The following is a 57671-nucleotide window of genomic DNA, read 5'->3' as shown; positions in this document are numbered from 1 at the left end:
GAAAAACTACGCCGCTGCTACTGCCGTCGCTGAAGCAGGAAGGCCACGGTCGCCAGCACCACCGAAACAATCATGATCAAGGTCGAGATTGCGTTGAGCTGCGGCGACACGCCCTGCTTGATCAGCGAGAAAATGTAGACCGGCAGCGTGGTGGCGCCGCCGGAATTCAACAGGTTGCTGGTGATGAAATCATCCATCGAGATGACGAAGGCGAGCATGGCGCCGGCGAAAACACCCGGCAGGATGAGCGGCAGCGTGACGCGACGAAAGGCGACCCAACCGGTTGCATAGAGATCGCGGGCGGCTTCCTCCAGATCGAAGTCCATTCCCTGCAGGCGGGCGCGTATCGGCAGGAAGGCGAACGGGATGCAGAAGGTGGTGTGGGCGATCATCAGCTTCACCATTCCGTTGGCGAGCCCGATCTCGGAGAAGAGGATCAGGACGGCGACAGCAACGACGATTTCGGGCAGGAGCAGCGGCAGGTTCACCACCGCTTCGGAGATGCGGCGGAACCGGACATCGCGGCCGCGCACCAGCACCAATGCCGCCATCAACGCGACAAGGGTCGAGGCGACTGTGGCGACCGTGGCGACGAGCAGGGAGGTCTTCACCGCTGTCATCAGGTTGGCGTTGGACAAAGCGGTGGCGTACCAGTGCAATGAGAAGCCGCCCCAATTGGAGACGATCCGGTTCGCATTGAAAGAGTAGAACACCACGACGGCGATGGGCAAATAGAGATAGGCGAAGAAGATCGCGCTGAAGAGACCGAAGCCCGGATAGCGCCTGACATCATCGTCCGCGTTCATGCCGCACGCTCCAGGCCTTCGGTGCGCATCGAGCGCAGACCCTGGAAAATCAGGAAGACCATGACCGCGGCCATCAGCACGATGGCGATGGCGGCGCCGAGCGGCCAGTTGCGGGCGCCACCGAACTGCAGCTGGATGAGATTGCCCATCATCATTGTCTTGCCGCCGCCGAGCAGGGTCGGCTCCAGGACCGCGCCGAGGCTTGGAACGAACACCAGGATCGCGCCGGCGATCATGCCGGGCCGGGTGAGGGGCAGGATAACGCGGCGCAATGTGGTGACGCGGTTGCCATAGAGATCATGCGACGCCTCGATGAGCGCAGGGTCGAGTTTCTCGATCGAGGCGAAGATCGGCAGGATCATCAGCGGAATGTAGCTGTAGACGAGACCGAGCAGCATGGCGGTGTTGCCGAACAGCAGCGAGTCCATGTTGTCGACGAGGCCGAGACCGCGAAGGGTCTTTTCGACGACACCATCCTTGCCAAGGATGATGATCCAGGAATAGACGCGCACGATCATCGAAACCCAGAATGGCAGCGTGACGAGATAGATCAGCAGCACTTTGATCGCCGGCCGCTGCAGCGCGATGAAATAGGCGACCGGGAAGCTCAGAAGCAGGCAGATCGATGTTGTCACGGCCGACAGGACCAGCGTTCTGGCAACAACGATGAGATATTGCGGATTGAACTCCATCTCGCCGGTCCAGCCTTCGTTGAACAAAAGCTGCTTGTAGGGCGCTGTGGTGAACACATATTCGAACCCGCCGTAAGGTCCGCGCGTCGAGAACGACACCACGATGATGATACCGATCGGGATGATCAGCGTCAGCAGCATGATGAGATGGGCCGGCAGCAGGCCGAGGACATTCCAGTCAGGACTTTTTGTGCGTGCCTTCATGCGCCGAGGATCCGCACGGATTCGGCGGCAAAGCCGACTTTTACCGATTGCCCGATTTCGAACATCTGGCCGCGGCTGACGCTGTTGCGCTTGGAGATGCGCAGCTTGGTGCCGCCCGCTTCAATCAGATAGTATGTGTAGCCGCCAAGATAATTGGTGCTCATGATCGTGCCATCGACAGCGATCGGGTTGTCCTGGGCGGGCAGGCTAATTTTCTCCGGACGTATTGAGATGAAGGCCTTCTGGCCGGCGACCGCTTTCTTGTGAGAGGCCGTCAAAGTCATGCCGAGCTGCGTTTTCACGGTTGCCTGCTCGCCGTCCACGGCAATCACGTCAGCATCGAGGAAGTTGGTCTCGCCGATGAAATCGGCGACGAAGCGGTTCGACGGCTCCTCGTAGATCGCCGCGGGTGTGCCAAGCTGCTGGATCTCGCCATCGCCGAGAACGCAGATGCGATCCGACATGTCGAGCGCTTCTTCCTGGTCGTGGGTGACGAAGACGAAGGTGATGCCGGTCTTGCGCTGCAGGATGCGCAGCTCGTCGCGCATGGCCTGGCGCAGCTTCAGGTCGAGTGCGGAGAGCGGTTCGTCGAGCAGCAGCACTTCCGGTTCCGGCGCCAGGGCGCGGGCGAGCGCGACGCGCTGGCGCTGGCCGCCCGACAATTGCTGCGGCTTGCGCCCGGCAAAGGCCTCCATATGGACGAGACGAAGCATATCGGCGACGCGCGCATCGCGGCGGCCCTTTGACCAGCCGAGGTTTTCGAGCCCGAAGCCGATGTTCTGTTCGACGCTCATATGCGGAAACAGGGCGTAGCTCTGGAAGACGGTGTTGACCCGCCGCTTATGCGGGGGGAGTCCCTGTATGTCCGAGCCGTGCAGGAAAATCTGCCCCGCCGTCGGCTGCTCGAAACCGGCGATCATGCGCAGCAGGGTGGTCTTGCCGCAGCCGCTCGGGCCGAGCAGCGTGAAGAACTCGTTGTCGTAGATGTCGAAGGAAACAGGCTTCAGCGCCTGATAGGTGCCGAACACCTTGGAGACGCCCTTGATCTCGACGGCCTTTCGAGGTGCGCCGTGGCCAGCCTCGTCATTCATGGTCAGGCGCTCCGGTCAGGACTTTTGCGAGCTCGGCGATGAAGGTGATCGACGCCGCGCCACTGAGAACGGGCGCGGCGTCGGTCAGGTGGTTACATCTTCTCCCATTTGCCGCTGCGGACGACGAACATGTCGATGTCGATGGCCATGTTGGTCTGTCCGTTGGCATCGAACGAGACGTCTCCCAGAATGCCGTCGTGGTGGATGTCACGAATGGCCTTGCTCAGCGCCTCCTTGTCGTCGAGGCCTTTTTCCTTGATGACCTGAAGCAGGATCTGCGTCGCCTCGTAGGCATATTTCGCATAGGAGCCGGCAGGATCGGGATAAGCCTTGGTTTCATAGGCCTTGTTGAATTCCTCGAGCTTGGGGTTCGACTGGACGGCCGGAGTTCCGGCGATGGTGCCCTCGGCGGCAGCTCCCGCGATCTCGATGAATTTCGGGTCGTAGATGCCTGAAATTCCGTACATCGGCAGATTGCCCATGCCGAGGTCGGCCATCTGGCTGCGCACCAGCGCTGCTTCGGTGACGACGCCGCCGAAATAGACCGCGTCGGGCGACGCTGCCTTCGCGGTAGTCAGCATGGCGCGGAAATCGGTCGTGCCGACAGCCGCGGCATCCGAAGAAACGACCTCGCCGCCGGCCGCCTTGAAGAAATCGCCGAACCATTTGGTGTTGGCCGCACCGTAGTCGGTGGTGTCGGAGATGATGGCGATCTTCTTGATCTTGCCTTGCTTGGCGATGGCTTCGGCCAGCGGTTTGTTCTCGTTGACCAGCGTCGGCGTCACGCGGGTCACGTTGGGGAAGTTCTGTTCGGTAATCTTCGGGCTGACCGCGCCCCAGACGATGAACGGCATCTGCGAGCGGTTGAAGACCGGGATCGTCGCCAACGCGACCGAGCTGTTCCAATGCCCCGTTGCCGCGACCACCGCGGGATCGTTGACCAGCTTCTGCGCCGCCGAAACGCCGACGGCCGGATCGGAGGCGTCATCGAGCACGACGCCTTCCACCTGGTGCGGGTAGCCGCTGGCATTGGCCTGCTCGATGGCGAGCAGGAAGCCGTTGCGGGCGCCGAGGCCCTGCTGGGCGTTGCCGCCGGAGAGCGGCCCGATGAAGCCGAGCTTGATCTGGTCGGCCTGCGCCTGGGCGGCGCCCAGGGCAATGGCAAACAGAGAGCCGGCCAGAATTGACGATACGCGGATAAGCGCACTGCGCCTGTTTTGCATGGTTCCACCTCAAACAGAATTATCTGCCGCCGTCGTAGCGACCCGGCCGATCGTGATCGTCGGCTGATCATCAGTGTACGGGCGCGTATTCAGTGACGAAATTCGGAAATTGTGACTCGTGAGTTCGGAGATTCGTTCTGTCCGCCCGGGATGGCGGTTGATACCTGTCGGCTTCAATCGAGAGACGGACCGCATGGCGGAACTGCTTGTCCAGCAACTGGTGAACTGGATAACCCTTGGCTGCATCTATGCCTTGCTGGCGATCGGATTCAGCCTGATCTTCGGTGTCTTGAACGTCATTCATTTCTCGCATGGCGATGTCGCGATGACGGCGCCGTTCATCACGCTGGCGCTTGCCCAGGCGTTGGCGACCGCTCTTGGCGCCTCGGGCCCCGCCTGGCTGGTGCTTGCGGTTCCGGTCGCCGTGCTCGCCGTCGGTTTGATCGGCGTCCTGCTGGACAAGGTGGTCATCAGGCGCTTCCGCGATGCGCCCGCCATAATGGCGCTGGTGGCGACCGTGGCGCTCGGCATCGTCATCCGCGAGCTGATCCGCCATCTCTATCCGCAGGGATCGAACCCGCATGCCTTCCCGCGCCTGGTGTCGGGCATGGCTTTCGAAATCTCCGGCGTTGCCATCAGCTGGTTCGCGCTGCTGGTGGTGGTGCTGACCGTCGCGCTGGTTGCCATGCTGTTTGTCTTCCTGCGCATGACCCCGCTCGGGCTGCGCATCCGGGCGGCCTCGGAGGACCGGGTCGTGGCGCGCATGATGGGCATCCGCGATGCACGCGTCTTCCGTGCGACGTTCTTCATTGCCTCGGCTATCGGCGCCATCGCAGGACTTCTGTTCGCAAGCTATGCCGGCGTGACACGGTTCGACTTCGGCGTCATGGCCGGCCTGCTCGGCTTTTCCGCCGCGGTCATCGGCGGCCTCGGCTCGATGCCGGGCGCCATACTGGGCGGACTGATCATTGCCGGCATCGAAGTGCTGGCGCAGACATTCGTGCCGGACGGCGCTTCCTACCGGCTGGTCTTCGTCTTCCTGCTGGTCATCGCCGTGCTCATCTTCCGCCCCGCCGGCCTGCTTGGGCGCACCGTCATGGAGAAAGTCTAGCATGCAGGGTCGTGCTTCACCCGACGTGCCGGGCATAGCCGCGGCCACGGTCTTCGCCATCGCCTCGCAAATCATCGGGGCAGCGTTCCTGTACCTCATCCTCAGAGTCGACGGCGGCTGGCAGGTGGTCGGCCTGCTGGCCTTGCTCGGCCTCGGTTTCTACCTGCTGGAGAGGCTGCCGTGGATCGCCGACTATGCGTTGGCGAGCTTTGCCCGGGTTCCGCTCGTGGCGATGATCACTGCGGCGGTCATCGTCCTGGCCTTTCCGTTCTTCGTCGGATCCAACACCTATATCCTCCATCTGCTGATCGTCGCCGAGCTTTATGCGGTGCTGGCGCTGGCGCTCAATTTCCAGCTCGGCAGCGCCAACATTCCGAACTTCGCCACCGGCGCTTCCTACGGCATCGGCGCCTACGTGTCGGCGCTGCTGGCGATCAATTTCGGCGTCAGCTTCTGGCTGACGCTGCCGGTCGCGGCGCTGGCGGCGACCCTGTTCGGTTTCATCATCGGCATCCCGTCGATGCGCACGCGCGACACTTATCTGGCGCTTGTCACCATCGCCTTCGGTGTCGTGGTCCAGCAATTGCTGAACAATTTCAGCTGGACCGGCGGACCCAACGGACTGGTCGGCATTCCGGCGCCCAGCCTGTTCGGCCATTCCTTTGCCGATCCGCTGGTGATCTTCGGCTGGAAGCTGCCGAGCCAGGCGAATTTCTATTATCTGTCGGCCGCACTGGTCGTCGTCGCCATCGTCACCGCGCACCGGCTGCACGGCTCGCGCATCGGTCTGGCCTGGAACGCGCTGCGCGCCGACGAGATCGCCGCCAAGGCGCAAGGCATCAATGTGGCGTGGTTCAAAGTGCTGGCCTTCGCCGTCGACGCCTTTCTCGCCGCCTTCGCCGGCACGATCTACGCCTTCTACGTCTCCTACATTTCTCCCGACAATTTCACCTTCCTGGTCTCCGTCACCATCATGACCATGGTCATCGTCGGCGGCATGGACAATATTTTCGGTGTCATCGTCGGTGCGTTCCTGCTGACCATCCTGCCGGAGAAATTGCGCGCGTTCGCCGACTACCGCCTGCTGTTCTTCGGCGTCGTCATCATCGGCTTCCTGATGATCCGGCCGCAAGGTCTGTTCCCGCAACGCATGCGGCGCTACGGAGGCGAGCCGTGAGCGCGCTTCTCAAGGTCGAGAATTTGACGATGCGCTTCGGCGGCCTGGTCGCGCTCAACGATGTCAGCCTGTCGATCGACAAGGGCGCGGTGCTCGCCGTCATCGGCCCGAACGGCGCCGGCAAGTCGACGCTGTTCAATGTCGTGACCGGCGTCTACCGGCCAACCTCCGGTCGCGTGACCTTCGACGGTGCCGAGATCACCGGCCGCCCGTCCTACGAAGTTGTCGACCGCGGCATCGCCCGCACATTCCAGTCGTCGCGTCTGTTCTCCGACCTCAGTGTCCTCGACAACGTCATCATCGGCATGCACACCCGCACCAGGACCGGCGTGCTGACCGCGCTGTTTAGGCCTGGCGCATCGCGCCGCGAGATGGCGGCTTGCGTGGAAAAGGCCGAAACCCTGCTCAAGCTCGGCTCCGGCGACCTGTTCGAACAACGCTACCGGCCAGCGGGTACACTGGCCCAAGCCGACAGGCGGCGCCTGGAAATTGCCCGAGCGCTCGCATCGCAGCCCAAGCTCTTGCTGCTCGACGAACCTTCGGTCGGCATGGACGATACGGAAACCGACGCGCTGGTGGCCGACATCACGCGGCTGCGCGTACAAAACCCTGCTCTGTCGGTGGTCCTGATCGAGCACGACATGCGGGTGGTCGAAGCGTTCCCGCAGCATGTCACCTGCATCGACTATGGCAGCAAGATCGCCGAGGGCGACTTCGCGGCGGTGCGCGCCGACCCGCGCGTCCAGGAAGCCTATCTCGGGAAGGCGGTCGCCCATGCTTGAACTCAGGGATGTCGATACTTCCTATGGCGCGGTGCCGATGCTGCGCGGCGTGGCGATGAGCGTGCGCCCCGGCGAACTGGTCTGCCTGCTGGGGCCGAACGGCGCCGGCAAGACGACAACCTTCATGACCGTCTGCGGCGTCGTGCGGGCGCAGCGCGGCAAGGTCGAGGTGATGGGCAGGGACATGGCGACGCTCGGCACGGAAAACCTGGCGTCGCTCGGCGTCGGGCTCGTTCCCGAAGGGCGCCGGCTGTTCCCCGGCCTGACCGTGATGGAGAATTTGCGTCTGGGCTATGATGCGGTGTCGGGCAGGGGACCCAATTTCAGGGTGCAACTGGACAAGATGTGCAAGCTGTTTCCGCGCATCCATGAGCGTTTGCGCCAAGTCGCCGGCACGCTGTCCGGCGGCGAACAGGCGATGGTGGCGCTGGCGCGCGCGCTGATCGGCGAACCCAGACTGGTGATCATGGACGAGCCGTCGCTCGGTCTCTCGCCAAAACTCATCGGCGAGTATTTCGAGATCACAAGGGAGATCCATCGCCAAGGCACGACCATCCTGTTGATCGAACAGAATGCCGAAATGGGGCTGGGCATCGCCGATCGCGGCTATGTGCTGGTCAAGGGTAGGGTCGCCCAGGAGGGGCCGGCAAAGGAGTTGCTCTCGTCCAAGGCGGCCAGAAGCCTTTATCTCTGAGCCGTCCGTTTCTTCTGACTCAACAGTGATGATCCACGCCCCGCGCTCCACATCTTCGGCCATGCTTCCCGGCATTTAGGGACAAGCTAACCACTGCCACATGAAATCATAATTTTCGCTGCCCGGTGCCTCCAGTAAACCAAACGATCAGATCTCCGCCACATCCGCAGACACTCCCGGGGAGAGCCAGAAAGGGCCGCTGAAATGCCAGTCGAAACGGTAGACACGCTTGTTGTTGGCGGCGGCCAGGCGGGGCTGGCCATGAGCGAGCATCTGAGCAAGTGCGGGGTGCCGCATCTCGTGCTCGAGCGGAGCCGCATCGCCGAACGCTGGCGTACCGAAAGATGGGACTCGCTGGTTGCCAATGGTCCCGCCTGGCATGATCGTTTTCCCGGCATGGAATTTCCGGACGCCGGTCCCGACGCCTTTGTCGGCAAGGAGAAGGTCGCCGACTATTTTGTCGCTTACGCCGGCATGATCGCTGCCCCCATCCGCTGCGGCGTGGAGGTCAGGAGCGTGGAAAGGCTTGTCGGCCGTCCCGGCTTCCGGGTCGAAACCTCGGATGGCGTGATCGAGGCCAGGAGCGTGGTTGCCGCTACCGGGGCTTTCCAGCATCCGGTCATTCCGGCGGTTGTCCCCGGGGATGCCGGAGCGATGCAGATCCATTCCAGCGCCTATCGCAATCCGGGCCAGTTGCCCGAAGGTGCGGTGCTGGTGGTCGGCTCCGGGTCCTCGGGGGTGCAGATCGCCGACGAACTCCAGCGCGCGGGACGGCGCGTCTACCTCTCGGTCGGGCCGCATGATCGGCCGCCGCGGGCGTATCGCGAGCGTGACTTCTGCTGGTGGCTGGGGGTTTTGGGCAAATGGGACGCCCAAGCGCCGGCGCCTGGCACCGAACACGTCACCATCGCGGTGAGCGGCGCGCGGGGCGGCCAGACGATCGACTTCCGGCGTCTTGCCGCGCAAGGGATGACGCTGGTTGGCCGGACGGAATCCTACAAGGAAGGGGTCATGACCTTCGCTCCGGATCTGGCTAAAAATATCGCGCGCGGCGATGCGAACTACATGTCGGTGCTGGACGAGGCCGACGCCTATGTCGCTCGCAACGGCCTCGACCTTCCCGAGGAGCCCGCGGCCCGCGAGATCGGACCGGACCCGCAATGCATGACTGATCCCATTCTCGAGCTGAACCTGGCGGAAGCCGGGATAGGTTCGATCATCTGGGCAACGGGATTCACCGTCGATTACAACTGGCTGAAGGTCGATGTGTTTGACGAAAAGGGCAAGCCGAAGCACCAGCGCGGCGTGTCGACCGAGCCGGGAATCTATTTCCTGGGACTGCCGTGGCAATCGCGGCGGGGGTCGAGCTTCATCTGGGGCGTCTGGCACGACGCCCAGCATGTGGCGGACCATATCTCCACGCAGCGCAAGTACCTGGCCTACCATGCGTCCGCAAAGCGCGAGACCAAAGTGGCATAGAAACGGACGTCCCGACCTCGAGCCGACTGACGGAGACCAAGATGGCCCATACAAGAATTCGCAAGTTCAACACCAAGGACACCTATCCCGAGCAGAAGCTCGACAATGATCTGTGCCAGGCGGTCGTTACGCGGGGCGGCAGGACCGTCTACCTGCGCGGCCAATGCCCGCAGGACCTCGACACGGCCAAGAATATCGAAAGCCATGATCCGGTCGAACAGACGCACAAGGTCATGCAGAACATCCGCCAGCTGATCGAGGAGTGCGGCGGCACCATCGAGCATTTGGTCAAGGTGGTGGTCTACATTACCGATGTCCGCCATCGCGAGGCGGTCTACCGCACCATGGGCGAGTATATCAAAGGCGTGCATCCCGTCTCGACCGGCCTTGTCGTGCAGGCCCTGGCGCGGCCGGACTGGCTGGTCGAGATCGACGGCACCGCAGTTATCCCGGATTAAAGTCATGACATTCTCCATCGTCGCGCGGTGCAGCCGCACCGGCATGTTCGGGGTCGCGGTGTCCTCCTCGTCGCCTGCTGTGGCGGCGCGCTGCGCCTATGCGCAGGCGGGCGCCGGCGCCATTGCCAGCCAGAACGTCACCGATCCCACGCTGGGACTGCGCGGTCTCGAATTGCTGGCGCGCGGCGCGTCGGCGGCAGAGGCGATAGCCATATTGAAGCGCACCGGCGCCTATCCCGAATACCGGCAGGTGCTGGCTGTCGATGCCGCCGGGACGACCGCTATCCACTCAGGGCCCAAGGCGCTTGGCATCTGGGCGGAGGCGCGTGCGGACAATGTCGCCTGCGGCGGCAACATGCTGGCCCATGACGGCGTTCCGCAAGCCATGGTCGAGGCGTTCCTGGCGTCGGAAGGGCATCTCGGCGACCGCCTCATCGCGACCATGCGCGCCGCGCTGAAAGCGGGCGGCGAGGCCGGCCCGGTCCATTCGGCTGGCATGAAGCTGGTGCGCGAGGTGGCGTGGCCAGTCGCCGATCTGCGCTGCGACTGGACCGACGACTGCCCGATCGAGCAATTGGCGACGCTGTGGGAACTCTACAAACCGCAGCTCGATGCCTATGTGACCCGCGCGATAAACCCATCCGATGCGCCGAGCTACGGCGTGCCGGGCGACGAATAGTCAAGACAGGGGTCACCTGCGATGAGCGAACTCAGTCACAAGGACTGGATCGGCAAGGCGTCCGCGATCCGTTTTCGCGACAAGGCGTTCATCGACGGCAAGACGGTCGCAGCGCGTTCGGGCCGGACTTTTGCCAGCGTCAATCCGGCAACAGGCGAGGTGCTGGCCGAAGTGGCGTCCTGCGGTGAGGAAGACATCGATCTGGCGGTTGCCGCAGCGCGGCGCAGTTTCAACGCCGGCGTCTGGTCGCGGACCAGCCCGGCGCACCGTAAGGAGGTGCTGCTGCGGCTGGCGCAATTGCTGCGCGAAAACCTGCATGACCTGGCTCTGCTGGAATCGCTCGACATGGGCAAACTGGTCAGGGATGCGGCCGCGGTCGACGTTCCCGGCTCGGCAGCGATCTTCCAATGGTATGGCGAGGCCATCGACAAGATCTATGGCGAAGTGGCGCCGACCGGCGAAGGCGATCTGGTGCTGGTGCGGCGCGAACCGCTTGGCGTGGTCGGCGCGGTGGTACCGTGGAATTTCCCGCTCGACATGGCGACCTGGAAATGCGCGCCGGCACTGGCGGCAGGCAATTCGGTGGTGCTGAAACCCGCCGAGCAGTCGCCCTTGTCGGCCCTGCTTCTGGCGGAACTGGCAATGGAAGCGGGCCTGCCTGCAGGCGTGCTCAATGTCGTGCCCGGCCTTGGCGAAACCGCCGGCCAGGCGCTTGGCCGTCACATGGATGTGGACTGCCTTGCCTTCACCGGTTCGACCGCCGTCGGTAAGCTGTTCCTGCAATATTCCGGTCAGTCGAACATGAAGCAGGTCTGGTTGGAAACCGGCGGCAAGAGCCCGAACCTCATCTTTGCCGATTGCGGCGATCTCGGCGCGGCAGCCGATATGGCGGCCTTCGGCATCTTCTTCAACCAGGGCGAGGTCTGTTCGGCCAATTCACGCGTGCTCGTCCAGCGCGGCATCAAGGATGCCCTGGTGGAGAAACTGGTGCAGCGTGCGGCGGCCACGCAGCCCGGCGATCCGCTCGATCCGGCTTCGAAAATGGGCGCGATGGTCGATGCCCGCCACGCGGCCAATGTCATGCGGTTCGTCGAGGCCGGCAAGAAAACCGCGCGCCTGGTCGCGGGCGGCGACCTGGTCACGGTCAATGGGCGCGGCAGCTTTGTCCAGCCGACCATCTTCGACGATGTCGCACCTGCCGATCCGATTGCTCGCGACGAGATCTTCGGGCCGGTGCTTTCGGTCATCGCCTTCGACGACGAGGCCGACGCGATCCGCATCGCCAATGACAGCCCTTATGGGCTGGCCGCATCGCTCTGGACCGACAGCCTGTCGCGCGCGCATCGTATCGCCGGCCGGCTGCATGCCGGCACGGTTTCCGTCAACACGGTCGACGCGCTGAGCCCGATGACGCCGTTCGGCGGTTTCAAGCAATCCGGCTTCGGCCGCGACCTGTCGCTGCATGCGCTCGACAAATACACCGCGCTCAAAACGACATGGATCAAATACTGATGGGCGCCTAAAGCGCATCGCGATTGAACGGATTCAAGCGATGCGCTTTAGGCTTTTGCTCTATGCATGTCATTTGCGCAAAACCGGGGCCACTTTTGCGCGACATGCATTAGGCTTGATCGAAGCCCTCAAACCAGCAACATAGCCAGCCATGCCGCTACGCTTCACGCTCAGACAGCTGGAATATTTCGTCGCCGTGGGCGAAGCCGGCTCCATCGCCAAGGCGGCCGAACAGGTCAATGTGTCGCCGCCGTCGATTTCGGCCTCCATCGCACAACTGGAAACCGAGTTCGGCGTCCAGCTTTTTGTCCGCAAGCATTCGCACGGCCTGTCGCTGACAGCCGGCGGCCGCATCTTCCTCAAGGAAGCCGCAAGGCTGCTCAACGATGCCGACGCCTTGCATGACGTCGCCGGCGATTTTGCCGAAAAGGTGCGCGGCCCGCTGGCGGTGGGATGTCTGCTGACGTTCGCGCAGATCGTGCTGCCGGCGCTGCGCATGCGGTTCGAGCGTGCCTATCCCGATGTGCGGGTGCGCCAGTTCGAGCGCAATCAGGGGCAATTGCTCGAGATGCTGCAGCGCGGTGAAATCGACCTTGCCTTGACCTACGATCTCGAACTGTCGCAGGACATGACCTTCGAGCCGCTGATGCTGGTGCCAGCGTACGTCATGCTGCCGGCGGGGCATCGCTTCGCGGCAAAGGCGTCGATCACGACGGAGGAGCTGGCCGACGAGCCGATGGTGCTGCTCGACCTGCCGTTCAGCCGCGAATATTTTCTGTCGGCATTCCACCGGCGGGGAATCCGCCCCAACATTGCCGAGCGTACCGGCGACATCGCCGTCATGCGTTCCATGGTGGCCAACGGCTTCGGCTACGGCATCGCCAATATGCGGCCGCTCAACACGCTGGCGCCGGACGGCAAGCCGCTGGTCTTCGTGCCGCTGGACGGCGATCTGCGGCCGCTGACCATGGGCGTCGCCTTGCCCAGTTCCGAACACCGCACGCAAACCGTCCAGGCGTTCATCGACCACTGCCGGCATTTCGTCGTCGAGCAAGGCGTGTTCGGCGCCGAGCGGGCTGTCGGCCAGGCAGCACTTCCACAGAAGTAGCCCCGGTTAAGCCAACTGCTGGTCGGCAAGCCGCTGCAGCAATTTTTCCAGCATGCCATCGCAACGGCGCATCTGCTCGACGCTGACGAACTCATCCGGCTTGTGTCCCTGCGCCATCGATCCCGGTCCGCACACGACCGTCGGCGTGCCGAGATCGCGGCTGAACAGGCCGCCCTCCGTGCCGTAGGCAACCTTGATGGTGTTGTTGGCGCCGGTCAGCGATTTGATGAAAGCGACGGCTTGCGAACTGGCCGGCGTGTCCAGGCCGGGATAGGTGTTGGTGATGTCGATGTCGATTGCCGCCTCAGGCGCGATAGCCGAGGCTTCGGTGGAAATGCGCGCGGCCTCCACGCGCAGGCGCTCGAGAATCTCATGCGGGTCGTCGGCCGCGACATTGCGGATCTCGAAGTCGACCTGGCAGAGGTTCGGCACGATGTTCAGCGCCACGCCGGCGTTGATCTTGCCGACATGGACGGTTGTGTAGGCAATGTCGTAGTCGCCGTCGCGGGCGCCATCGCGCACCAGCCGGTCCTGCTCGCGGCGCAAGGCGGCGACGAAGTCGCAGCCGAGATGGATGGCGTTGAGCGCCAACGGGGCTAGCGCCGAATGGCCCTCGCGTCCCTTGCAAAGCGCGCGTGCGGCAAGCTTGCCCTTGTGGCCCGTCGCCACCTGCATGTCGGTGGGCTCGCCCACGATGCACAGCAAGGGCCGCTGCGGGGCCGCTTGCAGCATGTCGATCAGACTGCGCACACCAATGCAGCCGATCTCCTCGTCGTAGGAGAGTGCCAAATGCAACGGCGTCTTCAGCGTCATTTTCGCGGCCTTGAGGCACGTGGCGAGCGCGCAGGCGACGAAGCCCTTCATGTCGGCCGCGCCGCGTCCGTAAAGCTTGCCGTCGCGGTTGGTCATCTCGAAGGGCGGCAGCGTCCAGGCCTGGCCGTCGACCGGAACGACGTCGGTGTGGCCGGACAGCATGATGCCGGAAGCATCAGTCGGTCCGATGGTGGCAAACAAATTGGCTTTATGGCCGTCCTCGCTGCGGATGATCTGGCAAGCAATGCCATGCGCCTCCAGCAGCTCCGCCACATAACCGATGAGGACGAGGTTCGAGTCGCGGCTCACCGTCGGGAAGGCGATCAGCTTTTCTAGGATCTGGATGCTGTCCATGCGTTTATGTCTCGTTGGCCGTGGGCGCTATCTAACATCGCGCAGCGGCGGCCTTGAAGTCGCATTTGGCTCAGCCGAAATTCAGCGGATGCTAATCCGGGTGAACGCGATTAGGCGCGGCCTAACCGGCACAGAAGAAATCTGTTGTTTTCCGGCGCTTGCCGCAACTTATGAATGGTCTCACGGCATCAACCCACTGGGCTGGCCGGCTTGCGCCTTGGCTCGAACCATGATCGGGCAAGTTGCAAGGCTGAGCTGGCAGGAAGGCACGTTCCATGCGCGATCCGCGCTACGACATTCTGTTCGAGCCCGTGAAGATCGGTCCGGTGACCGCCAAGAACCGCTTCTATCAGGTGCCGCATTGCAATGGCGGGGGCTATCGCGATCCTTCGGCCGCGGCCGAGATGCGCCGCATCAAGTCGGAAGGCGGCTGGGGCGTCATCTTCACCGAGCAGACCGAGATGCACCACACATCGGAGATCACGCCCTTCATCGAGCTCAGGCTGTGGGACGACGCCGATATCCCGGCGCTGGCGAAGATGGCAGAGGCCATGCACCAGCATGGCGCGCTGGCCGGCATCCAGCTGGCCTATTCGGGCATCAACGGTCCCAACCTCTACACCAAGGAGGTACCGCGCGGACCCTCGGCCCTGCCGATCCGAACCTTCACCAACGATCCGGTCCAAGCGCGCGCCATGGACAAGCAGGATATACGCGACCTGCGCCGCTGGCACCGCAATGCCTTCAAACGGGCCAGGCTGGCGGGCTTCGATCTGGTCTGCCTCTACGGCGCGCATGGCTTCGGCATCATCCAGCACTTCCTGTCCACCGCCACCAACCAGCGCAGCGACGAATATGGGGGCTCGCTGGAGAACCGCTCGCGGTTGATGCGTGAGCTGATCGAAGAGGGCAGGGACGCCATCGGCGACACGTGCGGCCTGACGCTGCGGCTGTCGCTGGACGAGATGATCGGCGAGCTCGGCTTTGCCAATTCCGAAGTGCGCGACATGATCGAGATGCATGCCGATCTGCCCGACCTCTGGGACCTGGCGCATGGCGCCTGGGAGGACTGCTCGGGGCCGTCGCGGTTCAAGGAGGAGGGCGCGCAGGAGAGCCTGGTGTCCGGAATCAAGACGCTGACCTCCAAGCCGGTCGTCGGTGTCGGCCGCTTCACCTCGCCGGATGTGATGGTGAAGATGATCAAGTCCGGCACGCTGGACTTCATTGGCTGCGCGCGGCCGTCGATCGCTGATCCCTTCCTGCCGAAGAAGGTGGAAGAGGGGCGGATCGAGGACATTCGCGAATGCATCGGCTGCAACATCTGCATCACCGGCGACATGACCATGTCGATCTCGCGCTGCACGCAGAACCCGACCTTCATGGAGGAGTGGCGCAAGGGTTGGCATCCCGAACGCATGCAGGCCAAGGGCGACAGCGACAGCGTGCTGATCGTCGGAGCCGGCCCCGCCGGGCTGGAAGCCGCCAAGGCACTCGGCCTGCGCGGCTACCAGGTGGCCATCGCCGAAGCCGGAACCGAACTCGGCGGCCGCGTGGCGCGCGAGTGCCGCTTGCCTGGTCTCTCGGCATGGGGGCGTGTGCGCGACTACCGCCAGTACCAGATCAGCCAGATGTCCAATGTCGACGTCTATTTCGAAAGCCGGCTGTCGGCCGAGGAAATCCTCGCCTTCGGCTTCCAGAACATTGCCATCGCCACCGGCTCGACATGGCGCCGCGATGGCGTGGCGCGCGCGCATGTCGTGCCGATGCCGGCGGACCGGGCCATGCCGGTCTACACGCCGGACGATTTGATGGGCGGCAATGTGCCGACCGGAACTGTCGTGCTGTTCGACGACGATCACTATTACATGGGCGGCGTTCTGGCCGAGCTGATGGGGCGCCAGGGCGCGAGGGTGACGCTGGTGACACCGTCGGCCTATGTGTCCGACTGGACCCGCAACACGCTGGAGCAGGGCGCCATCCACCGCCGGCTGGCCGAACTCGGCGTCGATATCGTGCTGAACCGGACCGTGACCCGCATCGTGGCGGGTGGGGTTGTCACTGCGTGCGCCTATACGGGCGCCCGAAGCGACATTGCCGCGGACGCCGTGGTGCTGGTGACGTCGCGCCAACAGGACGACGGCGTCTGGCGCGAGTTGAAGGCGCGGCGGGACGAATGGGCCGATAGCGGCATCCGCTCGATCAAGGTCATCGGCGACGCCGAAGCGCCGGGTCCGATCGCCTGGGCAACCTATGCCGGCCACCGCTTTGCGCGCGAGCTGGATGAAGCCGATATCGGCGACGCACTGCCCTTCCGCCGCGAGGTCACGGCGCTGGCGGTGGATTAGGCGCCTGCGGCGCGGTCAGCGAATATTGGGTTGTTCAACCATACTGCATTGCACAATTCCTTCGCTTGGTCACAATGCAGGCATGGTTCGAACCGCACTCGCCGTCCTGGTGATCGATGAAAACCGCATCCGCGCCGCGATCATCGAGGCGGGGTTGCGCGAGGCCGGCCATGAGCGAGTCACCGTCATTCATGACGTGACCGGCATTGCGCGGCGGATCGCCGAGGTCGAGCCCGACGTCATCGTCATCGATCTCGAGAATCCGAACCGGGACATGCTGGAAAACATGTTCCAGCTGTCGCGCGCCGTGAAACGGCCGATCGCCATGTTCGTCGACCGCTCCGACCAGGCCTCGATCGAGGCGGCGGTCGATGCCGGCGTTTCGGCCTATGTCGTCGACGGTCTGCGGCAAGAGCGCGTCAAGCCGATCCTCGACATGGCGGTCAGCCGTTTCAACGCTTTTTCGCGCATGGCGCGCGAACTGGAAGAGGTTCGCGGCGAACTCGAGAGCCGCAAGGTGATCGACCGCGCCAAGGGCATCCTGATGAAGTCGCGCGGCCTCTCCGAAGAGGCCGCCTACACGCTGCTGCGCAAGACGGCGATGAACCAGAACCGCAAGATCGGCGACATCGCCCAGAGCCTGGTGACTGCCGCCGGGCTGCTCGGACCGGCGGAGGATGAATGAGCATGGGCGCCGCGCACCAGATCACCGCCGGTTTCATGCCGCTTTTCGACAGCGCCGTGCTGGTCGCGGCCGGGGAGCTTGGCTTTGCCGCACGAGAAGGCATCGACCTCACCCTACACCGCGAGACGTCCTGGGCCAACATCCGCGACCGCATCGCCATCGGTCACTTTCATCTCGCGCATATGCTGGGACCGATGCCGCTCGCCTGCAATCTCGGGCTGACGCCACTCGCTTCGGAAACCATCGTGCCGTTCTCGCTCGGGCTCGGCGGCAATTGCGTCACCGTCTCCAACACCGTCTGGGCCGGAATGGTGGCGCACGGCGCCGAAGCCGATCTTGATCCGGCGCGCGCCGGTGCGGCGTTGCACGCGCTCATTCGCGAGCGCGCTGCGGCCGGTGGCGACCCGCTGCGCTTCGCCGTGGTGCATCCGCATTCCGGGCACAATTACGAACTCCGCTACTGGCTCGCCGCCTGCGGCATCGATCCGGGGCGCGAAATCGAGATCGTCATCGTGCCGCCGCCCTTCATGGCGGATGCGCTGGCCACCGGCCGCATCGACGGGTACTGCGCAGGCGAACCTTGGAACAGTGCTGCGGTTGCCGCCGGCACCGGGCATATCGTCACCGTCAAGGCGCGGATATGGCGTAACAGCCCGGAGAAGGTGATCGGCGTGCGCAAGGCGTGGGCAGACGAAAACCCCGAGGCACTGGCGGCGCTGCTGCGTGCGCTGCATCACTCGGCGCGCTGGTGCCAGGATCCGGCCAACCGTGGCGAATTGGCAGCTGTGATGGCGCAGGCCGGCTTTCTCGGCCTGCCGCCGGCCGTGCAGATGCCGATCCTGACCGGTCATCTCCGACTGGGCGGCGGCGCGGAGCGGACCATCGACGACTTCTTCCTCCCGTTCGACAAGGCAGCGAACTTTCCATGGAAGAGCCATGCGCTGTGGTTCTACACGCAGATGGTGCGCTGGGGGCACGTGGCGCACACGCCGGAAAACCTTGCCATCGCCCGCAACTGCTACCGGCCCGACCTCTACCGTTCGGCTCTGAAGCCGCTTGGTGTGGCGCTTCCCGGCGCCAATTCGAAAGTCGAGGGTGCGCTCCAAGTTGCCACCGCAGTCGGCGCGACAGGCGCCGGCCTTGTGCTCGGTCCGGACGGTTTCTTCGACGGCCAGATCTTCGATCCGGACGAGGTCGACGCGTACATTACCGGCCAGAAATCGGCTCGCGCGGAAGCCTGATCATTTCCGCGTCATTCTTGTGCATTGCACAAAAATTGTGCGCGCGATTGCCCGAATGAACAATCTTTGGCCTTCCGGCTATACGACCCGGTGCGTCCGCGATCGGCGCGGGTTGCTGATTTAATTGATCTTTTTCACCTCTCTCAAAACTGGCACGGTTCCTGCTTTGAGATAGACAGGCCCTTCGCGGGTCACGGAACAGGCGTCCAACGACGGGCGCCACAGGCAAAGCTGCCGCTCAGGTTAATGCGCGCTCCCGGTCACCCGGACGCGAAGACCTGGCTGGCGGCTTTTTTGTTTTGATCAACACGCAATCGACGACGCGGATCCCAAGCCGCGCCCAACCGGAGACGACGATGACGAAACGGATCAGGACTGGAACGACCCTCAAGGACATGACGCGCCGCGATTTTCTCGTCAGCAGCGCGATGACGGCCGGCCTGTTCGTGGCGGCCCGCAAGCTCTTCCCTTCCGGCGCCTATGCTGCGACCGCCACTCCGGAGGTCACCGGGGCCAAGCTCGGCTTCATTGCCCTCACCGATGCGGCACCGCTGATGATCGCCAAGGAGAAGGGGCTGTTCGCCAAGTTCGGCATGCCCGATGTCGAGGTGCTCAAGCAGGCCTCCTGGGGTGCGACACGCGACAATCTGATGCTCGGCGGCGCGGCCAACGGCATCGACGGCGCCCATATCCTGACGCCGCTGCCTTACCTCATGCACACGGGCAAGGTGACGCAGAACAACCAGCCGATGCCGATGGCGATCGTGGCGCGGCTCAACTACGACTGCCAAGGCATTTCGGTCGCCCAGGAATATGCCGGCACCGGTGTCGGTCTCGACGCCTCGAAGCTGAAAGACGCTTTTGCCGCCAAGAAAGCGGCTGGCAAGGAAATCAAGGCCGCCATGACCTTCCCGGGCGGCACGCATGATTTGTGGCTGCGCTACTGGCTGGCGGCCGGTGGCATCGATCCCGACAAAGACGTCTCGACCATCGTCGTGCCGCCGCCGCAGATGGTGGCCAACATGAAGGTCGGCAACATGGACGTGTTCTGCGTCGGCGAGCCGTGGAACGAGCAGCTCGTCCATCAGGGCGTCGGCTTCACCGCCGCCACGACGGGCGAATTGTGGAAGGGCCATCCGGAAAAGGCGCTCGGCCTGCGTGCCGAATTCATCGAGAAAAACCCGAACGCCACCAAGGCGATCCTGATGGCCGTCATGGAAGCCCAGCAATGGTGCGAGGCCAGCGACAACAAGGACGAGATGGCCGCCATCATCGGCAAGCGGCAATGGATGAACGTGCCCGTCGCCGACATCATCGGCCGCCTCAAGGGCGACATCAACTACGGCAATGGCCGCGTCGCCAACGGCACCGATCTTTCCATGAAGTTCTGGAAGGGCGGCGTCTCCTATCCGTTCAAGAGCCACGATACGTGGTTCCTCGCCGAGAACATCCGTTGGGGCAAGTTCGCGCCGACCACCGACATCAAGGCGCTGGTCGATCAGGTCAACCGCGAGGATCTGTGGCGCGAGGCGGCCAAGGATCTCGGCGTTGCGGCTGCCGACGTTCCGGCGTCGTCGTCGCGCGGCGTCGAGACCTTCTTCGACGGCAAGATCTTCGATCCGGCCAACCCGTCCGCCTATCTCGATAGCCTGAAGATCAAGGCATCGGCCTGAACCCCTGCGCAAACGGCACATTGCGCCGTTTGTCGCTCGAATTATCTGCCCCACGGAGTTTTCCCCAGACATGTCGATCCAGACTATCGAGGACACCAAGGTGAAGGCCTTTCCTGCCAAGCCGGCGGAGGTCATCGCCTTCACTGCCAAGGCACGGCGTCGCTTCGAGCCGCTAGCCATCGCCGGCAAACTGGCAAGCGCGCTGGTGCCGCCCATCATCGTGATCGCGCTGATGCTGGTCGTCTGGCAGATCGCCTGTTCGTCGCCGACATCAAGCCTGCCGCCGCCGACCCAGGTGTGGAACGAGGCCTACGATTTGATCGCGCATCCGTTCTTCGACAATGGCCCGCAGGATATCGGTCTGGCATGGCGCGTGCTGATCTCGCTGCAGCGTGTTGCCATCGGCTTCGGCCTGGCGGCGGTGGTCGGCGTCGCGCTCGGCGCGCTGGTCGGCCAGTCGATCTGGGCGATGCGCGGCCTCGACCCAGTGTTCCAGATCCTGCGCACGGTGCCGCCGCTGGCCTGGCTGCCGCTGTCGCTGGCGGCGTTCCGCGATTCCAGCCCGTCGGCGATCTTCGTCATCTTCATCACGTCGATCTGGCCAATCATCATCAACACTGCGGTTGGCGTGCGTAACATCCCAGAGGATTATCGCAACGTCTCGCGCATCCTGCGGCTCAACCAGTTCGAGTTCTTCGTGAAGATCATGGTGCCGGCCGCCGCGCCTTACATCTTTACCGGCCTGAGGATCGGCATCGGCCTGTCCTGGCTTGCCATCGTCGCCGCCGAAATGCTGACCGGCGGCGTCGGCATCGGCTTCTTCATCTGGGACGCGTGGAACTCGTCGCGGCTGCCCGACATCATCGTCGCGCTCGCCTATATCGGCGTCACCGGCTTCTGCCTCGACCGTCTGGTCGCGGCGGTCGGCGCCTTCGTCACCCGCGGCACAACGGCAAAGTGAGGAGAGGGGCGATGACGGCCTATCTGAAGCTCGACCATATCGACAAATCCTTCACGCGTGGTGCCCAGGTCAGCGAGGTGTTGAAGGACATCAGGCTGACCATCGACAACGGCGAATTCGTCTCCATCATCGGCCATTCCGGCTGTGGCAAGTCGACCTTGCTCAATCTGATCGCCGGGCTGACCAAGGTGTCCGCCGGCGCCGTGCTGCTCGAGGACAAGGAGGTCGACAGCCCAGGACCGGAACGCGCCGTGGTGTTCCAGAACCACAGCCTTTTGCCGTGGCTGACCGTCTACGAAAACATCAATCTGGCGGTGTCGAAGGTCTTCGGTCGTTCGAAGAGCAAGGCCGAGCGGCATGACTGGATCATGCGCAATCTTGACCTCGTGCAGATGGCGCATGCCAAGGATAAACGCCCGGCAGAAATATCGGGCGGCATGAAGCAGCGCGTCGGCATCGCCCGGGCGCTGGCCATGGAGCCGAAGATCCTGCTGCTCGACGAGCCGTTCGGCGCGCTCGATGCGCTGACGCGCGCCCATCTGCAGGACGCGGTGATGGACATCCACTCCAGGCTCGGCTCGACGACGATCATGATCACCCACGATGTCGACGAGGCGGTGCTGCTTTCCGACCGCATCGTCATGATGACCAATGGCCCGGCGGCAACCATCGGCGAAGTGCTTCCCGTGCCGCTGGCGCGGCCGCGCCGGCGCGTCGAACTCTCTTCCGACCGGACCTTCCTGCGCTGCCGCGAGGCGGTGCTGAAGTTCCTCTACGAACGCCACCGCTTCGTCGAAGCCGCGGAGTAGCACCATGAGCGAAAGACTTGTCATCATCGGCAATGGCATGGCCCCCGGGCGCATGCTCGAGCACCTGCTGGAACAGGCGCCGGGCCGCTACACCGTCACCATCTTCAACGCCGAGCCCCGCGTCAATTACGACCGCATCATGCTGTCGCCGGTTCTGTCGGGCGAGAAAGCCTATGAGGAGATCATCATCCACGGCGACGGCTGGTACATCGCCAACAACATCACCCTCTACAAGGGCCACAAGATCGTCACCATCGACCGGTCAGCGAAGACCGTCACGTCAGATCATGGCGTCACCGAACCCTACGACAAGCTCGTCATCGCCACCGGCTCGGTGCCGTTCATCATTCCGGTGCCGGGCCATGATCTGCCGGGCGTGCTGACCTATCGCGACCTCGACGATGTGCAGGCGATGATGCTCGCCGCCCAGTCGCGGGCCAAGGCGGTGGTCATCGGCGGCGGCCTGCTCGGGCTGGAGGCGGCAGCAGGGCTGAACGCGCAAGGCATGGACGTCACCGTGCTGCATGTCATGCCGACGCTGATGGAGCGCCAGCTCGATCCCGCGGCCGGCTATCTGCTGCAGCGTGCCGTGGAGCAGCGCGGCATCAAGGTGATCACCAAGGCTAACACACAGGCGATCACAGGCAACGGCAAGGTCGGGCAGGTGGAGCTTGCTGACGGCACCATTATCCCAGCAACGCTTGTGGTGATGGCCGTCGGCATCAGGCCGAATTCGGCGCTAGCGAAACAGGCCGGCATCGCAGTCAACAGGGGCATCGTCGTCGACGCCGGAATGCGCAGCAACGATCCCGACATTTACGCGCTCGGCGAATGTGCCGAGGTCAACGGCCAGGTCTATGGCCTCGTCGCGCCGCTCTACGAGATGGCGCGCGTTACAGCCAGCCAGCTTGCCGGCAACGAAGCGGCGGCCTTCGTCCATATGGACACGCCGACCAAGCTCAAGGTCACCGGCATCGACCTGTTCTCGCTCGGCGACTTCGCCGAGGGCGAGGACCGCCAGGAGATCGTGCTGCGCGATGCGGCCGCCGGCGTCTACAAGCGCCTTGTCCTGAAGGACGACCGCATCATCGGTACTGTGCTCTATGGCGAGACGGCTGATGGAGCCTGGTTCAACGACCTCAAGAAGAAGCAGACCGATATTTCCGAAATGCGCGACACGCTCATCTTCGGCCAGTCCTACCAGGGGGGTGCCCCGCTGGACCCTATGGCGGCCGTTGCAGCCTTGCCGGATGATGCGGAAATCTGCGGCTGCAACGGCGTTTGCAAGGGAAAGATCACTGGCGCGATTACGGGGAAGGGCCTGACCTCGCTCGACGACGTGCGCGCCCACACCAAGGCGTCAGCCTCCTGCGGCTCCTGCACCGGGCTGGTCGAGAAGCTGATGGTGCTGACCATCGGCGACAAATACAATCCGGCGGCGGTGCAGCCGATGTGCGGCTGCACGACGCTCGGCCATGACGAGGTGCGCCGGCTGATCATCGCCAAGGGCCTGAAGACCATTCCCGCCGTCATGCAGGAACTGGAGTGGACGACCTCCTGCGGCTGCGCCAAATGCCGGCCGGCGCTCAACTATTATCTCGTCTGCGACTGGCCGGACGACTACGCCGACGACTACCAGTCGCGCTTCATCAACGAGCGCGTACACGCCAACATCCAGAAGGACGGCACCTATTCGGTGGTGCCGCGCATGTGGGGCGGCGTCACCAACGCGGCAGAGCTGCGCGCCATCGCCGACGTCGTCGACAAGTTCGAAATCCCGATGGTCAAGGTCACCGGCGGCCAGCGCATCGACATGCTCGGCATCCGCAAGGAAGACCTGCCGGCGGTATGGGCCGATCTCGGCCAGGCCGGCTTCGTCTCCGGCCACGCCTATGCCAAGGGGTTGCGCACGGTGAAGACCTGCGTCGGCTCGGACTGGTGCCGCTTCGGCACGCAGGATTCGACGGGCTTCGGCGTCCGCATCGAAAAATTCATGTGGGGCTCGTGGACGCCGGCCAAGGTCAAGATGGCCGTGTCGGGCTGTCCGCGCAACTGCGCCGAAGCGACCTGCAAGGATGTTGGCGTCATCTGCGTCGACTCCGGCTACGAAATCCATTTTGCCGGGGCGGCCGGGCTCGACATCAAGGGCACCGAGGTGCTCGGCCTGGTCAAGACCGAGGATGAGGCGCTGGAGCATATCGTGGCGCTGACGCAGATGTATCGCGAGCAGGGTCGCTATCTCGAGCGCATCTACAAATGGGCCAAACGCATCGGCATCCCCGAGATCAAGCGTCAGATCATGGACGATGGCGAGAAGCGCAAGGCTTATTACGACCGCTTCGTCTTCAGCCAGAAATTCGCCCAGGTCGATCCGTGGTCGGAACGCGTTTCCGGCAAGGACAAGCACGAATTCCGGCCGATGGCCTCTGTCGGGTTTGCGCAGGCGGCGGAGTGACAATCATGAACTGGATCGCCATCGGCTCCATCGCCGACATCCCCCGCCGCGGCGCGCGCTGCGTCGCCACCCCGGAAGGCAAGATCGCCGTCTTCCGCACCGCCGACGATCAGGTCTACGCCATCGACGACCATTGCCCGCACAGAGGCGGGCCGCTCAGCCAGGGCATCGTGCACGGGACGTCGGTGACCTGTCCCTTACACAATTGGGTGATTTCGCTGGAGACGGGCAAGGCGCTCGGCGCCGACGAGGGCGCGGTGCGCACCATTCCGGTGCGGGTCGAAGGCGAGCATCTGTTCATTGCGCTGGAAGCGCTGGCCAGCCGCGCGGCCTGACCAATGGAGATCGACGAAGCGCGCGAGGTGAGGACCACCTGCCCCTATTGCGGGGTGGGCTGCGGCGTGCTGGCGAAGGTCGCCGCGGACGGGCAGGTGTCCGTGCGTGGCGACCCCGACCACCCGGCCAATTTCGGCCGGCTCTGCTCCAAGGGCTCGGCACTGGCCGAGACCATCGACCTCGACGGCAGGCTGCTTCATCCGGAGATCCATGGCCGCCGCGCCGGCTGGGACGAGGCGCTCGACCTGGTCGCTTCGACCTTCTCGCAGACCATCGCCGAGCATGGGCCCGATGCGGTCGCCTTCTATGTCTCCGGCCAGTTGCTGACCGAGGACTATTATGTCGCCAACAAACTGATGAAGGGTTTTGTCGGCTCGGCCAACATCGACACCAATTCGCGCCTGTGCATGGCCTCCTCGGTCGCCGGCCACCGCCGCGCTTTCGGCTCCGACACCGTGCCGGGAACCTATGAGGATCTGGAGCTGGCCGACCTGATCGTGCTGGTCGGCTCCAACCTCGCCTGGTGCCATCCGGTGCTCTACCAGCGCATCGCGGCTGCCCGGGAAAAGCGGCCGGAGGTGAAGATCGTCCTGGTCGACCCGCGTCGCACCATGACCGCTGACATCGCCGACATGCATCTGGCGATCGCGCCCGATGGCGACGTCGCTTTGTTCACGGGCCTGCTCGCTTATCTCGGCCAGCACAATGCGCTCGACCGCGCCTACATCACGACGCACACGACCGGCTTCGGGCAAGCGCTTTTCGCGGCCTCCGCGCTCGACCTGGCCGGCGTCGCCGCCGCCACCGGCCTGAGCGAGGACGAGCTTGGCCGTTTCTACAGCCTGTTTGCGGCGACGGCGAAAACGGTGACGGTTTACAGCCAGGGTGTGAACCAGTCGTCATCCGGCACCGACAAGGTCAACGCAATCATCAACTGCCATCTCGCCACCGGCCGCATCGGCAAACCCGGAGCAGGGCCGTTTTCGGTGACGGGCCAGCCCAACGCCATGGGCGGCCGCGAGGTCGGCGGCATGGCCAATATGCTCGCCGCCCATATGGAGATCGAAAACCCCGACCATCGCGACCGCGTGCAGCGCTTCTGGAGCGCGCCTGATATCGCGCAAAAGCCGGGCCTGAAGGCAGTCGAGATGTTCCAGGCGCTGGCTGACGGGCGCATCAAGGCGCTGTGGATCATGGCCACCAACCCGGTCGATTCGATGCCGGACGCCGATGCCGTCGAAGCGGCGATCAAGGCGTGCCCCTTCGTCGTGGTGTCGGACGTGCTGGCCCGGACCGACACCGTCCGCCATGCCCATGTCCGGCTGCCCGCCGCCGCCTGGGGCGAGAAGGATGGCACCGTCACCAATTCCGAACGCCGTGTGTCGCGCCAGCGCGCGTTTTTGGAGCTGCCCGGCGAGGCAAGGCCCGACTGGTGGATTGTCGCCGAGGTGGGCAAGCGGATGGGGTTTGGCGGGGCGTTTTCGTATGCGTCGCCAGGGGAGGTTTTTGCCGAGCATGCCGCGCTGTCGGGGTTCGAGAATGATGGTGCGCGGGATTTCGATATTGGCGTCTACGGCGGAGTTGATGGCGAGACCTACGCAACGCTTGAGCCGTTCCAGTGGCCGGCGCCCGGTCGTGCCGACCCCTTCTGGCCTGCCGGCCATCTCCCCCTCAAGGGGGGAGATCAGCCTGCCGCTCGGCTTTCGCCAATCGCCAACGCTGCGGAAGAAGCGCCGGTGACAAAGCTGCTAGTCTCCCCCCTCGAGGGGGAGATGGCCGGCAGGCCAGAAGGGGTCGGCACGACTGGGCTCCAGGTTCGCTTCTTCGCCGACGGCAATTTCTACACACCCGATCGCAAGGCGCGCTTCATCGCCATCCGCCCGACCACGGAAGTCCGCACCAGTCCCGACTATCCGCTGATCCTCAACACCGGCCGTATCCGCGACCATTGGCACACCATGACGCGGACCGGCAAAAGCCCGCGGCTTTCGCAGCACATCGCCGAGCCCTTCGTCGAGATCCACCCGGTGGATGCGCAGCGCTTCGGCATCGGTGACGCCGACATCGTGCGCGTTTCCAGCCCGCGCGGTGACGTGCTGGTCCGCGCGCTGGTGACGATACGCCAGCGCCAGGGCAGCCTGTTTGCGCCGATGCACTGGACCGATCAGTTCTCGGCAAAGGGCCGGCTCGACACGCTGACCGCGCCGCTGACCGATCCCATTTCCGGCCAGCCGGCGCTGAAACATGTCGCCGCCCGCATCGAGAAATTCGCCGCAAAAGCCTTCGGCTTTGCGGTGACGCGGCATAGGCCGTCGCCCGATGCCGCGGCCTATTGGGCCGTGGCCAAATGCAAGGGCGGCTGGCGGGTCGAGCTTGCCTTTGCCGAAGACGACATCGACTGGGCCGGCTTTGCCGGGTCACTGTTCGGCGCGTCACCGGGTGCGGAAATGCTCGCCTATCATGACTGCGACGCCGGCCAGCATCGCATCGCCGCCTTCGACGGCGATCAACTGTCAGGCGCCTTGTTCGTCGCGCCCGGCCCGGTCGCCGTGTCGCGCGGCTGGGCGGCGGAACAGTTAAGTGCCGATCATGTCGACCGGCGCGGAAGGCTGGCGATCGTGGCCGGACGGCCGGGCGGGGTCGACGTCGATCGCGGCGCCATTGTCTGCTCCTGTTTCGGCGTCGGCGCCAACCAGATCGTCGAAGCGGTGCGCCGCGGCTGCGGCAGCGTCGCGGCAATCGGCGCTGCCCTGCATGCCGGCACGAATTGCGGCTCCTGCCGCGCCGAGATCAGGGTCATCATCGAGGCGCAGAGTCTTCAAGCAGCCGAGTGATTGTCCCAACCAAATGGGCCTGCGCGACGGCGCTGGTTGGGCTATGGTGGCGCAAGCGTGCTGCGCACGAATCGTCTCAGTCAGGGTCATCCCAATGGCAAATCCCCCGCGCCGACCGACAAATCCGATGGAGGCCGCCGAGGCGGCTTTCAAACCGGTGAAGAAGCCGGCCGCTCCGGTGCGCGAGCCGCCGGCCGCTCCAGGCGTCAGGGAGCTTGTTTCGATCCGGATCGACCGCGCCGTGCTGGACCACTTCCAGGAGGATGGGCCGGGCTGGCAGGACCGCATCAACGACGCCTTGCGGCAGGCGATAGAAGGCAAGCCGACGGCCGGCGGTTTGGACGACGAGTAGCGCCCATCGCTTCGTCATCCACGGGCGGAGCAAGGAGCGTAGCGACGCGGCGCAGACCCTTGGAGCTGCTCCGCAGCCCAAGGGATACATGCCGCGACCTCAAAGCGCTGCAGCGGTGCAGAATTCTGTTCCGCTGCATTCCTCGATGGCTGTCACGGAATGGATCCCAGGGTCTCCGCGACGGAGCTTCGCTCCTGCTTCGCCCTAGGATGACGAAGTTGGGGAGGCTTCGGCCAAAGCGGACGTCGGCTCACGCCTCGAAGTGCAGGATATAGAGCTTGCGCGTCTTCTCGTGGATCGTCCATTCGCCTTTCCAGCCTTTCGGCAGCACCAGCATCTCTCCGGCGCCGACGTCCTTGCTGCGGCCATCGGGACCATGCAGCGAGGCCCGGCCTGACACGATGTGGCACGTTTCGGAATTGCTGTCGCGCGATGCGGTGAAGCGGCCCGGCGTGCACTCCCAGACGCCGACTTCCAGCGTGCCGTCGGGCGAGGTCCACAGCGTCTTCGCTGCTTCGAACTGATTGCCGCTGATCGAGGTCGGCTTGGGCTCGGGCTCGCCGAGATCGATCGAGGCGAGATGGGCGAAGGTCTGGAAATCGGTCATGGCAGTCTCCGGGCAGGCACTGAAAAAGCAGAAAGTTTTGGAGTCGCTCCGAGGCTCAATGCCCGGTGATGCGGTCGGCGATCGCGGCGAGTTTCGACGTGTGCTGGAGGCCGGCCTCCTCGCGTTCGTCGGCGACGCGATAGAGTTGATACATTGAGTGGACTCCGAGCCAGCGCATCGGCTCGGGCTCCCACTTGCTGACCTGGCGGTTGACCCAGGGCAGTCGGGTCAGTTCGGTGTCGCGCCGCAGGATGAGGTCGCGCAGCGTGCGGCCCGACAGGTTGGAACTGGATACGCCGAGCCCGACATAGCCGCCGGCCCAGCCGATGCCGGTCTCAGGGTCGAGACCGGCCGTCGTGCACCAGTCGCGAGGCACGCCCAGCACGCCGCACCAGGCGTGGTCGATGCGAAGCTTGGCTGTCTGTGGCAGAAGGCGGATGAGGATCGCGTGCAGGCTTTCGATCGTCGCCTGCTGCGTCTGGCCGCGCACGTCGGTCTGCGAGCCGTAGCGGTAGGGCACGCCGCGTCCGCCCATGGTGATGCGGCCTTCCCTGGTGCGCTGTGCATAGCAATAGGCGTGCGCGGCGTCGCCGAGAAGCTCATGGCCCTCCCAGCCGATCTCGTCCCATAGCGATTGCGGCAGCGGCTCGGTGATGATCTGCGCGCTGTTGAGCGGCAGCCAGAGCCGCTCATTGCCTGGTATGCCGGCCGTGAACCCTTCCGTGGCACGGATGATGATTGGCGCGCGCACGGTGCCGCGGCTCGTCGTGACCTTGCCCTTCTCGATGCCGGTCACGGTGGTCTGCTCGTAGATCGGCACGCCAATGCGTTCGACGGCTTCGGACAGGCCGCGCACCAGCTTGGCCGGCTGCACGCGCGCGGTGCCGTGGTGGATATAGCCGCCAAGCACATTTCTGATGTTGATGCGGGCTCTGGCCTCTTCCTGACCGATCAGGCTGACACGCTCGCTCGGCACGCTCCAGCCGATCGCATCGGCATAGGCGGCCTTGATCCGTTCGAGCTGCGGCGGGTTGGTGGCGACCGTCAGATTGTCGACCCGGCGGATGTCGGCATCGATGCCTTCGGTCTCGGTCACCGCGATCACTTCGTCGACCGTGCCATGCATGGCGGTTTCCATGTCGATGACGGCGCCGCGCGTCGAGGTCTGCAGATATTTTTCGCGCGACCAGCTGAAGCCGCCGGACAGCCAGCCGCCATTTCGGCCCGACGCGCCGAAGCCGGCGAACTCCCTCTCGACGATGGCGATGCGGATCGAAGGATCGGCCTTCTTCAGATAATAAGCCGTCCACAAGCCGGTGTAGCCGGCGCCGACGATGCAGACATCGGCTTCGAGATCACCTGGAAGCGGCGCGCGGTAGGCCGGCAGACCGATGTCGGCATACCAGAACGAGACGTTGCCGTTGACTTTGGCGTCCATGTCTAAAAACCCTGCGGGGAAAAGCGGTCAGGTCATCGTCATGTCGGCGCGGTCGTCGTCGGCAAGAAGTTTTGCATCGACGACGGACCAGCGCAGATCGACCGTGTCACCAATCGAGAACGGTGTGGCTTCCAGCGACGAGCGCACGATGGCGACCGAGCCGTCGCGAAGCGTCACCTGGTATTTCGAACCCGACCCCACATAGATCGCTTCGCTGACCTCACCAGTGAGGCTGTTCTGCCCGGCGGCGGGAGGCGTGTTGGTGCCGGCAAGCGACAGCTTCTCCGGCCGCAGCAGGACCACCGGTTTGCGGCCGCCGGCGAGCTTGCCGTAGGCCACGATCTTCTGGCCGGCGATCGTCAGGCTGGTCTGGTCTCCGGACGCCTGGGCCTCGCCGCGCAAACTGGTCGATTCGCCGATGAACTTCGCCACGAACAAGGTCGTCGGCTCGTCGTAGAGCTGGCGGCCGGTTCCGACCTGTTCGATGCGGCCCTGATTGAACACAGCGATGCGGTCGGAGAGCACCAGCGCTTCTTCCTGGTCGTGCGTCACATAGACGAAGGTGGTGCCGAGTTCGCGGTGGATCCGCTTGATCTCCAGCTGCAGCCATTCGCGCAGTTTCTTGTCGAGCGCGCCGAGCGGTTCGTCCATCAACAGCAGCGGCGGATCGAAGACGATGGCACGCGCCAGCGCCACGCGCTGCTGCTGGCCGCCGGAAAGTTCGGAGGGATAGCGATGCGCGAAATCGGCCATCTTGACCATGTCCAGTGCTCGTACGACGAGACGGTCGCGCGCCTGCTTGTCCATGCCGCGCAAGGTGAGGGGATAGGCGACGTTCTTGCCGACCGTCATGTGCGGAAACAGCGCGTAGTGCTGGAAGACGACGCCGATGTTGCGCTTGTGCGCCGGCAGGGCGACGATGCTCTTGCCGCCGACGGCAAGATCGCCTGCGGTGAGGTCGGTGAAGCCCGCAACGACGTTGAGCGTGGTCGTCTTGCCGGAGCCGCTGGGCCCCAGCAGCGTCATGAACTCGCCCGGCTCGATATGCAGGCTGACATCGTCGAGCGCGGTGAAATTGCCGTAACGCTTGGTTGCGCCCTTGATGTCGATGGCCGCGCCACGTTCCCTCGCAGTCATCTCAACTCCTCGTCGATTTCGAGCTGATGATCAGCCCGGCGCTGATGATCAGCGTCGTGGCAATGAAGATGATGGTTCCGACGGCCGTCACCGTCGGGTCGGCGTCGCGGGTGATGCTGGTGAAGATCTGCACCGGCAAGGTCTTGAGGTAGGGACTGGTGATGAACAGCGCGACGATGATTTCATCGAAGGAGGTGACGAAGGCAAACAAAAGCCCGGACAGGATACCGGGCGCGATCAGCGGCAAGGTCACGGTGCGGAATGTGGTGAAGCGGTTGGCGCCGAGGCTGGCCGCCGCCGTTTCCAGCCGCACGTCGAAGACTTCGAGGCTTGCCGATACGGCGATGATGACGAAGGGGATCGCCAGCATCGTGTGCGCGATGACGAAGCCGGTGGTGGTGCCGACAAGCTGGTAGTCGAGGTAAACGGCATAGATGCCGATCGCCAGCACCACGCCGGGCACGATCATCGGCGTGATCAGGATAGCGCGCAGCAGGCCGGCGCCGGAATGTTTCATGCGGCTGAGGCCAAGCGACGCCAGCGTGCCGATCAGCGTGGCGGCAACGGCGACGAGGCCCGCGACCCTCAGCGAATTGAAGAAGCTCGACAGCCAATCGGGATTGGTGAAGAAATTCGCGTACCACTGCCAGGAGAAGCCGGAGGGCGGGAAGGCAAGCGACTTCTTCTCGTTGAACGACATCGGGATGATGACCAGCGTCGGCATCACCAGCCAGACGGCGACCAGCAGGCAGAACAGGCCGAGCAGAATGCGGAACGGCGTTTGTCTCATGATCTGGACGCCTGCTTGTGGCGCTGGCGTATCAGCGGGGCGGCGAGTGCCAGAAGCACGAAGGTCGCGACCAGCAGGACGACCCCCATGGCGCCGCCGCGTCCCCAGTTGAGCAGGCTGAGCACCTGGCTCTGCACCAGCGTCGACAGCATGGTGCTGCGCGGGCCGCCGAGCAGGGCAGGGGTGATGTAGAAGCCGAGCGACAGGATGAAGACGATGATGGCGCCGGCGAAGACGCCTGGCAGCGACAGCGGCAGATAGATCTGCAGGAAGGCACGTGCGGGCCGCGCGCCGAGGCTGCGCGCCGCCTGCACGAGGCGCAAATCGATGCCGCGCATGACAGAATAGAGCGGCAGGATCATGAACGGCAGCAACACCTGCGCCATGCCGATGACGACTCCGGTCTGCGTGCGGATCAGCTTCACGCCGTCAAAGCCGAGCAGCCTGATGACCGAATTGATGATGCCGGAATCCTGCAGCAGGATGACCCAGGCCAGGGTACGCACCACGCCGCTGACCCAGAACGGTACGAGCACGCACAGGATGAGGACCAGCCGCAGGCGCGGCCCGACCGCCGTCATGAGATAGGCGTAGGGATAGGCGGCGATGACGCAGACGATGGTGACCCAGGCGGCGATGGAAAAGGTGCGCCACAGGACGGTGACGTTCACCGGCGTGGAGAAGAACCAGACGTAGTTCTGCAGGCCCCAGGCCGGGTCCGAAAAACTGCGCAGCGTGACGGTCAGCAAGGGATAGCCCATAGCCGCGACAAGCAGGAGCAGGGCCGGCATCGCCAGCAGCGACGGATAGGCGGCAAGGCGCAGGCGCCGCTGCGGCCCCTGCACGGCACCTGACGGCCGGGGATAATCACCCCCGGCCGTCGGCGTATGCGATGTCTGGCTCACGCCGTCACCTCAGTGGTAGCCGGCTCAGTTGCCGGCCATCAGCGCCGTCCACTTGTCGGACGCAGCGGCGAAGTTGGCGACCCAGAACTTGATGTTCTGCTGATAGCCGAGCTTGGCGTGGTCCGGCGTGTTGGTCAGGAAGGCGGCGACGGACGCGTCGACCTTTGGCTGTGCCTCGTTGTTGATCGGCGAGTAGGAGGTCTGCTCGGTCAGGATCTCCTGCGACTTCTTGCCGAGATAGGCGTTGATCAGCGCGTAGGAGGCATCGGGGTCCTTGGCGCCGACCGGGATGGTCAGCTGATCCATGACGACCAGCCAGTCCTTCCACACCGGCGTGTAGGCAGCGCCATTCTTGACCGCCGTCATGGCGCGGCCGGTCCACATGATGATCATGTCGGCCTCGCCGGATTCGGCAAGCTGCTGGGATTCGGCGCCGGTTTTCCAGAAGATGGTGTCGGGGCCGATCGCCTTGATCTTGGCGATGCCCTTGTCGATATCGGCAGGCGTCATGGCGTCGACCTTGCCGCCGTCGGCCAGGATGGCCTGTTCGATCAGGCCGCCGAGCGGGCTGCCGCTGCCGTCGATGGCGCGGGTGCCGGGGAATTTCGCGGTGTCGAAGAAATCCTTCCAGTCCTTTGGCGGATTGTCCTTGTAGGTGTCGTTCTTGTACATCAGGACCATGCCGTAATTCATCGCCGGCACGCTGCATTCGCCGACCTGTCCGGGCGGGATGTGCGAGATATCGAGCTTGGTCAGATCGAGTTTCTGGAACAGTTTTCCGCAATGCACGAAGGGCGGAAAATCGTCCGTGTCGACGACATCCCAGGTCACATTGCCTGATTCGACCTGCGCTTGAAGCTTGGCGATTTCGGTCGGTCCGTCGTTCAAAAGCTTGACGCCGCTCTTGTCGACGAACTCCTTGAGCGCGGCAACCTGGCCGTCCTGGTAGATGCCGCCATAGGAGACGAAGGTCAGCGTCTTGCCCTTCAACGAGCCGTCGACGACGGTTCCGGCCGGCGGCGCGTTCTGCGCGTGAGCGGCGGCTGCGAGCAAGGCCAGTGCGGCGGCGCCGACAAACCCGGCCAATCTTGATCTGCTTCCCATTTTCTAACCCTCCGATGGCTCGCTGTTTGATTTTGGCAGGCCGGGCGCGAGCGTTTTCCGGGCTACATATTGATCGAGGTCGACGGCGCCGCTTGTCGGCGGCGCGATGATCCACAGCACTTCGGCCACCGTATCGCCGACATTGATCGTCCGGTGCGGCGTCGAGGTCGAATATTCGATGCTGTCGCCCTCTTCGAGCGTGAAGCTCTCGTCGCCGAGCGTCAGTTGCACGCGTCCGCGCAGCACGAGGAACATCTCGTTCGCGTTGCCATGCGTGTAGGGCACGTCGCCGGTGGAGCCACCGACGGCGAACTCGCCGCAATAGACTTCCATCTCGCGGATCGGCCGGCGCGACAGCAGCGTCTTGCGGTAGCCTTCGCTGGTCGGCAGCGCCGGCCGTTCGGCCCGTGTCAGCACCGCGTGCGGCGACACCTCGCGTTCGTCGAAAAGATCGGCGAGGCTGATGCCGAGCGCGTTGGCGATCAGCATCAGCGTGCTGGTGTTGGCACCCGAAAGGCCGCGCTCGAGCTGGCTCAGGAAGCTGGCGGTGGTGCCGATCATGTCGCCGAGCTGGCGCAGCGTCAGGCGCCGCGTGGTGCGATAGGCCTTGATGCGATCGCCCAACACCGTCGAGCGGCGCGCTTCGGCGCTGGTTGCGGCATTGTCGTTGAGTGCGTGATCCGCAGCGATTTTCATGGCGATCTCAGGGTTCACTTAACATGCTATTAAGTGAGGCGTCCTGGCAAGCGGAATCGCCTTGTCATTTGAAAATCATCGATGGACCTGCAGAGAGCCCGCAATCGGCCGACCGGCAACGCCGGTTCGGCTCGATCACTGGATCATGAAGCGCGAACTGAATGGCAGGCTTGCCGCGCCGACGGCCTTCGGGCTGATGCTGACCCGCGCGGGCAGCGCTTCGATGCCGGGGAATTCCCGGCCGATGTCGGCGCACAAGGCCTTGGCGATCTTCTGCGGCGCGTAGCTGGACAGGACGACCGTCCTGAATTCGACAAACTGGGTCAGTGCGGAAATAGAGGCTTTCAGGCGGTTGGAGCATTCCCCTAGCCATTCGCTGTAGGCCTCGCCAAGGTCAGGCCACTCGGGGCTGCTGCTCCAGATGATTTCGGACGGGCGCCGGCGCTTGGTCAGTTCGCTCTCCAGGCGCACAAGGCCATGATCGAAGCTGGCGCTGGAGTTTCCCTTGTAGATCTGGTGGTTGAGGATGAGCCTGCTCTGCAGCCGTGCTCCCAGATAGAAGAACAAATAGTCGTTGAGCGGCTTGGCGACGCCGAACATGCTCTCGCCGCCGGCCGCCGCGGTGATGTCGTTCTGCACGAAAACCGGCAGCTTGATCTGTTCCTCGATCTCCCCCTGCAAGGCTTTCAGCGAGGTGCTCGATCCGTTGCGGGTTGCAGCCATCGTGTCGACATCGTCGGGAACGGCCAGGCCGATGCCGGCAACCCGGCTGCGCGCCTCGACCGGCAGGCTGGTCATGGCTTGCCTGATCGCGCCGAACAGATCGCTGCTTTGGGGAAAGGGATTGGCTTCATCCGCCGGCAATTGCGTGTGGAAGCGCACGGTGCCGATGAAATCGATGAGTGCGATGTCGATCCTGCGCCGGCTGAAGCCGACGCCAACCGCATAGGCGCCCTCCGGGTTGAGCGAAAGCGGGATGGTGGGCGGACCGACGCGGCCGCGCTGCGCCTCGCCCTGCGAGACCAGGCCTTCCTGTTCCAGCGAGCGGACGATGACCGAGGCCGTCTGCGCCGACAGGCCGGTCTTTTCGCCGATTTCCATCCGCGAAATGCCCTCGTTCTGAAGCAGCAGCGACAGCACCAGCCGCTCATTGTAGCTGCGCACGCTCAATGCATTCAGCCCGCTCGCACGATCGGCGATGCGCAAGGGATTGGGTGGTGCGAACCTCATGTCAGGCAAGGGTCGCCCCGTCGGTTAGAGCTCGTTGCCCGGTGGCTGTAGTGTTGCTCATGTCGAGCGGCTCCAGCCGATGGCATCGACCGCGCGGGCAAGTGCGGTGCCCAGCAATCTGTGCGCCTCGGCATCGATGTGAAAGCCGTCCGCTTCGCTGCACGAGACCACCGAGCCGGCATCGAAAAAGTGGAGTTCGAGCGAGTCCGCTAGAACCTCGAACTCGAGCGCGAGCAGGCGCGATTTCTCCGGCGCACCGGCGAAGATGGACTTCCATTCCTTGACGTCGTCCTGCATCGGCGGCGGCGCCACGATCATGATCTCGGGCGTCGAGCCGCCTGGCCCAGGCGCCAGCTCCTTGATGTCGTAGACGAGGCAGCCGATCCCCATCGCCACTTCCGACGGCGGCTTGTTGAAGCGGATCTTCAAATCGTTAGTGCCGAGCATGATGATGACGAGGTCGAGCGTCGCATGGCTCTGCAGGCAGGGGCGAAGATAGGTTCTGCCGTTTTTGTGGGCGCCCTCGATCGGGTCGTCGTGGACGGTGGTGCGGCCGCTCAATCCTTCCTCGATGACATACCAGTCGGGGCCTAGCTGAGAACGCAATATGCCCGGCCAGCGTTCACCCGGCCCATAACGCTCGAGCGGCCCCCTGCCGGGGATCTGGCCGTGCGTGTTGGAGTCGCCGTAGCACAAGACTGATCGCATGTTTTTCCCGCCGGGACTGACAGCGCGCCGAAGCCGGCGAGCGCCAATCATGATGGATAGAGGAGCGATGAAAGGCAAGCAAGGGAATAGTCATTCAACATGACTAACTATTGACAGGGCGAATCCGCTGTGCTTCTAAAGTGCCCGGAGGAGTTCTCGACCGTCATCATTGTCCAGCAGGAATTGGGCTTCGGCACGCATGTGTTCGGGGGCGGGAGAATTGCGTGCATCGGTCGGTTTGCGACAACGAGCATGCATTGGGAGAGCGTCTCATGGCCGTACGCATTCGTACGGCCGGCCATACGAATTCGTAGGCCGGGGCAACCACAAGGAGGAGAGTTTAATGTTAGGATTGCTGAAAACCGTCGGCTTGGGGATGCTCGTTGCGTCCACGCTTGCCGTGACGTCGCTGGCGCATGCGGAAGACATCAAGCTGATGGACGGCGTGGCGCCGCGCCCCGACGACACGCGCATGACCGCGGCCGGTGCGTTCAAGAAGGACCCGCCCTGGGTCATCGGCATGAGCGACTTCGGCGTCAACGCCAACACCTGGACAGTACAGGTGGCGCATGAGGCGGAGAACGCCGCGGCCAAGGACAAGCGCATCTCGAAATTCATCCTGCTCGATGCCGGCTTCGACCAGAAAAAGCAGGTGGCCGACATCGAGGACCTGATCGCGCAGCATGTCGACGCGATCATCGTTCAGCCGGTGACCAGCACATCGGCCAATGCCAGCATCGCCAAGGCGGTCGCCGCCGGCATCCCGGTCATCCTTCACACCGGCCGCATCGATTCCGACGCCTACACCACCGAAATCCAGGGCGGCGCCGAGCATTTCGGCAAGGTGATGGGCGACTGGCTGGTCAAGACCGTCGGCGACAACGGCAAGATCTGGGTCCTGCGTGGCCTGGCCGGCCATCCGGAAGACACCAACCGCTACAACGGCTTACTGGAATCACTTAAAGGCACCCATGTGCAGATCATCGCCGAGGAGCATGGTGACTGGCAGTACGACAAGGCCAAGAAGCTGTGCGAGACGCTTTATCTGAACAACCCACAGGTTGACGGCATCTGGTCGTCCGGCGCTGACATGACGCGCGCCTGCGTCGATGTCTTCAAGCAGTTTGGCACGCCCGTTCCGCCGATTTCGGGCGAGGGCAACAATGGCTATTTCGGCCAGTGGATCACGGACGGGTTCAAGTCGATCTCGCCGGAATACAGCCCCGCCCAAGGTGCGGCCGGCGTGCGCGCCGCCGTTGCCCTTCTGGAAGGCAATCAGCTCTACAAACGCTATGTCTATAATCCCGACGGATGGGACCAGGACAAGGCCAAAAAATACTATCGCGACGACCTCACCGCCAATGTCTGGTGGCCGAGCGAACTGCCAGAAGACAAGCTCAAGGAATATTACGGCAAGAAGTGACGGCGCCGTGGCTGGCGGGGAGTGGACAAGCATTCCCCGCAGGCCATTCCATCTGTCGAATCCGGTTCGTTCGAGGGTTTCGTGACCAATCTTATCGAGATGTCCCACATTTCGAAGGCGTTCGGAGGGAGCAGGGCGCTCCATTCCGTTTCCCTCGATCTCAAGGCGGGCAGCGTCCACGCCCTGATGGGCGAGAACGGCGCCGGCAAATCGACGTTGATGAAGATCCTGGCGGGCGTGCATCAGCCCGATTCCGGTGAGATCTTCATGAACGGGGAGAAGCTCGATCTGAAATCGCCGCGAGCCGCACTCGATGCCGGCATTTCGACCGTTTTCCAGGAGCACTCGCTGCTGCCCAATCTGTCGATCGCCGAAAACATGTTTCTGGGCCGGGAGCCGACGACCCGGTTCGGCTCGATCGATTATCGGGTGATGAGCAGCCAGACCGCCAAGGCGCTTGGCGAACTCGGCCTCACGCTCGACCCGTCGCAACTCGTTTCAAACCTGGCCATAGCCGAGCGGCAATTCGTCGAGATCGCGCATTGCATCCAGGCCGACGCCGGCGTGCTCATCCTCGATGAACCGACGGCGGCGCTCAACGCGGCCGATGTCGATGTGCTCAACCGCAACATCCGCCGGCTGCGCGATAAGGGGAAGGCTGTCGTCTACATCTCGCATCGCATGGAGGAGATCTTCGAGCTGTGCGACACGGTGACGGTGCTGAAGGACGGCGCACTGGTCGGCACCAGAATGGTGTCCGAGATCACCACCGACGACCTCATCACCATGATGGTCGGACGCGAGCTTCAGGACCTTTTTCCCGATCGTACTGATAACAAAGGCGACGAGATCCTGCGCGTCGAGAACCTGAGGATCACCGAGACATCGCGGCCGCTGTCGCTGACATTGCACAAGGGCGAGATCGTCGCCCTGGCCGGCCTGGAGGGACAGGGCCAGCAGCGCTTCCTGAGATCGCTGATCGGCCGCTATCATCCCTCCGCCGGGACGATTTCCGTCAACGGCAAAGCGCTGAAAATGCCGCTCCCGCCATCATCAGGCGTTCGCCATTTGCAGCAGCTGAGGGTCGGCTTCGTTCCCGAGGACCGCAAGGAAGAGGGGCTCTTCCTCGCTTTGCCAATCGCCCACAACATCGCCATCGGATTGCATTCGAGGCGATCCGAGCTCGCGCCGGCGCGGCCGTATCGAAACGTGATCGCTCGCATGATGGAGGTCATGAACATAAAGGCGGCAGGGCCGTCCGCGCCGGTCGGCTCCCTGTCCGGCGGCAACCAGCAAAAGGTTCTGCTCGGCCGCTACCTGGCCGCCGATCTCGATCTTCTGCTGGTCGAGGAGCCGACCCGCGGCGTCGACATCGGCGCCAAGTCCGAGATCTACCACCTGCTGCGCGACTTTACCGCCAAGGGCGGCGCCGTGCTGGTGCTGTCGCGCGAGACGATCGAATTGATCGGGCTCTGCGACCGCATCTACGTCGTCCATGACGACACCATCGTTGCCGAAATGCCGGCAGCGCAGGCGACAGAACACAAGATCCTCGACGCGGCCCTGACGGGCGGCTCCGCGCGCCAGCATTAGGGGCCTCCATGCATCGTTCGCTTTTCAACATCCTGAGTGGCCGGAACACGCGGCAAGGCCTGTGGGGCCTGCCACTGCTGGTCGCCTTGCTCATTTCGCTGTGGCTGACCGTCGAGACGACGCAGTTCGCCACGGCCGAGAACCTCTTCAACCTGGTTGCCCAGGCGATGCCGCTGATCATCGCGGCGATAGGACAGCTCGTCGTCGTGCTCATCGGCGGGCTCGACCTGTCGGTCGGCTCGGTCATCAGCTTCACCACCGCGGTGCTGGCGCTCGACCAGCCGGCGATCGTGCTGATCCCGGCGGTCTTCGTGCTGGCGGCACTCATCGGGCTGATCAACGGCATGGCGATCACCCGCTTCAACGTCCATCCGATCATCGCGACGCTGTCGACGCAGTACATCGTGCTCGGCATCACGCGCATCCTGCGGCCCGTCTCCGGCGGCACCGTGCCGGAGATCGTCATCGATGCCGTCTCGGGCAGTTTCCTCGGCATTCCCTATCCGGTTTTCTGGGGCATCATCGTGATCCTGGCAGCGTGGAAACTGCTCTACGGATCCCGGTACGGGCTGCATCTGTTTGCGATCGGCGGCGGCATCGCGTCCGGCGCCGAAAGCGCTGCCCGCAATTTCGGCGTCTCCGACCGCCGCAACATTATCCTTGCCTATGTGGTCTGCTCCTGTTTCGCGGCCGCTGCCGGTGTCTTCCTGGCCGGGCGCATCGTGTCGGGCGATCCGAATGTCGGTCTGCTTTTCGAACTCGATACCGTCACCGCCGTGGCGCTCGGAGGCACCCAGCTCTCCGGCGGCATCGGCAGCCTGCACGGCACAGTGATCGGCGCGCTGGTCATGGCGCTGCTGGCTAACGGCATGAACCTCGCCAACGTCTCGCCCTTTGTTCAGACAGCGATCAAGGGCGGCATCCTGCTGGCGGTGGTCGGGTTGCAATCCCGCAAGAAAATGGGGCTCTGAGCGATGGCCGCCGTTCTCGCAAATCCGATCGCCCGGCGTCTGCTGCGCATCCCGCCGTCCTATTTTGTCTTCATCGTGCTGCTGGCGACGCTGTGGATCGCGCGGCCGAACATGCTCAACCTCAACATCATGGGCATCTTCGTCAGGCAGATCGTGCCGCTCGGCATCCTGGTGCTGGGGCAGCTCGTCGTCATGCGGGTGAAGTCGATCGACCTCTCTGGCGGCGGCATCATCCTGCTCATCAACTATTTCATCTCGTCGGGCACTTTCCCCGGCGCGTCGATGCCTTTCTTCGTCGTGCTGGCGCTCGCCACCGGCCTCGTCATCGGCCTGTTCAACGGCTTCATGATCGGCAACCGGCGGGTGTCGGCGGTCATCGTCACGCTGGCGGTCAGCATCATCCTGGTCGGGCTGGTGCAGTTCCTGTCGAGCGGCAATCCGCCCGGCGATGTGCCGAAGCTGTTCAACGACCTATACAACACGAAATTCCTGTCGGTTCCGACGCCGGTGCTGTTCTGGGTCCTGCTGACCGCTTCGGTGTGGCTGCTTCTGTCGCGGACCATCTTTGGCCGCTACGTCGCTTCGGTCGGGGAGAATGCCGAAGCCGCGCATTTTTCCGGCGTGCCGGTCCAGCGCACGGTCATCCTGGCGCATACGCTCGCCGGCCTGATAGCGGCGATCGCCGCCCTGGTGCAGACCGGTTCCATCGCCGTCGGCAGCGTCCGTATCGGCCTCGACCTGCCGATCCTGGCGGTCGCGGCAACGATCCTCGGCGGCGTCGTCTTCGGTCGTGGCGACGGCGGCGTCTGGGGGCCTTTCTTCGGGGCGCTGTGTTTTGCGCTGCTGTTCGTGGTGATGACGGTGCTCGGCATCGACGAGCCCGGCAAGCTCATCGCGCAGGGCGTCATCATCCTCGGCGCGGCGATCTTCTACGGAGTGCGCGTGCGAAACCCCTGATTTGAAACGGCGAAGAGCAAGTGCGCCGGCGTTCAGACAATTGCAAACAGATGGAGAAACATGGATGTCACCGCCAAAAAACATCATGTGCTACGGCGACTCGCTGACCTGGGGCTGGGTTCCGGTCAAGGAAGGGTCGCCGACCTACCGCTACCCTTATGATCAGCGCTGGACCGGTGTGATGGCGGCGGCGCTGGGGGCGGGCTACCACATCATCGAAGAAGGCCTGAGCGCGCGCACGACCTGTCTCGACGACCCCAACGATCCGCGCCTGAACGGGGCGAACTATCTGCCCTCGGCCATCGCCAGCCATCTGCCGCTCGACCTGGTCATCGTCATGCTCGGCACCAACGACACCAAGTCTTATTTCCGCCGGACGCCTTATGAGATCGCCAATGGAATGGCGAAACTGGTCGGGCAGATCCTGACCAGTGCCGGCGGCATCGGCACCCCTTATCCGGCTCCCAAGGCGCTGGTCATTGCGCCGCCGCCGCTGACCCCGATGCCCGATCCGTGGTTCGAGGGCATGTTTGGTGGCGGGCACGAAAAATCCAGGGATCTGGCCAGGCAGTACAAGGCGATGGCGGATTTCATGAAGATCGATTTCCTCAATGCCGGCGATTACCTCACCACGGATGGTGTTGACGGCATCCATTTTACTGCCGGAAACAACGCCGATCTGGGACGCGCCGTCGCCGACAAGGTCAAGTCGATCCTTGAGCCGGGCAAGGTCAGCACTGCCGCCTGAAGCCGCCACGCCCGTCGGCTCGCGGCACACAGGCCTACGGCGCGGGTGTATCGCTCGTTGCTCCGGCGATGCACATCGATACGGGGCCGTTTGGCCCCGTATCGATGTGGCGCTCGACGCCTGCAGACCTGCGTTGATCTAGGGCCTTGTGCCCCGAGGAACATGATCGGCAGACGATTTGGTTTGGCGGTCGAAAACGACCGCCAGGCCGTTCTTCACGGCAAGCGAGGCGACCATGTCGTCGAGTTCGCGATCGGGAATGGCGGGTTTGAGGACCTGCCGGATGGCCCGATAGGCCTGCTCGGTCGACACATAGTCGTAGCGCTTTTTGCGCGCTTCCACATATTGCTCGATGAGAATGCTCAATCGGCGGGCGGCGATGCCATCTGGTTGCTGCAAGGGAGCCTCCTCAGCGTCGATCGTTTGCAGACCCCCGAGATGTAAAAACCCACGCCGCGAAAGTTAAGGCCTGCTGTCGGCTTGAAGCCCAAAAAATCTATTGCCTTCGTTCAACGAACTGCACCGCAGAGTGACATCGTGTCCGAACTGGCACATCGCAGCCGCAAGGCGCGGGTCAACTTGCCCGTCCGAATCCCGACCAAAGCGTGTATTCACAACAGCTCCGACAGAACGGCCATGAAATGGTCGTTCTCCGCTGTCGAGCCGATGCTGACTCGCACATAGGTGTCAAAACCCTGCTGCTTCCACGGCTTGACGATGACGCCGTGACGCAGCAGGCCTTCGACGAAGGCGGAAGCATCTTGCCGGCAGTTGAAGAACAGGAAGTTGCCCCTGGAGGCAGCGACATCGAGGCCCTTGCTCGCCAGGAAAGTCTCGACGCGTTTTCTCTCTGCATTGGCCAGCGCGACGACCCTGGCAAGGTGTTCGTCGTCGGCCAGTGCCGCGAGTGCGGCCGCCTGGGCCATCGCGTTGGCGTTGAAAGGCGTGCGGACGCGATCGAGCAGCGCGCGCAGCTCCGGGTCACCGACGATGCCGAAGCCGATCCGCAATCCGGCCAGACCGAACGCCTTGGAAAAGGTCCGCAGCACGATCCAGGGCCGGCCCAGCTTTTCGAGATAGGGCAGGGACGATGCATAATCGTCGCCCTTGGCATATTCGGCATAGGCTTCGTCGATGACGATCAGCGTCTCGTCGCCGACCGCATCCAGAACCCTCGACAGATCGCCGCCGGAGAGCCAGCTGCCGACCGGGTTCATCGGGTTCGAAAACAGCAGCATGCGCGGCCGCTCGCGCACCGCCTCGACCAGCGCATCGACATTGATGGTGAGATCGTCGTTGACGACAACGCGTTTGACGGTCGCCCCCATCAGCGTTGCGTAGTCCTCATGCAGCGGGAACGACGGATAGAGCGTGACGACCGCGTCGCCCGGCCGCAACACGGCACGGCTGATGACGGAGAGAAGGTCTTCGGAACCGTTGCCGAGGATGATCTGGCCCTCGGCGACGGCATATTTGTCGCCGATCGCCTGGCGCAGCTTGCGCCCGGCGGGGTCGGGATAGAGGCGGAACATCTCGGAGCCGGCATGCATCGTCGTGGCTAGCTTCGGGCTGGGCCCGAGCGGGTTTTCGTTGGAGCCCAGTTTGGCGATCCTGGCCGGTGCGTATCGCTCCATGACCTCGTCAATGGTGAGCCCGGAATTGTAGGGCGACAAACGGTTGACTTCGGTGCGGACCATATCCGAGGCTTTCGACACGGGTGGGCTCCTTTGCAGCGGATTTCGTCATCAGTACCGCAGCTGAAATGATTTGTATATGCTTGTATATGTAACCTGCGATCTGATAGCATTGATACCGGCGCCGAGGCCAACACCGATCAGGAGGATCACATGCGCAACGCTTCTCTCTTCGATCTCTCCGGCAGGAAGGCGCTTGTCACCGGCGCAAGCCGAGGCATCGGGCGCAGCATCGCCGAAGCGCTGAGTGCTGCCGGCGCCGACGTCGCGGTCTCGGCGCGCAGCCTGGCCTCATTGCAGGACACAACGGCAGCCATCCGCGCCGCCGGCGGAGTGGCGCACGCCATCGCTCTCGACGTCACCGATGTCGGCCGCTGCCGCGCAGCCACCAACGAGGCTGCCGGCCTGCTTGGCGGTCTCGACATTCTCGTAAACAATGCCGGGATGGAGGAGGTGCGGCCCTCGCTCGATGTCGACGAGGCGCTGTGGGACAGGATCGTCGACACGAATCTCAAGGGAGCGTTCTTCTGCGCCCAGGCCGCCGCGCGGCAGATGCGCGATGCCGGCCGTCCTGGTGCCATCATCAATCTGTGCTCGCTGACATCCGAAGTCGGAATTCCCACCGCGGTGCCATACGGCTCGTCGAAGTCGGGCCTGCTCGGCATGACCCGCGCCCTTGCGGCGGAGTGGGCGGAGCTTGGCATAAGGGTCAACGCCATCGCGCCGGGATATTTCAGGACGGCGATGACCGACGTTTTCTACAGCAACGAGGCATGGCAGCACTCCATGCTGGCCAAGATCCCGCAGCGTCGTTTCGGCGACCTCCACGACCTGCATGGCATCGCCGTGTTCCTCGCTTCGGATGCGGCTGCCTACATAACCGGCCAGTCCATTCCGGTCGATGGCGGCTTTCTCGCCTCGATCTGACGAGGCAGGTTTGTCTCCGTGGTTTCGACGGGAAGGATGATGGAAAAATTGCTGGCGACTATCATACATACATGTATATACTTTTGCCCGGTGAAGCCTCTCGACGGCTTTGATCCTTGCCCCGGTCGGCCTGTCGACCCGCAGAACTATGGCCATCCACGGGCCAACCGTCATTGCGTTCCAAGAGTTCCAGGAGACGAGCAATCATGTCCGACATCAGCTTCCACGATTTGTCATCCATCGATGCCGACCAGCGCGCCAGTCTGCTGAAGCGCGCCGAGGCCGATCTGACGGTCTTCGTCGAGAAGGTCCGGCCGATCATCCAGGCCGTCAAGGACGAAGGCGATGCCGCCTTGATCCGCTTCGCCAGGGATCTCGACAAGGCCAATGTCGCCGAGGGCGAACTGCAGGTGTCGGAAGCCGAGTTCGACGCGGCGTTCGACAAGGTGGAAAAGGACGTCGTCGAGAGCATCCGGTTCGGCATCGACAACATCAGGCATTTCCACGAAGAGCAGAAGCCGGAGACGATGTGGCTCAAGGAAGTCCGGCCGGGCGCCTATGCCGGCGACAGGTACACGCCGATCGCATCCGTTGCGCTCTACGTGCCGCGCGGCAAGGGCGCCTTTCCATCGGTGACGATGATGACGTCGGTGCCGGCGGTGATTGCCGGCGTGCCGCAGATCGCCATCGTGACGCCGCCGACATCGGATGGTTCGGTGGATGCGGCAACGCTCGTCGCCGCGCGTCTCGCCGGCGTGGGCACGGTCTACAAATGCGGCGGCGCCCAGGCAGTTGCCGCCGTCGCTTACGGCACCGAGACGGTGAAGCCCGCGCTCAAGATCGTCGGCCCCGGCAGCCCGTGGGTGGTCGCGGCCAAGAGCGTGCTGTCGTCGGTCATCAACACAGGCCTTCCGGCCGGCCCGTCGGAAGCGATCATCTTTGCCGATGACAGCGTTGACGGCGGCCTTGCCGCGCTCGACCTGTTGATCGAAGCCGAGCACGGGCCGGATTCCTCGGCCTATCTGGTGACGCACAGCCGCAAGGTTGCAGAAGCAGCGCTTGCTGCACTTCCCGAGCATTGGTCGCGGATGACCGAACAGCGTGTGGAGTTTTCGCGCGCGGTGCTGACCGGCAAGCGCGGCGGCATCGTGCTGACCGCGTCGCTGGAAGACAGCTACCGCTTCATCAACGACTATGCGCCCGAACATCTCGAGATCCTGTCGAAGGAGCCGTTCGCGCATCTCGGGCGCATCACCGAGGCGGCCGAAATCCTGATGGGTCCGCACACGCCGGTGACGCTGGCCAACTTCGTTCTCGGTCCCAATGCTGTGCTGCCGACCAGCCGTTGGGCGCGGACCTACGGGCCGCTTTCGGTAACGGATTTCGTCAAGCGCTCGTCGGTCGGCTATGTCACCTCGGTGGCCTATCCTGAACTCGCTCTGCACGCCCGCAGGCTCGCCCGCTACGAGGGCTTCAGCTCGCATGAGAACGCGGTCTCGGAAATCCGCGACCGCTATCTCGCCGGTTGAGCGGAAGCGATCGTGATGAAGGCCGCACGACTGTATGGACCTGGTGACTTGCGCATCGAGGACATCGCCACGCCGGGCGTGCCGGATGCGGGCTGGGTGAAGCTCAGGGTCGACGCCGCCGGCATTTGCGGTTCGGACCTGCACAATTTCCGCACGGGACAGTGGATAAGCCGGTCGCCTTCGACGGCCGGCCATGAGTTGACCGGCACGGTGACTGCCATCGGCGCGGGCGTGGACGCCTTCGCCGTCGGCGACAGGGTGGTCGCCGATTCCCGTTTCTGGTGCGGAGACTGCGCGCAATGTCATGGCGGCAGGCGGCATCTCTGTGTGTCGCTGGGCTTTGTGGGAGAAATCTGCGACGGCGGGTTTGCCGAACAGGCGGTGCTGCCCGCACGGCTCTTGCATATCATCGATGCCGGGCTCGACGAGCGGGTCGCGGCGATGGCCGAGCCGCTGGCGGTGGCGCTGCACGCGGTGCGGCGCCTGCCGAAAACGGCCGGCTCCGTGCTGGTCGTCGGCTGCGGGCCGATCGGCGGTCTTGCCGCGCTATTGCTGTCGCGAACCTTCGCCGGCACCGTGCTCGTCGCCGACCGCAACCAAGCTCGCAGCGCCCGCGTGTCGCAGGTGACGGGTGCCAGGATCGTCGATCTGAACCGAGATGCCGTTGCCGCCGCAACCGCCAATGCCCCGCTGCTCGCGGCCATTGAGGCGACCGGCAGCGTCGCGGCGCTCAACCAGTTGCTTGGCGTTGTCGATCCCGGCGGCACGATCGCCATGGTGGGCATTTTCCATGGCCGCCTCGACATTGATCCCAATACGCTGGTCGAACGCGAAATCGGCTTGCTGGGATGCCACGCCTTTGCCGATGAGCTGCCCGAGGCGGTGCGGATGCTAGGTGAACTCAGCGAACCGCTGTTGGCGCTGATCGACCAGGAGATCGGCCTGGATGACATTCCGGCTGCCTATGAGCGGCTGTTGGCGGGACACAGCGACGGCTTGAAAACAATCATCCGCATGCGGCAACCTGTCGAGCAGTCGTGATTTCCGATGAATCGCCGGAAAGGACTTTTGAAATGATCACTTTGCCCGACACGGCCAGCCCTCTTTACGAGAAGGTGAAGGGCTACATCCTGGCGAACATCGGAACGGGCCGGTGGGGCAAGGATCGCAAGCTGCCGTCCGAGAACGAGTTGGTGGCGTCGCTCGGCGTGTCGCGGATGACGGTTCACCGGGCGCTCAGAGAGTTGACCTCGGCCGGGTTCCTGATCCGCCTGCAAGGTGTGGGAACCTTCATCGCGCCGCCGCGGCCGCAATCGACGCTGATCGAGATCAACAACATCGCAGCCGAGATCGTCGAGCGCGGCAACAGGCATCGTTCCGAAGTCCTCGTCCTCGAAACCATCATGCCGACAAAGGAGCTGGCGCTGTCGTTCGAGTTTCCAAAGCGCGTCTCGATCTATCATTCCGTCGTCGTCAATTTCGAGAATGATCTGCCGGTGCAGCTGGAAGAGCGCTTCGTCAATCCGAGCCTCATTCCCGATTACGACAAGCAGGATTTTTCGAAGACGGCGACCTACGACTATCTCATGCAGAAAACCCCGGTGACCGAAGTCGAGCATATCATCTCGGCGATCCCGGCCGACGCCGAGACGGCGCGGCATCTGGGCATCGATGTCGGCGCCTGCTGCCTTTTCCTGCACCGCCGGACATGGACAGGCGCGGTGGTGGCCACCATCAGCAAGCTGACTTATGCCGGCAGTCGCTACTCGCTCGGCAGCCGCTATTCCCCTTCAAAAAGCAGCTAACGGAAGCAGGACGAATGCAAGTCGGAGCGGTTTCGTTGCCAATGTATATACATGTGCTGACGAGAACGCTTTCGCTCTCGAATGGACGGGCCAAGAAGGACAACAGATGACGCAGACACCGAGTCGCACGGCGCAGATCCGGGCACTCGCGCAGCATGATGTTGCCGAAGCACAAAGCGCGCTGGCGGCATTGCTGGGCGACCTGTTCGCGATGAGTCCCCGCAATGTGCGCATCAACTTCGACAAATACAGCCTCAATTCGCTGAACGGCTTCTTCGAAGACGACGGCAAGGCCTACTTCTTCAAGTTCCATCAGGAGGAGCGGGAGGAGGCGATGACGGGCGAGTATTACCGCGCCGAGATTCTGTCGCGCGCCGGCCTGCCGGTCGACCAACCCATACACATGTCGGCGCAGCCCGGCGAGCAGATCCTTGTCTACCGCCGCCGCACGGATCCGAGATTTTCGGATGTGCTGTTCGCGCTGGATGCGCAGGACGATGCCGGCAAGCGGCAAGAAGCCGTTCTTGCCGAGCGCGACCTGTCGGCCAGGCTGCTCAAGGTCTATCTCGAGACGCTGCATCCGGTGACTGTCGCGGAGGTCTCGGCGGAGCCGATCCACAGGCTGTTTCATGAGCGGCTGATCGATGCAAACACACGCTTGTCGCCAGGCGGCCGGCTGGCCGATTTCTATGTCGGCAAGCCGTTCGTCTTTCCCGGTGCCGAGCTGGATTGGGATCGGTTTTCCCGGCTGAAATTCGTCATCAACGGCCAGCAGTACACCCACAGCGTCGGTGAGCTTTTCGATGCCGCCGCGGTGCGCTTGCGGCCCGACCGGCTTGCCGATGCCGGCGGCGTGGTCGCGCATGGCGACGCCCACAACGCCAATGTCTGGTACACGGCTAAGGCGGGGAGGGCGGAGCTGTCCTTCTTCGATCCCGCCTTTGCCGGCTCGCATATCCCGACGCTTCTGGCGGAGGTGAAGGCGACGTTCCACAACATCTTTGCCCATCCGTTCTGGCTCTATGATCCGGCGACCGCGACAGAGGCTTTTGGCGCCCAGGCGCGGCTGGACGGAAATCTGCTCCATGTCGACACGGACTGGGACCTGAGCCCCGTCCGCAGCGACCTGCTGGAGGTCAAGGCGACAGCGCTGTGGCGGCCATTGCTGCTGGAGCTCAAACGGCGCGGCATGCTGCCGGCCGATTGGCGCGCGGTGCTGCGGGCCGGTCTTTTCCTGTCGCCGACGCTGGTCATGAACCTGCGGGCCGGCGCGCGCAGCCACACGCCGGTCTCCTCCCTTATTGCCTTTTCAGTCGCGGTCATGGTCGGCAGCGAACCCGTTGCCGGAGCTGATCGGGCGACAGATTTCCTCGACCGGATCGATCCGGAAAAGCGTGAAAATTGAGTCTTTCCAGCTTGTATATGCATGTATGTATTTTAGCCTTGACATCCGCTCCCGCTGACGCTGAAATATCCTCGCACTTCACCATGAAGTGGCAGGTAAGACGCCGAGGCACAGTGCCGCAAGAGCAGAAACCCGCAGTCTCACCAGACCGGCTGCCTGGGTTAGAAAAAGCGGTCTGATCATCAAGGGGAACAAAGATGATGCGTAACCTAACAGGACAATTTCGCGCGCTCGTGATGGCCGCCGCCATCGGGCTGGCCGCCGCCCCGGCAGCCTACGCAGCCGATGCGGCCATTCCCACCACGCCCGAGGCAGGAGCGTTCAAGATCGGCATCGAGCCCTGGCTCGGCTATGGCCAATGGCATGTCGCCGAGGCCAAGGGCCTGTTCAAGACGAACGGGCTGAGCGACGTCCAGATCGTCAACTTCGCCGAGGACAAGGACATCAACGCAGCACTTGCAAGCGGCCAGCTCGACGCCGCCAACATCGCCACCCACACGGCGATGGGCATGGTCGCGGCCGGCCTTCCGGTGAAGATCGTGTTGCTGCTCGACGTTTCCATGACCGCCGACGCCATCATCGCCGGCAAGGACGTCACCTCCATCGCGGACCTCAAGGGCAAGCAGGTGGCCTTCGAGGAAGGCACGACGAGCGACATTCTGCTCAAATACGCGCTCGCCAGGAACGGCATGTCGATCGACGATGTGAAGCCGGTTCCGATGCCTGCGTCCGATGCCGGCAGCGCCTTGATCGCCGGCCAGGTGCCGGTCGCGGTGACCTATGAACCGTACCTCACCGTCGCCATGGCGCAGAACAAGGACCTCAAGCTGCTGTTCACCGCCGGCGAGGATCCCGGCCTGATCAGCGACGTGCTGGTGGTGCGTGACGAGGTGATCAAGTCGCGGCCCGGCCAGGTGCTGGCCATGATCAAGAGCTGGGACGCGGCGCTCAAGGACTACAATGCCGACACGCCCGGTGGACGCGCCATCATCGCCAAGGCCGTCGGTTCGGACGTCAAGGACCTCAACACCGCCTTTGACGGCGTGCGCTACTACTCACTCGCCGAAAACAAGACGGCGCTGACAGGCGACTTCACCACCAAGACCTTCGCCGATGTCGAAGCCGCCGCCAAGAACGCCAAGCTGCTGCAGGCCGATGTGACACCGGAGCAGATGATCGACCCGGCCTTCGTCAAGGCGGCGGAATGACCAAGGCCGGATCGCGGTGGTGACACAGATGCCCCGGGAGCGACCGGCGGCAGGACCGGTCACGAAACCGGCGAGGCGCCGCCGATCCTCCGGGATCGGCGTGCCCATCGCCAGGTCGCGCTTCCTGATCATCGCGGTGGCCGTGTTCGTCGGGCTCGGCCTTGCCTGGTGGGCGGCGACCGGACTGGGGTTGGTAAAGCCGATCTTCCTGCCGTCGCCGGGCAGCGTAGCTATGCAGATCGCCAAGCTCGCGACCGACGGCACGTTGTGGCTGGACCTCAAAGCCTCGATGTACCGTATCTCCATCGGCTTCCTCATCGCCTCGGCCCTGTCGATACCGATCGGCGTGCTGATCGGCAGTTTCCGGTCCTGGGAAGCGGCCATCGAGCCGCTGGTGGATTTCATCCGTTACATGCCGGTCGTCGCTTTCGTGCCGCTCTCCATCCTGTGGGCGGGCACCGGAGATTCGCAGAAATTCCTGATCATCTTCATCGGCACCTTCTTCCAGCAGGTGCTGATGATCATGGACAATGTGAAACGGGTTCCAGCCGATTTCATTGGCCTTGGGCGTACACTCGGCTTGCCGGATCGCAAGATCCTGACGCGCATCGTCGTTCCCAGCGCCTTGCCGGGCATCTGGGATACGCTGCGCATCAGCCTCGGCTGGGCATGGACCTGGCTGGTGCTGGCCGAACTTGTCGCCGCGACTTCGGGGCTCGGCTATCGCATCACCGTGTCGCAGCGCTATTTCCAGACAAACACGATCATCGGCTACATCCTGCTGCTCGGCCTGCTCGGCCTCATCACCGACCAGGTGATGAAGGCGCTGGAAAAGGTGCTGTTCAAGCAAGAGGGCCGCTCGCAATGAGGTCCAGCCGATGAGCCCCCCCAAATTGCGGATCGCCGGTCTCCACAAGAGCTTCGGCACCGGCGAGCGGCGCACGGAAGTGCTGCGCGACATCAATCTCGATCTTGCCGACAACGAGTTTGTCTCCCTGGTCGGCACGTCGGGCTGCGGCAAGAGCACGCTGCTGTCGATCGTGGCCGGACTGCAGGACTTCGACGCCGGCGATCTCAGCATCGATGGCGCGCCGATCCTGCAGCCGGGTCTCGACCGTGGCGTCGTCTTCCAGTCCTACACGCTGCTTCCCTGGCTGACGGCGCGGCAGAACATCGAATTTGCCCTTAAGGCCGCCGGTCACGATCGCCCGACCTGCCGCAGGATCGCGCTGGAGCATCTCGAACTCGTCAAGCTGTCCGACAGCGCCGACCGCTATCCGGCCGAACTCTCGGGCGGCATGAAACAGCGCGTCGCCATTGCGCGCGCGCTTTCCTACCGGCCCAAGATGCTGTTGATGGACGAGCCATTCGGCGCGCTCGATGCCTTGACCCGGCATCAGATGCAGGAACTGCTGACCCAGATCTGGGAGGAACACAGGTTGACCGTCCTGTTTGTCACTCATGATGTGGAGGAGGCCGTCTATCTGTCGGACCGCATCGTCGTCATGGGGATCGGCCCGGGACGCATCACGCAGACCTTCAACGTCGATATTGAGCGCCCGCGCCGCGAAGAGGTGATGGAAAGCCCTGCATTCATGGATCTGCAGCGCGGCGTGCACAAGGCCATCCGCGAGGGTTCAAAACGCCCCGAAATGGCGTAGGCGCCTGTGGTCATCAGTAGGCCCAATCACGTCGCCTTGCCGACCGCCGCATCCAACTCCAGCTCGCCTTCCGAAATGTCGTCGAACGAGGCGTAGTTCATGTTGTAGAGGCGGGCGTAGAGACCTTTCCTTGCCATTAGCTGTTCGTGGTTGCCGCTTTCGACAATCTCGCCGTTCTGCAGCACGATGATGCGGTCGGCGCCGCGGATGGTGGCAAGACGGTGGGCGATGACCAGCCCGGTGCGGCCTTCCAGCAGGGTGATCAGCGCCTTCTGGATCAGCATCTCGGTGTAGGAATCGATGCTGGCCGTGGCTTCGTCGAGCACCAGGATCTTGGCGTCGGCCACCAGTGCACGCGCAAAGCTGATCAGCTGGCGCTGGCCGAGCGAGAGATTGCCGCCGCGCTGCTCGAGTTCGGTATCGTAGCCATCGGGCAGGTTCTCAATGAAATCGTGCGCGCCGACGGCCTGTGCGGCGCGCACCACCTCTTCGCGGCTGGCTGACGTCTTGTGGTAGCGGATGTTTTCCAGCACCGAGCCGGAGAACAGGAACGGCTCCTGCAGAACCATCGCCACCTGATCGCCGAGCGAATCCTGGGTCAGGTCACGCACATCATGGCCGCCGACCAGAACCTCGCCCGACCAGACATCGTAAAAGCGGTGCACCAGCGCCATAGAGCTGGACTTGCCCGATCCGGTAGGGCCGACAAGGGCCACGGTCTCGCCCGGATTGACGCGAAAGGAGATGGCCTTCAGCACCGGCTGGTTCGGCCTATAGCCGAAGGTGACGTTCCTGAACTCGACCGAGCCGTCCATGTCGCGCGACAGCGCGATAGCACCTTCCTTGTCGCTGACGTCGACCGGCACGTCGAGCACTTCGGAGATGCGCTGGCCCGAAGCCATGGCGCGCTGCATGACGCTGTATTGCATGGTCAGCGAGCGGATCGGGTCGAAGAAGCGCTGGATGTAGAACAGGAACGCCACCATGACGCCGGTGTCGAGGCTGTGCGACAGCACCATCGAACCGCCGACGACGATGACGGTCGCCATGGCGATGCCGGTCAGCGTATCGACGATCGGCACCATCACCTGCGCGTATTTCGCCGAGGTCAGATGGGCATTGAGATTGGCCAGCACCTTCTCGTCATAGAGGTCGAAATTGACGTGCTGGCGCTCCAGGCTCTGCACGGTGCGCACGCCATGGATGCCTTCGGCCAGCGCGCCATTGGCGATCGAGTTGGTTTCGTGCGCGGCCATGAAGGCGACCTTGGCGCGCGGCAGCCAGAACAGGCGCACGATGAACAGCACCGGCATGGTCGACAACGTCAGCAGGCCGAGCCGGAAATCCAGCCACAAAAGCACGCTGACGATGCCGAACAGCAGCACGATGTCGCCCACCGACATGACCGACGTTTCGAGGAATTCCTGCATCGAATTGACGTCGCCCTGCAGACGCGACATCAGCCGCCCGACCTCGGTCTTGTCCATGAAGCTCAACGAGACACGCTGCAGATGGCTGAACATGGCGCGGCGCAGGTCGGAGAGCACGTTCTCGGCCACTTTGCCGACGACGCTTTCCTGCACATAAGAGGCGGCATAGTTGATGAGGATGATCGCCGAGAAAGCGCCGATCGCGGCGATCATCACCGACTGGTCGAGCTTGCCGGCCGTCATGCCGTGGTCAATGGCGTAGCGGATGACCAGCGGGATCGCCAATTGGGTCAGCGTGAACACCAGTACGGCGGCGACCGAGATGAAGATCCGGCTCTGATACGGCTGCACGAAGCTCCAGATGCGCCTGACGATGCGGGGGTCGTAGGCCTTGCCGAAGACTTCTTCCTCGTCGCGATGCGAGCCCACGACGGCCCTTGTCGGCCGGCGGCTGGTATCTTCCTTGTCGTCGTCGGCCTGTGTCGACATCATGCGGCTCCCGCCACGACAGGCCGGTCGTCGTCCGGCCGCAGCTGCAAATCATACAGCGCGCGATAGCGCCCACTGAGCGCCAGCAATTCCTCATGCGTGCCGCGCTCGACGATCCGGCCGCCCTCGACGAACAGGATCTGGTCGGCATGCATCAGCGAGCTCAGCCGGTGCGAGATGATGAGCGTGACGCGGTCCCTGGCGAAGCGCTTCATCGCCGCCCGGATGCGCTGTTCGGTACCGGCATCTATTGCCGCGGTCGAATCGTCGAAGACCAGCACCGATGGCCGCAGCATCAGGCTCCGCGCAATGGTCAGGCGCTGCCGCTGGCCACCGGAAAGCGACGCGCCGCGCTCGCCGACAACCGTGGTGTAACCGGCCGGGAGGCCCATGATGTAATTGTGCAGCTGGGCGTACTCGGCTGCCTGCCCGATGCGGGTCTCGCGCGCCCAGGGATTGCCATAGGCGATGTTGTTCTCGATCGAGGTGGTGAACAGGAACGCGTCCTGCTGCACGACGCCGACGGCCTTGCGCAGCGATTTCACCGTCACCTCACGAATGTCCTGGCCGTCGATGGTGATCGAACCCGAAGTCACGTCGTAGAAACGCGGGATCAGATGCGCGATGGTCGACTTGCCGCTGCCCGGTGGGCCGACAATGCCGATGGTCTCGCCGGACCGGGCCTCGAAGGAGATGCCGGACAGTGTCGACCGGCCGCCCGCGCCCTCATAGCGAAAGCCGACATTGTCGAAGCGCAGCACGCCGTCGCTGACGACGAGATCCCTGGCGCCGGGCGCGTCCTCGATGTCGAGCTCGGCGTCGAGCAGTTCGAACAGCCGGGTGCCGCAGGTCGAGGCGCGCGCGAAGGAGTTGACCATCAGCCCGAGCTGGCGCACCGGCATCTGCAGGATGGTCATGAAGGTGAGGAACTGCGCCAGCGTGCCGACGCTGATCTGGCCTGCGATCACCTTCTGGCCGCCGAACCACAGGACCAGCCCCATGGCGGCCAGGAACGAGAAATTCATGGCGCTGGTGTTGGCGACGCGGATGTCGACGCGCTGATTGGCGAGGTCCAGTGCATCGCGCTTGGCGCGATCGAATTTTTCCAGCTCATGCCGCTGCGCTGCGAAAGCGCGCACGACACGGATACCGCCGAGGTTCTCATCCATCACCCGGCTCAGCACCGAGAGGCGCTCCTGCAACGTCAGCCAGGTGCTGCGCAGTTTGAGCTGGGTGACCGAGGACCGCCAGGCGACGAAGGGCACGAAGCTCAGACTGAGCAGCCCGAGCACGGGATCGGTGCTGATCAGGAGATAGGCGCCGACGCCGATCAGCACGCCGAGCAGCACCACGCGCAAAATGCCAGTGGAAAAGAACATGCGCACGCCGTCGAGATCGAGCAGGCCGAGCGTGATGAGATCGCCGGTGTGGACCCTGTCGTGGTAGGCGAAGCTCAGGCGCTGGATCTTCTCGTAGAAAGCCAGGCGCAGTTCATAGCCGGTGCGATGGCCGACGGCCTCGCCATAGTAGTTCTGCGCCATTGTGAAGAGGCCGCGCAGGATCGAGACGACGAGCAGCGTCAGCGCCGTATTCCACAGCGCCTGTTCCGCAGCAGTACCGGCCCCGGCCGCCATGACGCCCTGCGCCTGGTCAATGGCGCGTCCCAGCAGGCGTGGGATGAAGAGCTGCAAGGTCGCGGCGATGAAGGTCGAGACGATGGTGATGGCGACCTGCCAGGGATGGCGCAGCGTCATGCGCACGATGCGGAGCAAGGTGCTGAGGCCCTTGCCCCAGGAGGCTTCCGCCACATGGGCAAACGATTTGCCGCGCTCCGGTGCGCCGCCGATTGCTTGCGTGTTCAAGGGAAATATCCAAACCAATCCGGAGGTTAGTCCGGACTAATAAAGCAGACTCAATTCAGATGGCGCGATGTTACGCGTGTCCGACTTGGCCGTTCAAGAGCCAATTCCGGTATCGCACTGTGCCTGAACGGAAAGCGAGCATGCGACTGCGATCCGGCTGGCACCAGCGACGGAATCCTCTTGCTGAAGGGCGTTGGCCGGACGAGGCCAGCATCCGGCTGTACGCAAGCGACGGCCGGACGGCGTGCGATCTTCCATCCGGCCGGAATCCGGTCTGCTAGAGCCGGATGATTTCAGGTCGAATCGAGCTGAAATCTGAATCCGTCTCTAAATCAAAGAGATAGAGTATGATGTCGTCCGAAAACCGCTTCACACTTTTCGGCATCATGCTCTAGGCAGGTATCAGGACGGCGATACGATGGACGCCGACCTCCTTGCTTGTATTCGTCGCCTCGTCGGTCTTGCCCTTGGCGCAGGTGTACATGTCGCCTTCCTTGAGCTTGAATTCCTTGTCGGCTTTCTTGATCGTGAACGCGCCTGAAGTAATGGTGCAGACCATGTCATTGTCCATCACCATCTGAGGCGCGTGTGCGCCGGGCTGGAACACCACGTCGACGATTGCGATGCTCTTGTAGGCGGGAATGTCGGAGTCGCCGGTGCTGACCTCAACCACCCTGACACCGGGCGCAATCTCCTTGCCTTCCTTCGGGCCGTATTTCTTGACCTTCGCTGATGCCGCCAGGGTGAACAGAGGCGTTATCGCGGCAGCCGTCACACCCAGAGCAATTGCAGACCTGCGATTCATGGTTTTCATCGCATCCTCCCACATGTTCGTCACGAACGAATGTGCATGACCGCAATATATTAGCACAGACGAATATATTTGTATGCGAGGAAGCGCCCAACTAAAGCATGGCCGCGTGAACTTCGCAGTAGCCGTCGGAGAGGTTCCATACATCGACGATTTGCTTGCCGCTAAACCCCGCTGCTGCGGACCTTCGTACTGCTGTTGAGCCGTTCAAAAACCCTGGCCGTGCCGCCAGCAGGTGATCCGGTGGCCGGGCGCGACCTCGTTGGCGGGCGGTTCTGCCTTTCTGCAGTCGGGCAGGACCAGGGGGCAGCGATCGGCGAAGGCGCATCCGGTGTTCGGGACACCGGTGGCCTCGATCTCGGCTGGAGCGGATAGTTTCGGCTCGGCCTCATCGGAAGAAGCGGCCAGCAGCAGGGCCGTATAGGGGTGGTTGGGACCTTTGAAAATCTGGTCGGATGAACCGGTTTCGACCAGGCGTCCGCGATAGAGCACGCCGATCCTGTCGGCCATGTAGCGCACCACCCTGAGGTCGTGGCTGATGAACAGATAGGTCGTGTCCTTGTCGCGCTGCAGGTCGTTGAGCAGGTTGAGAACGGTCGCCTGGACGGAGACGTCGAGCGCGGAGGTCGGTTCATCGAGCACGACGACCTTCGGCACGCCGGCGAAGGC

General features: G+C 63.7%; 52 protein-coding genes (1 of these 52 running past the window's edge). 32 read left to right on the top strand and 20 right to left on the bottom strand.

Annotated elements, in window-relative coordinates; translation table 11 throughout:
• Positions 1–17: 17 nt before the first annotated feature.
• The 4 genes from AC0L24_RS20850 to AC0L24_RS20835 all read right to left on the bottom strand — a co-directional run bounded on the left by AC0L24_RS20850 (position 18) and on the right by AC0L24_RS20835 (position 4016).
• Positions 18–806 carry an ABC transporter permease gene (locus AC0L24_RS20850; RefSeq protein WP_127271529.1) on the bottom strand — a complete coding sequence of 263 codons (789 nt, stop codon included), beginning with the start codon at positions 804–806 and terminating at the stop codon, positions 18–20.
• On the bottom strand, positions 803–1702 hold the full coding sequence (locus AC0L24_RS20845) for an ABC transporter permease (RefSeq protein ID WP_128288829.1): 900 nt from the start codon (positions 1700–1702) through the stop codon (positions 803–805). The genes AC0L24_RS20850 and AC0L24_RS20845 overlap by 4 nt, the downstream gene beginning before the upstream one ends.
• Positions 1699–2793: an ABC transporter ATP-binding protein gene (locus AC0L24_RS20840; RefSeq protein WP_127809682.1), complete on the bottom strand. Its 1095-nt coding sequence runs from the start codon at positions 2791–2793 to the stop codon at positions 1699–1701. Before AC0L24_RS20840 ends, AC0L24_RS20845 begins: the two co-directional genes overlap by 4 nt.
• Before the next feature lie 92 nt (positions 2794–2885).
• Positions 2886–4016 carry a branched-chain amino acid ABC transporter substrate-binding protein gene (locus AC0L24_RS20835; RefSeq protein WP_127271535.1) on the bottom strand — a complete coding sequence of 377 codons (1131 nt, stop codon included), beginning with the start codon at positions 4014–4016 and terminating at the stop codon, positions 2886–2888.
• Positions 4017–4209: 193 nt separating this feature from the next.
• On the opposite strand from AC0L24_RS20835, the gene AC0L24_RS20830 reads away from it, so the two are divergent.
• The 9 genes from AC0L24_RS20830 (at position 4210) to AC0L24_RS20790 (ending at position 13016) form a co-directional block, all read left to right on the top strand.
• On the top strand, positions 4210–5127 hold the full coding sequence (locus tag AC0L24_RS20830) for a branched-chain amino acid ABC transporter permease (RefSeq protein ID WP_127809683.1): 918 nt from the start codon (positions 4210–4212) through the stop codon (positions 5125–5127).
• Position 5128: 1 nt separating this feature from the next.
• Positions 5129–6304: a branched-chain amino acid ABC transporter permease gene (locus tag AC0L24_RS20825; RefSeq protein ID WP_023809430.1), complete on the top strand. Its 1176-nt coding sequence runs from the start codon at positions 5129–5131 to the stop codon at positions 6302–6304.
• The gene (locus AC0L24_RS20820; protein WP_236382713.1) at positions 6301–7086 is read left to right on the top strand and encodes an ABC transporter ATP-binding protein; all 786 of its coding nucleotides are present in this window, start codon (positions 6301–6303) and stop codon (positions 7084–7086) included. Before AC0L24_RS20825 ends, AC0L24_RS20820 begins: the two co-directional genes overlap by 4 nt.
• A complete protein-coding gene (locus AC0L24_RS20815; RefSeq protein WP_127809684.1) occupies positions 7079–7780 on the top strand; it encodes an ABC transporter ATP-binding protein in 702 nt (233 codons plus the stop codon). The genes AC0L24_RS20820 and AC0L24_RS20815 overlap by 8 nt, the downstream gene beginning before the upstream one ends.
• 204 nt (positions 7781–7984) lie before the next feature.
• On the top strand, positions 7985–9259 hold the full coding sequence (locus tag AC0L24_RS20810) for a flavin-containing monooxygenase (RefSeq protein ID WP_127380985.1): 1275 nt from the start codon (positions 7985–7987) through the stop codon (positions 9257–9259).
• A 41-nt stretch (positions 9260–9300) separates the two neighbouring features.
• On the top strand, positions 9301–9717 hold the full coding sequence (locus AC0L24_RS20805; RefSeq protein ID WP_127380986.1) for a RidA family protein: 417 nt from the start codon (positions 9301–9303) through the stop codon (positions 9715–9717).
• 4 nt (positions 9718–9721) lie between these two features.
• Positions 9722–10396 carry a DUF1028 domain-containing protein gene (locus tag AC0L24_RS20800; protein WP_127320625.1) on the top strand — a complete coding sequence of 225 codons (675 nt, stop codon included), beginning with the start codon at positions 9722–9724 and terminating at the stop codon, positions 10394–10396.
• 21 nt (positions 10397–10417) lie between these two features.
• Entirely contained in the window at positions 10418–11908 is a 1491-nt protein-coding gene (locus tag AC0L24_RS20795; protein ID WP_127809685.1) for an aldehyde dehydrogenase, read from the top strand.
• A gap of 151 nt (positions 11909–12059) precedes the next feature.
• The gene (locus AC0L24_RS20790) at positions 12060–13016 is read left to right on the top strand and encodes a LysR family transcriptional regulator (RefSeq protein ID WP_473564121.1); all 957 of its coding nucleotides are present in this window, start codon (positions 12060–12062) and stop codon (positions 13014–13016) included.
• Positions 13017–13022: 6 nt separating this feature from the next.
• Here AC0L24_RS20790 and argE read toward each other — a convergent pair whose 3' ends face one another.
• Positions 13023–14183: an acetylornithine deacetylase gene (gene argE / locus AC0L24_RS20785; protein WP_127809686.1), complete on the bottom strand. Its 1161-nt coding sequence runs from the start codon at positions 14181–14183 to the stop codon at positions 13023–13025.
• Between the two features lie 275 nt (positions 14184–14458).
• On the opposite strand from argE, the gene AC0L24_RS20780 reads away from it, so the two are divergent.
• The 10 genes from AC0L24_RS20780 (at position 14459) to AC0L24_RS20735 (ending at position 27874) form a co-directional block, all read left to right on the top strand.
• On the top strand, positions 14459–16528 hold the full coding sequence (locus tag AC0L24_RS20780) for an oxidoreductase (RefSeq protein ID WP_473564120.1): 2070 nt from the start codon (positions 14459–14461) through the stop codon (positions 16526–16528).
• Positions 16529–16610: 82 nt separating this feature from the next.
• Complete coding sequence (locus AC0L24_RS20775) at positions 16611–17213, top strand: ANTAR domain-containing response regulator (protein WP_127809688.1); 603 nt, start codon at positions 16611–16613, stop codon at positions 17211–17213.
• 2 nt (positions 17214–17215) lie between these two features.
• Positions 17216–18454, top strand: coding sequence for a CmpA/NrtA family ABC transporter substrate-binding protein (locus AC0L24_RS20770; RefSeq protein ID WP_473564131.1), 1239 nt, complete (start codon positions 17216–17218; stop codon positions 18452–18454).
• 356 nt (positions 18455–18810) lie between these two features.
• Positions 18811–20127 (top strand): CmpA/NrtA family ABC transporter substrate-binding protein, encoded by a 1317-nt coding sequence (locus tag AC0L24_RS20765; protein ID WP_127396611.1) that lies wholly within the window; start codon positions 18811–18813, stop codon positions 20125–20127.
• 70 nt (positions 20128–20197) lie between these two features.
• The gene (gene ntrB / locus AC0L24_RS20760) at positions 20198–21088 is read left to right on the top strand and encodes a nitrate ABC transporter permease (RefSeq protein WP_127326483.1); all 891 of its coding nucleotides are present in this window, start codon (positions 20198–20200) and stop codon (positions 21086–21088) included.
• A gap of 11 nt (positions 21089–21099) precedes the next feature.
• The gene (locus tag AC0L24_RS20755) at positions 21100–21897 is read left to right on the top strand and encodes an ABC transporter ATP-binding protein (protein ID WP_127396612.1); all 798 of its coding nucleotides are present in this window, start codon (positions 21100–21102) and stop codon (positions 21895–21897) included.
• Between the two features lie 4 nt (positions 21898–21901).
• Positions 21902–24352 carry a nitrite reductase large subunit NirB gene (nirB, locus tag AC0L24_RS20750; protein ID WP_128362721.1) on the top strand — a complete coding sequence of 817 codons (2451 nt, stop codon included), beginning with the start codon at positions 21902–21904 and terminating at the stop codon, positions 24350–24352.
• Positions 24353–24357: 5 nt separating this feature from the next.
• Positions 24358–24687, top strand: a complete 330-nt coding sequence (nirD, locus tag AC0L24_RS20745) for a nitrite reductase small subunit NirD (protein ID WP_127398695.1) — start codon at positions 24358–24360, stop codon at positions 24685–24687.
• Between the two features lie 3 nt (positions 24688–24690).
• On the top strand, positions 24691–27522 hold the full coding sequence (locus tag AC0L24_RS20740; protein ID WP_292134651.1) for a nitrate reductase: 2832 nt from the start codon (positions 24691–24693) through the stop codon (positions 27520–27522).
• 94 nt (positions 27523–27616) lie between these two features.
• Positions 27617–27874 (top strand): BrnA antitoxin family protein, encoded by a 258-nt coding sequence (locus AC0L24_RS20735; protein WP_127397291.1) that lies wholly within the window; start codon positions 27617–27619, stop codon positions 27872–27874.
• Between the two features lie 250 nt (positions 27875–28124).
• Here AC0L24_RS20735 and AC0L24_RS20730 read toward each other — a convergent pair whose 3' ends face one another.
• The 9 genes from AC0L24_RS20730 to AC0L24_RS20690 all read right to left on the bottom strand — a co-directional run bounded on the left by AC0L24_RS20730 (position 28125) and on the right by AC0L24_RS20690 (position 36489).
• Complete coding sequence (locus tag AC0L24_RS20730; protein ID WP_127397290.1) at positions 28125–28481, bottom strand: cupin domain-containing protein; 357 nt, start codon at positions 28479–28481, stop codon at positions 28125–28127.
• A gap of 55 nt (positions 28482–28536) precedes the next feature.
• Positions 28537–29919 carry an NAD(P)/FAD-dependent oxidoreductase gene (locus AC0L24_RS20725; RefSeq protein WP_127326488.1) on the bottom strand — a complete coding sequence of 461 codons (1383 nt, stop codon included), beginning with the start codon at positions 29917–29919 and terminating at the stop codon, positions 28537–28539.
• A 27-nt stretch (positions 29920–29946) separates the two neighbouring features.
• Positions 29947–31056 carry an ABC transporter ATP-binding protein gene (locus AC0L24_RS20720; RefSeq protein ID WP_473564119.1) on the bottom strand — a complete coding sequence of 370 codons (1110 nt, stop codon included), beginning with the start codon at positions 31054–31056 and terminating at the stop codon, positions 29947–29949.
• Between the two features lies 1 nt (position 31057).
• Positions 31058–31846, bottom strand: a complete 789-nt coding sequence (locus AC0L24_RS20715) for an ABC transporter permease (RefSeq protein WP_023809409.1) — start codon at positions 31844–31846, stop codon at positions 31058–31060.
• A complete protein-coding gene (locus tag AC0L24_RS20710) occupies positions 31843–32751 on the bottom strand; it encodes an ABC transporter permease (RefSeq protein WP_127809696.1) in 909 nt (302 codons plus the stop codon). The genes AC0L24_RS20715 and AC0L24_RS20710 overlap by 4 nt, the downstream gene beginning before the upstream one ends.
• A gap of 24 nt (positions 32752–32775) precedes the next feature.
• Entirely contained in the window at positions 32776–33855 is a 1080-nt protein-coding gene (locus AC0L24_RS20705; RefSeq protein WP_292458686.1) for an extracellular solute-binding protein, read from the bottom strand.
• Between the two features lie 3 nt (positions 33856–33858).
• Positions 33859–34551, bottom strand: coding sequence for a helix-turn-helix domain-containing protein (locus AC0L24_RS20700; RefSeq protein ID WP_127267132.1), 693 nt, complete (start codon positions 34549–34551; stop codon positions 33859–33861).
• 135 nt (positions 34552–34686) lie between these two features.
• Positions 34687–35781, bottom strand: coding sequence for an ROK family transcriptional regulator (locus tag AC0L24_RS20695; RefSeq protein WP_127326628.1), 1095 nt, complete (start codon positions 35779–35781; stop codon positions 34687–34689).
• A gap of 57 nt (positions 35782–35838) precedes the next feature.
• On the bottom strand, positions 35839–36489 hold the full coding sequence (locus AC0L24_RS20690) for an SGNH/GDSL hydrolase family protein (protein WP_023809404.1): 651 nt from the start codon (positions 36487–36489) through the stop codon (positions 35839–35841).
• Between the two features lie 343 nt (positions 36490–36832).
• Between AC0L24_RS20690 and AC0L24_RS20685 the strand changes: the two genes are divergently transcribed.
• The 5 genes from AC0L24_RS20685 to AC0L24_RS20665 all read left to right on the top strand — a co-directional run bounded on the left by AC0L24_RS20685 (position 36833) and on the right by AC0L24_RS20665 (position 42181).
• Entirely contained in the window at positions 36833–37912 is a 1080-nt protein-coding gene (locus AC0L24_RS20685) for a substrate-binding domain-containing protein (protein WP_127271056.1), read from the top strand.
• Between the two features lie 81 nt (positions 37913–37993).
• A complete protein-coding gene (locus AC0L24_RS20680; protein WP_473564118.1) occupies positions 37994–39505 on the top strand; it encodes a sugar ABC transporter ATP-binding protein in 1512 nt (503 codons plus the stop codon).
• Positions 39506–39513: 8 nt separating this feature from the next.
• Positions 39514–40476: an ABC transporter permease gene (locus tag AC0L24_RS20675; RefSeq protein WP_127382428.1), complete on the top strand. Its 963-nt coding sequence runs from the start codon at positions 39514–39516 to the stop codon at positions 40474–40476.
• Between the two features lie 3 nt (positions 40477–40479).
• On the top strand, positions 40480–41433 hold the full coding sequence (locus tag AC0L24_RS20670) for an ABC transporter permease (RefSeq protein ID WP_127272456.1): 954 nt from the start codon (positions 40480–40482) through the stop codon (positions 41431–41433).
• A gap of 64 nt (positions 41434–41497) precedes the next feature.
• Positions 41498–42181 carry an SGNH/GDSL hydrolase family protein gene (locus AC0L24_RS20665; protein WP_127271777.1) on the top strand — a complete coding sequence of 228 codons (684 nt, stop codon included), beginning with the start codon at positions 41498–41500 and terminating at the stop codon, positions 42179–42181.
• Positions 42182–42319: 138 nt separating this feature from the next.
• On the opposite strand, the gene AC0L24_RS20660 is transcribed toward AC0L24_RS20665, so the two are convergent.
• Both AC0L24_RS20660 and AC0L24_RS20655 read right to left on the bottom strand, forming a co-directional pair.
• Positions 42320–42580, bottom strand: coding sequence for a hypothetical protein (locus AC0L24_RS20660; protein WP_127809698.1), 261 nt, complete (start codon positions 42578–42580; stop codon positions 42320–42322).
• 212 nt (positions 42581–42792) lie between these two features.
• A complete protein-coding gene (locus AC0L24_RS20655; RefSeq protein ID WP_127809699.1) occupies positions 42793–43896 on the bottom strand; it encodes a histidinol-phosphate transaminase in 1104 nt (367 codons plus the stop codon).
• 132 nt (positions 43897–44028) lie between these two features.
• Here AC0L24_RS20655 and AC0L24_RS20650 point away from each other — a divergent pair, with 132 nt between their 5' ends.
• The 8 genes from AC0L24_RS20650 (at position 44029) to AC0L24_RS20615 (ending at position 52410) form a co-directional block, all read left to right on the top strand.
• The gene (locus AC0L24_RS20650; RefSeq protein ID WP_128309466.1) at positions 44029–44802 is read left to right on the top strand and encodes an SDR family NAD(P)-dependent oxidoreductase; all 774 of its coding nucleotides are present in this window, start codon (positions 44029–44031) and stop codon (positions 44800–44802) included.
• 206 nt (positions 44803–45008) lie between these two features.
• Entirely contained in the window at positions 45009–46331 is a 1323-nt protein-coding gene (gene hisD / locus AC0L24_RS20645) for a histidinol dehydrogenase (RefSeq protein ID WP_473564117.1), read from the top strand.
• A 15-nt stretch (positions 46332–46346) separates the two neighbouring features.
• Positions 46347–47372 carry a zinc-dependent alcohol dehydrogenase gene (locus AC0L24_RS20640; protein ID WP_352581179.1) on the top strand — a complete coding sequence of 342 codons (1026 nt, stop codon included), beginning with the start codon at positions 46347–46349 and terminating at the stop codon, positions 47370–47372.
• A 32-nt stretch (positions 47373–47404) separates the two neighbouring features.
• Positions 47405–48136, top strand: a complete 732-nt coding sequence (gene hutC, locus AC0L24_RS20635) for a histidine utilization repressor (RefSeq protein ID WP_473564116.1) — start codon at positions 47405–47407, stop codon at positions 48134–48136.
• A gap of 106 nt (positions 48137–48242) precedes the next feature.
• On the top strand, positions 48243–49541 hold the full coding sequence (locus tag AC0L24_RS20630) for a hypothetical protein (RefSeq protein WP_473564115.1): 1299 nt from the start codon (positions 48243–48245) through the stop codon (positions 49539–49541).
• A 200-nt stretch (positions 49542–49741) separates the two neighbouring features.
• Positions 49742–50749, top strand: a complete 1008-nt coding sequence (locus AC0L24_RS20625) for an ABC transporter substrate-binding protein (protein ID WP_127269923.1) — start codon at positions 49742–49744, stop codon at positions 50747–50749.
• 100 nt (positions 50750–50849) lie between these two features.
• A complete protein-coding gene (locus tag AC0L24_RS20620; RefSeq protein WP_189526244.1) occupies positions 50850–51617 on the top strand; it encodes an ABC transporter permease in 768 nt (255 codons plus the stop codon).
• 10 nt (positions 51618–51627) lie between these two features.
• On the top strand, positions 51628–52410 hold the full coding sequence (locus AC0L24_RS20615; RefSeq protein WP_352675079.1) for an ABC transporter ATP-binding protein: 783 nt from the start codon (positions 51628–51630) through the stop codon (positions 52408–52410).
• A 26-nt stretch (positions 52411–52436) separates the two neighbouring features.
• Here the strand turns inward: AC0L24_RS20615 and AC0L24_RS20610 are convergent, their stop codons facing one another.
• From AC0L24_RS20610 to AC0L24_RS20595, 4 genes are all read right to left on the bottom strand, one after another.
• A complete protein-coding gene (locus AC0L24_RS20610; RefSeq protein WP_473564114.1) occupies positions 52437–54329 on the bottom strand; it encodes an ABC transporter ATP-binding protein in 1893 nt (630 codons plus the stop codon).
• Positions 54329–56191 carry an ABC transporter ATP-binding protein gene (locus AC0L24_RS20605; protein WP_473564113.1) on the bottom strand — a complete coding sequence of 621 codons (1863 nt, stop codon included), beginning with the start codon at positions 56189–56191 and terminating at the stop codon, positions 54329–54331. Before AC0L24_RS20605 ends, AC0L24_RS20610 begins: the two co-directional genes overlap by 1 nt.
• Before the next feature lie 391 nt (positions 56192–56582).
• The gene (locus tag AC0L24_RS20600) at positions 56583–57005 is read right to left on the bottom strand and encodes a cupin domain-containing protein (protein WP_127809706.1); all 423 of its coding nucleotides are present in this window, start codon (positions 57003–57005) and stop codon (positions 56583–56585) included.
• Between the two features lie 204 nt (positions 57006–57209).
• Positions 57210–57671, bottom strand: the 3' end of a protein-coding gene (locus AC0L24_RS20595; protein WP_473564112.1) for a dipeptide ABC transporter ATP-binding protein. 1344 nt of this gene lie beyond the right edge of the window; the window shows 462 of its 1806 coding nt (coding positions 1345–1806); its start codon lies off the right edge, out of view — the gene reads right to left on this strand; its stop codon occupies positions 57210–57212.

This window comes from Mesorhizobium sp. WSM4809, from assembly GCF_055811655.1.
This window is presented reverse-complemented; position numbering and strand designations above follow the sequence as displayed.

What these genes read in the sequence shown, in the direction of transcription:
- AC0L24_RS20850 (WP_127271529.1), bottom strand. Translation starts at nt 806, where the DNA reads ATGAACGCGGACGATGATGTCAGGCGCTATCCGGGCTTCGGTCTCTTC.
- AC0L24_RS20845 (WP_128288829.1), bottom strand. Translation starts at nt 1,702, where the DNA reads ATGAAGGCACGCACAAAAAGTCCTGACTGGAATGTCCTCGGCCTGCTG.
- AC0L24_RS20840 (WP_127809682.1), bottom strand. Translation starts at nt 2,793, where the DNA reads ATGAATGACGAGGCTGGCCACGGCGCACCTCGAAAGGCCGTCGAGATC.
- AC0L24_RS20835 (WP_127271535.1), bottom strand. Translation starts at nt 4,016, where the DNA reads ATGCAAAACAGGCGCAGTGCGCTTATCCGCGTATCGTCAATTCTGGCC.
- AC0L24_RS20830 (WP_127809683.1), top strand. Translation starts at nt 4,210, where the DNA reads ATGGCGGAACTGCTTGTCCAGCAACTGGTGAACTGGATAACCCTTGGC.
- AC0L24_RS20825 (WP_023809430.1), top strand. Translation starts at nt 5,129, where the DNA reads ATGCAGGGTCGTGCTTCACCCGACGTGCCGGGCATAGCCGCGGCCACG.
- AC0L24_RS20815 (WP_127809684.1), top strand. Translation starts at nt 7,079, where the DNA reads ATGCTTGAACTCAGGGATGTCGATACTTCCTATGGCGCGGTGCCGATG.
- AC0L24_RS20810 (WP_127380985.1), top strand. Translation starts at nt 7,985, where the DNA reads ATGCCAGTCGAAACGGTAGACACGCTTGTTGTTGGCGGCGGCCAGGCG.
- AC0L24_RS20805 (WP_127380986.1), top strand. Translation starts at nt 9,301, where the DNA reads ATGGCCCATACAAGAATTCGCAAGTTCAACACCAAGGACACCTATCCC.
- AC0L24_RS20800 (WP_127320625.1), top strand. Translation starts at nt 9,722, where the DNA reads ATGACATTCTCCATCGTCGCGCGGTGCAGCCGCACCGGCATGTTCGGG.
- AC0L24_RS20795 (WP_127809685.1), top strand. Translation starts at nt 10,418, where the DNA reads ATGAGCGAACTCAGTCACAAGGACTGGATCGGCAAGGCGTCCGCGATC.
- AC0L24_RS20790 (WP_473564121.1), top strand. Translation starts at nt 12,060, where the DNA reads ATGCCGCTACGCTTCACGCTCAGACAGCTGGAATATTTCGTCGCCGTG.
- argE (WP_127809686.1), bottom strand. Translation starts at nt 14,183, where the DNA reads ATGGACAGCATCCAGATCCTAGAAAAGCTGATCGCCTTCCCGACGGTG.
- AC0L24_RS20780 (WP_473564120.1), top strand. Translation starts at nt 14,459, where the DNA reads ATGCGCGATCCGCGCTACGACATTCTGTTCGAGCCCGTGAAGATCGGT.
- AC0L24_RS20775 (WP_127809688.1), top strand. Translation starts at nt 16,611, where the DNA reads ATGGTTCGAACCGCACTCGCCGTCCTGGTGATCGATGAAAACCGCATC.
- AC0L24_RS20770 (WP_473564131.1), top strand. Translation starts at nt 17,216, where the DNA reads ATGGGCGCCGCGCACCAGATCACCGCCGGTTTCATGCCGCTTTTCGAC.
- AC0L24_RS20765 (WP_127396611.1), top strand. Translation starts at nt 18,811, where the DNA reads ATGACGAAACGGATCAGGACTGGAACGACCCTCAAGGACATGACGCGC.
- ntrB (WP_127326483.1), top strand. Translation starts at nt 20,198, where the DNA reads ATGTCGATCCAGACTATCGAGGACACCAAGGTGAAGGCCTTTCCTGCC.
- AC0L24_RS20755 (WP_127396612.1), top strand. Translation starts at nt 21,100, where the DNA reads ATGACGGCCTATCTGAAGCTCGACCATATCGACAAATCCTTCACGCGT.
- nirB (WP_128362721.1), top strand. Translation starts at nt 21,902, where the DNA reads ATGAGCGAAAGACTTGTCATCATCGGCAATGGCATGGCCCCCGGGCGC.
- nirD (WP_127398695.1), top strand. Translation starts at nt 24,358, where the DNA reads ATGAACTGGATCGCCATCGGCTCCATCGCCGACATCCCCCGCCGCGGC.
- AC0L24_RS20740 (WP_292134651.1), top strand. Translation starts at nt 24,691, where the DNA reads ATGGAGATCGACGAAGCGCGCGAGGTGAGGACCACCTGCCCCTATTGC.
- AC0L24_RS20735 (WP_127397291.1), top strand. Translation starts at nt 27,617, where the DNA reads ATGGCAAATCCCCCGCGCCGACCGACAAATCCGATGGAGGCCGCCGAG.
- AC0L24_RS20730 (WP_127397290.1), bottom strand. Translation starts at nt 28,481, where the DNA reads ATGACCGATTTCCAGACCTTCGCCCATCTCGCCTCGATCGATCTCGGC.
- AC0L24_RS20725 (WP_127326488.1), bottom strand. Translation starts at nt 29,919, where the DNA reads ATGGACGCCAAAGTCAACGGCAACGTCTCGTTCTGGTATGCCGACATC.
- AC0L24_RS20720 (WP_473564119.1), bottom strand. Translation starts at nt 31,056, where the DNA reads ATGACTGCGAGGGAACGTGGCGCGGCCATCGACATCAAGGGCGCAACC.
- AC0L24_RS20715 (WP_023809409.1), bottom strand. Translation starts at nt 31,846, where the DNA reads ATGAGACAAACGCCGTTCCGCATTCTGCTCGGCCTGTTCTGCCTGCTG.
- AC0L24_RS20705 (WP_292458686.1), bottom strand. Translation starts at nt 33,855, where the DNA reads ATGGGAAGCAGATCAAGATTGGCCGGGTTTGTCGGCGCCGCCGCACTG.
- AC0L24_RS20700 (WP_127267132.1), bottom strand. Translation starts at nt 34,551, where the DNA reads ATGAAAATCGCTGCGGATCACGCACTCAACGACAATGCCGCAACCAGC.
- AC0L24_RS20695 (WP_127326628.1), bottom strand. Translation starts at nt 35,781, where the DNA reads ATGAGGTTCGCACCACCCAATCCCTTGCGCATCGCCGATCGTGCGAGC.
- AC0L24_RS20690 (WP_023809404.1), bottom strand. Translation starts at nt 36,489, where the DNA reads ATGCGATCAGTCTTGTGCTACGGCGACTCCAACACGCACGGCCAGATC.
- AC0L24_RS20685 (WP_127271056.1), top strand. Translation starts at nt 36,833, where the DNA reads ATGTTAGGATTGCTGAAAACCGTCGGCTTGGGGATGCTCGTTGCGTCC.
- AC0L24_RS20675 (WP_127382428.1), top strand. Translation starts at nt 39,514, where the DNA reads ATGCATCGTTCGCTTTTCAACATCCTGAGTGGCCGGAACACGCGGCAA.
- AC0L24_RS20670 (WP_127272456.1), top strand. Translation starts at nt 40,480, where the DNA reads ATGGCCGCCGTTCTCGCAAATCCGATCGCCCGGCGTCTGCTGCGCATC.
- AC0L24_RS20665 (WP_127271777.1), top strand. Translation starts at nt 41,498, where the DNA reads ATGTCACCGCCAAAAAACATCATGTGCTACGGCGACTCGCTGACCTGG.
- AC0L24_RS20650 (WP_128309466.1), top strand. Translation starts at nt 44,029, where the DNA reads ATGCGCAACGCTTCTCTCTTCGATCTCTCCGGCAGGAAGGCGCTTGTC.
- hisD (WP_473564117.1), top strand. Translation starts at nt 45,009, where the DNA reads ATGTCCGACATCAGCTTCCACGATTTGTCATCCATCGATGCCGACCAG.
- AC0L24_RS20640 (WP_352581179.1), top strand. Translation starts at nt 46,347, where the DNA reads ATGAAGGCCGCACGACTGTATGGACCTGGTGACTTGCGCATCGAGGAC.
- hutC (WP_473564116.1), top strand. Translation starts at nt 47,405, where the DNA reads ATGATCACTTTGCCCGACACGGCCAGCCCTCTTTACGAGAAGGTGAAG.
- AC0L24_RS20630 (WP_473564115.1), top strand. Translation starts at nt 48,243, where the DNA reads ATGACGCAGACACCGAGTCGCACGGCGCAGATCCGGGCACTCGCGCAG.
- AC0L24_RS20625 (WP_127269923.1), top strand. Translation starts at nt 49,742, where the DNA reads ATGCGTAACCTAACAGGACAATTTCGCGCGCTCGTGATGGCCGCCGCC.
- AC0L24_RS20615 (WP_352675079.1), top strand. Translation starts at nt 51,628, where the DNA reads ATGAGCCCCCCCAAATTGCGGATCGCCGGTCTCCACAAGAGCTTCGGC.
- AC0L24_RS20610 (WP_473564114.1), bottom strand. Translation starts at nt 54,329, where the DNA reads ATGTCGACACAGGCCGACGACGACAAGGAAGATACCAGCCGCCGGCCG.
- AC0L24_RS20600 (WP_127809706.1), bottom strand. Translation starts at nt 57,005, where the DNA reads ATGAAAACCATGAATCGCAGGTCTGCAATTGCTCTGGGTGTGACGGCT.